This window comes from Paraburkholderia sp. LEh10, assembly GCF_017814945.1.
Taxonomy (GTDB): Bacteria; Pseudomonadota; Gammaproteobacteria; order Burkholderiales; family Burkholderiaceae; genus Paraburkholderia.
In genome coordinates, this window is the sequence record NZ_JAGIPX010000028.1 from 8,939 (window position 1) to 66,609 (window position 57,671).

The following is a 57,671-nucleotide window of genomic DNA, read 5'->3' on the forward strand; positions in this document are numbered from 1 at the left end:
CAGCAGCAACAGCAGCAACAGCAGCAACAGCAGCAACAGCAGCAACAGCAGCAACAGCAGCAACAGCAGCAACAGCAGCAACAGCAACCGCGCACCAGCAGACAAGATCTCATCTGCCGCCGCTCCGGCGTCGGGGGCGCCCGCGCCGAGCGCCGCCGAATCGCGCGAAGTGAACGCCGAATTGGCCCGTCACGCAAAAGGCGTCTCGCTGATCTGGCCGGCGCAGGGCAATGTCCTCGAAGGCTTTCAGCCGGGCGAGACGCGCGGCATCGAAATTGGCGGCAAGCCGGGCGACCCGATCCGCGCCGCTGCCGACGGCAAGGTCATGTTCGCCGGCACGGGGCTGAACGAATATGGCAGTCTCATCATCGTCCAGCACAACAAGGACTTCCTCACCGCATACGCGCACAACCGCAAGCTACTGGTCAAGACGGGCGATATCGTGCGCAAGGGTCAGCAGATCGCCGAAATGGGCAGCGAGAACAACTCGCGAGTGTCCGTGCTGTTCGAGTTGCGCCGCGACGGCAAGCCTATCGACCCGATGCCCTATCTGCCGTCTCAGCACGGCTGATCGAACTGACGTTCATCTGCGCCACAACGGCTGCGGCGAACCCTGTTCCCGGCGGCCGTTGAGCTTGCGCTCGCGCTCACGGGTTCAACCGATCCAGCGCAACACCGCACCGACGATCGCCTCGGGCGCGTCCTCCTGCATCAGGTGTCCGGCGTTCGCCACTGCCTGAAAACGCGCATTTGGAATGACACTGGCGAGATGACGTCCGCGCTCGATCGGAATCCATCCGTCGTCTTCGCCCCACAGAATTTGCGTGCGGCAGCGAATCTGCGGATAGCGCGCTTCGACTTCATCCGTATAACGCTGATCCATCTGCGCGATCTGACGATAGAAGGCCGCTTGCCCGATATCGCCGAGCCATGGCGCGACATAGGGCGCGAGTTCGTCATCGGCGATCGGCCGGGCGAGCGCGCCGCGCACGTACGCCCTGACGATCGCCTCATGAATGTACGCGGGCAGCCCGGCGAAAGCCGCCGCATGCTCGCGCACGTGCCGCACGAACGGCGAACCCCATGGCGCGACCGCAACGGGATCGATAAGTGTCAGGCTTCCGTAATCGCAGCCGTCGATCAGATGCGCGCGCAAGGCCGTCGCGCCGCCGAAGTCATGCGCGACGACATCGGGCGCATCCAGTCGCCAATGCGCGAGCAACGCGGCGAGCAGGCCGTTCTGCACGCCAAGCGAGACATCCTGGCCTTCGCGCTGCTCCGATTGCCCATAGCCGAGCAGATCGTACACGTACACGTTGCGATCGCTGGCGAGATACGGCGCGATCCGATGCCATACCCACGACGAGAACGGCGTGCCATGAATCAGCACGACGGGCGGCCCGTCGCCAAAGATCGCATAGCGAACCGTTTGATCACGATACGTGAACTGCTGATCGAGCGTCCAATCCGTCATAAGCGTTCGACTCCGTTCAGGAGACCACGCAAGCGCGGTGAAAAACGCCGCATGTCAAAGTTTGAGTCATTACGAAGCCGGGCTTCGATTTTGCGTTGGTTGAATCGCATCAAATCCCGAACAAATTACGATTCGTCACGACACATCAAGCGACTTCAGTATTGCCGCGACTTGTCCATGCGCATGAAGTACCTCGGGGCTGCTCTGCAAAATCTGACGATAGCGCGGCAAGAACATATTGCCGGGCAAGTTTTCCGCAAACAGACCAGCGACGGATTCGACGGCGGCCATGCGATCGGTTGCAGTGGCTTCCTTATCGTCGAGAATCTCGTCGACGTTGGCGATCACCGTCGACAGCGGCGTCAGCCAGCGAAAACCCGACCCGTTGATCAATACCTGCAGGAACGCGGCGGGCGTGACGGGGCCGAACTCTTTCTCATACAATGCGCGCTCGTGATCGAGTATGGCTTTGTGCAGCACGAGTAACGGCTTGCGAATATCCCCGAGAAACTGCATCGCGCGTTGGTCGTTCAGGTTCATCGTTTGACTCCAGAGCAGAGTGGCATTTAATTGAAGCATGCCGGAAACACCTTTAGTGCGTAAGGAAATGAAAGAAGCGCACGTGCGAATGAAAAGCAAGCCCGGATATAGGGACGTCCCGTCTCGTTCCCAAATACGAAAACCCGTCAATTGCTTTTTATATGCAACTGAACGATGCCATGCTGGCAGCGCATGGTCATTAATCGCTGAACAGGTCAGTCTGCTAGCGCACATAGGTGTTCAATACTGGTCTACCAGTGCCATTCCGGTTATCCATACGTAATCACTCGGGCATGCAGGACGAGCGCACGGCGACATTGCTCACCTATTACACGCGACATCAGACTTCCGTGCAATGGCGCGGTTTTCTCACGGTGCTCGCCGAAGAGTTCGAGACATAACTCAAGACATTGCAGCTGCGCATACTGATGGCGCGGATCGGCACACGCTTTGCCGCAAGCGTTGCCCGTGCAAGGCGCAAATGTTTGCTCGCGCCCCCATTTGATGCGCCACCGTCCGAAAGGACCTGAAGGGGTCGATCGGTGTGCAGCACTATCGTCAGGATGCGTCCAACTTTTGCCCGTGAATGATTAGCGCGTTCTAAGCGGGACGTTTGCAAGAACAAAAAGCAGTGCGGTTGCCGCACTGTTTTTTTGCGCCGGGTTTCCGGCCATCGATGCACGCACGTTTGCACGCGGCGGCACTTTGCACGCACGTTTTTTAACGTCCCACTACAATCGATTGCCCCATTTTTCCGATGCATGTGCAACGCATGTGTGCATCGAGTGTGCACATGCACTTGGTGACGCAATTAGCGCATCACGTCCAACAAAGACCGGCTTGCAGCCGCATTTTGTTCGACGTCGCCGGATAAACACAAACCCCTCTGACGGAATTGCTCATGACAACGCTGAATATCAACGGCCAGTCCCACACCATCGACGCACCGCCCGACATGCCCGTGCTGTGGGCGTTGCGCGACATCATCGGCCTCACGGGAACGAAATTTGGCTGTGGCATCGCGCAGTGCGGCGCGTGCACGGTGCATCTGGATGGCGTCGCGGTGCGTTCGTGCGTGCTGCCCGTCGCGGCCGTGGGCGACAAGAAGATCACGACGATCGAAGCCGTCGGCGACACGCCCGCGGGCAAGAAGGTCCAGGCGGCATGGCGTCAGATCGACGTCGTGCAATGCGGATACTGCCAGTCGGGGCAGGTGATGCAGGCGGCGTCGCTGCTCGCGCAGAATCCGGATCCGAGCGACGCCGACATCGACGCGGCGATGGCGGGCAACATCTGCCGCTGCGGCACCTATAACCGCATCCGTGCGGCCGTGAAGCAGGCCGCGAAGGAGGCGTGAGATGTCGCAAGGATTGCTCGATGCACAAAACGGCAAGCCGCGCGACGACGATCACGCGATCGTCACGCGCCGCGCGTTTTTTAAGTTCGGCGCGAGCGTTGCCGCGATGGCGTGCGGCGGGTTGCTGCTCGGCTTCAGCGTTCCCGCACAAAGTCAGGGCGATGCGCGCAAGTCCGTGATTGGCGGCGATGGTATCGAGACGCCGCAAGGCGGCGTGCTCGCGCCGAACGCGTTCGTGCAGATCGACACGGCGGGCAAGGTCACGCTGATCATCCCGAAGGTCGAAATGGGGCAGGGCGTGTACACGTCAATACCGATGCTGCTCGCGGAAGAACTCGAAGTGCCCCTCGACAGCGTGACGATCGATCATGCGCCGCCCAACGAAAAGCTTTTCACGGACCCGTTGCTCGGCGGCCAGTTGACGGGTGGCTCGACGTCGATCCGCTATGCGTGGGAACCGATGCGCCGCGCGGGCGCGACCACGCGCGTGCTGCTGATCAACGCGGCCGCGCAGCAATGGCAGGTGGACCCGGCATCGTGCCATGCGCAGAACGGCCAGGTGATTCACGCGGACACGAAGCGCAGCATCGCCTATGGGCAACTCGTCGAGGCCGCCGCAAAGCTGCCCGTGCCGCAGAATGTGCCGCTGAAAGACCCGAAAGACTTCAGGCTGATCGGCACACAGCTCAAACGCCTCGATTCGCCGGAGAAGGTGAACGGCAGCGCGAGGTTCGGCCTCGACGTGCGTCTGCCCGACATGGTGTATGCGGCCATCGTCAATTGCCCGGTGTTCGGCGGCACGCTCGTGAGCGTCGACGATACGGCCGCGAAGAAAATTCCGGGCGTGCGGCAGATCGTGAAGATCGACAACGGCGTCGCTGTGATCGGCGATCACACGTGGGCCGCGAAACGCGGCGCGGCGGCGCTGAAGATCACATGGAACGAAGGCGAGGGCGCAGCGGTGTCGATGAAGACCATCGTCGACGATCTGGAGAAGGCGTCGCAGGGCAGCGGCGCCGTCGCGCGCAAGGACGGCGACGTGAGCAACGCGTTCTCGCAGGCGAAGACGCGCATCGATGCCGTATATCAGCAGCCATTCCTTGCGCACGCAACGATGGAGCCGATCAACTGCACGGTTCACGTGAAGCCCGACAGCTGCGATATCTGGGTCGGCACGCAGGTGCCGACGCGGGCGCGCGATGCCGGCGTCAAGGTGACGGGCCTGCCGCCCGAGAAGATCGTCGTGCACAACTTCCTGCTCGGCGGCGGCTTCGGACGACGGCTCGAAGCCGACATGGTCACGCAGGCGCTCAAGGTCGGCAAGCAGTTGAACGTGCCCGTGAAGGTCGTCTGGACGCGCGAGGAGGATATCCAGCACGACATGTACCGGCCGTACTATTACGACAGGATTTCAGCGGGGCTCGACGCGAACGGCAAGCCGATCGCGTGGCAGCACCGCATCGTCGGCTCGTCTATTCTCGCGCGCTTTGCGCCGCCTGCCGTGAAGAACGGCGTCGATCCCGATGCCGTCGAAGTGGCCGCCGATCTGCCGTACGACCTGCCCAACCAGATCGTTGATTACGTGCGCGAGGAGCCGCGCGCGATACCGACTGCATTCTGGCGCGGCGTGGGTCCGACGCGCGGCACGTTCGTCGTCGAGAGCTTTATCGACGAACTGGCGGCGCAGGCGAAGGTCGATCCCGTCAAGTATCGGCGCGATCTGCTCGGCAAGTCGCCGCGCGCGCTGAACGTGCTGAACGTCGCGACCCGGGCGGCGGGCTGGGGCAGCGCGCTGCCGAAGGGACAGGGGCGCGGCGTGTCGGTGATGCATGCGTTCGGCAGCTTTCTGTCGATGGTCGCCGACGTGACCGTCGATCAGGGCGAGGTGAAGGTGAATCGCATCGTGTGCGCGGTCGATTGCGGGATGGTCGTCAACCCGAACACCGTTGAAGCGCAGATTCAGGGCGGCGTGATCTTCGCGATCACGGCCGCGCTCTACAGCGAGATCACAATCGACCGTGGCCGCGTGCAGCAGAACAATTTCACTGACTATCGGATATTGCGCATCAACGAAACGCCGGCCATCGAAGTGCATATCGTGAAGAGCAGCGAGGCGCCGGGCGGCATCGGCGAGCCGGGGACGTCTGCTGCGATGCCCGCCATCGCCAATGCGATCTATGCGGCGACGGGCAAACGGCTGCGGCAGCTGCCGGTGGGCAGTCAGTTGATGAACGTGTGAATGGAGGCCGACGATGAAGACCGCATTGAAGGCATGTGCGCTCGCCGCCGCGTTTGCGCTGCCCCGCTTCTCGCAAGCGAGGCGAGCGCCGCCGCCGACGCGCTCATCAAGCGCGGCGACTATCTGGCGAAAGCGGGCGACTGCGTCGCGTGTCACTCGACGTCCCACGGCAAGCCATTCGCGGGCGGCCTGCCGATGACGACGCCGATGGGCGTGATCTACACGACCAACATCACGCCCGATCCGGACACGGGCATCGGCCGCTATAGCGAGGACGAGTTCAAACGCGCGATGCGCGAGGGCGTCGCGAAAGATGGCCACAACCTGTATCCGGCGATGCCGTATCCGTCGTACGCGAAAGTCAACGACGACGACATGCATGCGCTGTACACGTATTTCATGAACGGCGTCGCGCCCGTGAAGCAGGCGAACCGCGAGCCGGACATCAAATGGCCGCTCAACATGCGCTGGCCGCTGAAGTTCTGGAACATGTTCTTTCTCGACAAGGGCGTGTATCGGGACAAGGCGGGGAAGGACGTCGCTTGGAATCGCGGCGCGTATTTGATTCAGGGGCTTGGACATTGCGGCTCGTGTCATACGCCGCGCGGCGTCGCGTTCGAGGAGAAGGCGCTCGACGAGAGCGGCAGCGCGTATCTGACGGGCGGTCTGCTCGACAACTGGTTCGCGTCGAATCTGACGGGCGAGCATAACGTCGGGCTGGGGCGCTGGTCAGAGGCGGATGTCGCGCAGTTTCTGAAGACGGGCGCGAACCAGCACGCGTCGGCATTCGGGGCGATGACGAGCGTGATCAACAACAGCACGCAGGCGATGACGGATAGCGATATCGCGGCGATGTCGCGCTATCTGAAGTCGCTGCCCGCGGCGGGCGGATCGGGCGGACCCGCGTATGCGTACGACGCAAAGACGACGAAGGTATCGCTGACGCGTCCGGCGAACGATGCGGGCGCGCGGGTTTATACGGCGTACTGCATGCATTGTCATGGCGTCGACGGGCGCGGGTTCGCGCCGATGCTTGCGCCGCTTGCGGGCAATCCGAACGTGCTGGAGAAGGATGCTTCTTCGTTGATCAATGTGACGCTGAATGGGACGGGCGATCTTGTGATTGGCGGCGTTCCGGCGCCATACCCGATGCCGAAGTACGCACCTGTGTTGAACGATCAGCAGATCGCCGACGTGCTGACTTTTATTCGTTCGGGTTGGAGTAATGGGGCGCCGGGTGTTGGCGCGGGGGAGGTTGCGAAGATGAGGAAGGCGACGCGGTGAGGGGTTTGGTTCGGGACAATCGTACGGTTCGCGGTGCGTCGAATGCGGCTTCGACCAGTTGCGCCTGAAAATCGACGACATGCATGCCGTGGCGCGTGAGCGCGGCGGCGAATGCCTTTTCACCCGCTACATCAACAACGAAGCGAAACTTGGCTGGCGATGCACAGACGGACACGAGTGGGATGCGAATCCGGCGCACAAACAGTTGCCGGTTTGCGCGCGCAAATGGCGCATCTGAAAGCGTGACGGGTCTGAAAGCTCCAGCCGCGATCTGGACGTGCGCACTGCCTACGATGAACAAAACAAAGGTTATGCGCGTGACGGCGGCGCCGCTGGCCGCAATCGGACTTGACGTACCCCGTTGCGCTTCACTCTTCAATCAGAACCGGCATTCCGGGCTCGATCATTTCGAATAGCTCTGCAACGTCCGCGTTGCGCATCCTTATGCAACCATGAGATGCCGCAATGCCCATCGGCTCGGTGTCAGGGCAACCATGAATGTAGACAAAGCGTCGCATCGTATCTACGTCACCGAAGCGGTTTCTTCCCGGCTCGCAGCCACGCAGCCAAAGAATGCGTGTAAGTATCCAGTCGCGCTCCGGGAACTGCGCCGAGAGTTCGGATGAATAGATTTCGCCCGTTGGTCTACGTCCGACAAAGACCGTACCGATCGGACAAGATGCACCGATCTTCGCGCGAACGATATGACGACCGCGTGGAGTGCAGCCGCTTCCCGTTCGTTCGCCAGCGCCGTTCTTTGCGGTAGAAATCTGATATGTCCGCACAGACTCGCCCTCCCGTTTGAAGATCAACGTTTGCCGGGAGAGATTTGCGATGAGCAGCGACATTGGCATGAGATGTATCGGGTTCTGGAGCGCGGATCATCGTTGGATGGCGATGTAATCGCCTTGAATCCATACGAGGGCAGTGCGATTGACGCCGGAGCTAGAGCAGTTGTCTGCACATGTGCTCTTCGTCAAAAAATCGCCCATTAACCTGGGACGCTGACTGTACTTGATGTCACGAACGTTGCGCAAGTTCTGGAATTCAAGGCGTCTTTCGCTGTCTGCCGTCCGAGCGATACGGCACTGATAGCGCGCGCAGCGTCGCAGACAATAAGACAATATTTCACCGCTTCTGCCGGCGCTCCAACACCCTCGCATACCACGTCAACGGAAAGCACATCGCAAAGTACAACATCGCGACCATTCCATAGATAGGAAACGGCCTGAACGCCGCGTTGGTAATCATCGTTCCCGTCTTCGTGAGCTCGGTGAACCCGATAATCGAAGTCAGCGCCGTGCTCTTCACGACCTGCACGAGAAACCCGACCGTCGGCGCGACGGCAATCTTGAGAGCCTGCGGCCACACGATATACCGCAACTGCTGTCCAAACGTCATCCCGAGACTTGCGCCAGCCGCCCATTGCCCACGCGGTACGGCTTCGACACAGCCGCGCCAGATATCCGTGAGATACGCGCTCGTATAAAGCGTCAACGTGACCGTCGCGGCGACCCAGGGCGACACATCGACGCCCAGCAACGGCAAACCGAAGAACGCAAGAAAGAGCTGCATCAGCAACGGCGTGCCCTGAAACAACTCGACATACAACACGACGATGCGCCGCAGCCACGGCAACGGCGACACCCGCATCGCGAGCAGCAACAACCCGACAATGCCGCCGCCGACAAACGCAATCAGCGACAGCAACACCGTCCAGCGCGCGGCGAGCAGCAGATTGCGCGCAATATCCCATAGCGTGAATTCGATCATGACGAGCGCTCCGTCGTCGATGCCGTGCGCGAGCCGAAACAGGCGAACAGGTGGCGCGCGAGGCCGCGCGGCGCCGGCGTCGAGCGCGCCGCGCGGCCCGCGAAGAGGCGCTTGCCGAGCCGGTTCAGCACGAGCCGCAACACGATCGACAGCGCGAGATACGTCGCGGTGATGATCACGTACGCCTCGAACGAGCGGAAGTTGCGCGACTGGATATAGTTCGCCGCGTAGGTCAGATCGGGCACGGAGATCTGCGAGACGACAGCCGAGCCAAGCATCACGATCAGCACCTGGCTCAGCAGCGCCGGAAACACATTCGCGACCGCCTGCGGCAGCACGACATGCCGGAACACCTGGCGTCCCTGCAAGCCAAGCGCGTGCGCGGCCTGAATCTGTCCGCGGGGGATCGAATCGATCCCGGCGCGCACGATTTCGATTGCGTATGCACCAAGATTGACCGTCATCGCGAGTATGGCAGCCTGGATTTCGTCGATATGAATGCCGAGGCTCGGCAGCCCGAAAAAGACGAAGAACAGCTGCACGAGAAACGGCGTGTTGCGGATCAGCTCGACATATGTCGCGATCAGCGCGCGCGCCCATTTCGGCCCGGACGCAGCCACCGCCGCGCCCGCGATGCCGACGAGGCCGCCCAGCACCGTCGATACGGCCGTCAGCCCGAGCGTCACGCCGACGCCACGCACGAGCATGCCCGCATACATGTCGAAACTGCTGAAATCGAACGTGTAAGTCATCATATGCGGCTCATCGTGGCATCGGCGGATCTAAAGACAGATCAAAAGGGCTTAGAGGTTTTCCGGCAGCGGCGCGCGCAGCCACTTCTGCGAAATCGTGTTCATCGTGCCGTCCTTGCGGGCGCGCGCAATGGTTTCGTCGACTTTCTTCAGAAGGCGCGGCTCGTTCTTGTTCAGGCCGACATGATCGGGCGAACTGAACAGCGAAAACTTCTGCTCCGGATCGTTGGCGGGATGGCGCGCGAGAATCGTTGCGCCGACATCGTTACCGACGACCATCAACTGTACCTGACCAGAAAGAAATGCAGAAATAGCGCCGTTCGGATCGTCGAAACGTTTGATGTTCGCCGACGGCGGCGCAATCTTCGTCACGCTCAGATCCTCCAGCGTGCCGCGCGCGACGGAAATGCTCTTGCCCGCGAGATCGTTTGCATCCTTCACTTTCAGCGACTTCGGACCGAACACGGCGAGATAGTAGGGCGCATAAGGCTGCGAGAAGTCGATCACTTTCTCGCGCTCGGGTGTCTGGCCGACGGAGAGCAGCATATCGGCCTTGTGGTCCGCGAGGTACGCCATCCGGTTGTCGCCCGTCACGGCCACCAGCTCGACCTTGACGCCCAGCGACTTGCCGATCATGTTCGCGACGTCGATGTCATAGCCTTGCGGCTTCATGTCCGGTCCGATCGAGCCGAACGGCGGATAGTCCATGAACACGCCGACGCGCACGACGCCTGCCTTCGTGATCGTGTCGAGCGCGTCCGCATGCGCGAGCGGCGCGAACGCGGACAGCGCGGCGCCTGCGAAGGCCAGCGCGGCGAATGCGTTGCAAAAACGGCGGCTGAGGGGAGCGGCGGTGGTCATTGGTGCATCCTTTCGTTGAGTGTTGGCACAGCGGTCAAGCCACTCTAGGTTTGCCAAAATCCGCGAACAATCGAAATCTGCGCATAGGGTCCATGACTTGCGCTCATGCCGTACGGGTTCTCCCGAGGCCGTCACTGCATGAGCGCGACGCATGACGAACGCTCGTAGGGGAATTTTGGATCGCGTATCCTTGCACATAGTCGTGCCGTGCGCCTCATTGCGACGCGGCACGCGATGAATTTTCCTGATACGACGAAACCGCATGCGACGACTTCCGCCCCTGAACGCCTTGCAGATCTTCGAAACCGTCGCGCGTCACCGCAGCTTCACGCGCGCGGCCGAGCATCTGTGCCTCACGCAGGGCGCCGTGAGCCGGCAGATTCTCGCGCTCGAGGACTACTATCAGTTCCCGCTCTTCAAGCGTCATGCAAAGGGCCTCACGCTAACGGCGGAAGGCGAGTTGCTGTTGCCCGCCGTCAAGGAAAGCTTTGCGCGCATCGAAGAGATTTCGCTGCGCCTCACGCGTCAGCGCACCGATCTCGCGCTGAAGGTGCCGACCTGCGTGATGCGCTGGATGCTGCCCAAAATCATGCAGTTCCAGGCCGAGTATCCCGATCTGCACGTGCAGATCACGACGACATGGCAGCACGACGTCGACTTTCAGGTCGAGCCATTCGATGCCGCGATCGTCTACGGCACGTCGGCGGGCGCGGACGTGCAATCAGTGCCCCTCTTCGAGGAGCGCCTCACGCCCGTATGCGCGCCGCAGCTGCTGCAGGAAAGGCCGCTTGCGCAGCCCGCGGATCTCGCGCGCCACACGCTGCTGCATCCGACACGCGATCATCGCGACTGGAAAATGTGGCTCGATTACGTGAGCGCGCGCGATATTGACGCGGACGTCGGCCCGAGCTTCGATACGCTCGATCTCGCGACGAACGCCGCGTTGCAAGGCTTCGGCGTGGCGATCAGCGATCTCGCGCTGATCGAAGAGGATGTCGGCGCGCAGCGCCTCGTGCGCCCTTTCGATGCCGTGCTCACGACGGGCGCGCGCTACTACTTCGTGTATCCCGACAGCGTCGCGCATCAGCAGAAGGTCGATCTGTTTCGCGACTGGATCGGCCGGCATTGCGCGCAATGAGCGGCGGGTCCGCGCCCGCCATCAAGGCGCGAAAGAGAGAAACAGATACGCGGCGAACAGCGAGAGATGCACGGTGCCTTGCAGGATCGTGGTGCGTCCCGTGCCGAGCGTGAGCGTGCTGATGAGCAGCGTGAGTATGAGCAGCACCGTGTCCCTGCCATCGATGCCAAGCACGAGCGGGCGGCCCGTCCAGATGAACACGAGCGCGACAGTCGGAATCGTCAGGCCGATGCTCGCGAGCGCCGAGCCAAGGGCGAGATTCAGGCTGGTCTGCAAGCGGTCGGCGCGTGCCGCGCGCGCCGCGGCGAGTCCTTCCGGCAACAGCACGAGCGCCGCGATCACGATGCCGACCACGGCAGCGGGGGCGCCCGCTTCGAGCACGGCGCGCTCGACGACAGGCGACAGCACCTTCGCGAGCAGCACCACGGCGACGAGGCTCACGACCAGCAGCACGCCGCTAGCAAGCGCCACGCGCGTGCTGGGCGGCGGGGCGTGGGCGTCCTCGTTGGCGGCGTGAGCGGAGTCGGTGAGGAAATAGTCGCGATGACGTACGGTCTGCACGAACACGAACACGCCATACAGCACCAGCGACGACACGCCCGCGAACGCCAGTTGCTTGTCGCTCAGGGCAGGTCCGAGCTCGACGCTGGTGTAGTTGGGCATCACGAGCGAAAGCACCGACAGCGAAGCGAGCACCGCCAGCGCCGCGCTCGCGCCGCGAATCTGGAAGTCCTGCTCGCGATGACGCAAGCCGCCCAACAGCAGACAGATCCCGACGATTCCGTTGCACACGATCATCACGGCGGCGAACACGGTGTCGCGCGCGAGGCCCGCTTTCTCGGGCCCGCCCGACAGCATCACCGACACGATCAGCGCCACTTCGATCACCGTCACGGCGACCGCGAGCACGAGCGTGCCGAACGGTTCGCCCACCCGATGCGCGACCACCTCCGCATGGTGCACGCCTGCGAACACCGCGCCCGCGAGCACGATGGCGGCGAGCGCCGTCAGCAGGCCGTTGGCGGGCAGCGCATAAGCGGCGCCGAGCACGAGCCACGCGATGACAGGCGCTGCGATCGTCCAGCGCGGTAGTACGGGCGATGTCGATGCCATCTGCGTTCACTCCATTGTTGTTGTTGAAGGTGGAGACGGGAACATCGGTTGATGGTTGGTGCGTACAGACGGGAGATTAAACCAGCCTGACGGGCCGTTGGTGTGACAGCGCGCTCGATGATGCCGGCCGCAAAGAAAAACACCGCTCCCCAGTACGAAGAGCGGTGCGTTGTGCGCGACCGGCGCGACCGCATGCGAACGCGTCGGCACGATGCATTGGCTTACTGGCCGACGGGGCGGATCGTCAGCGCGTTCTTCACTGACGTCACGCCTTCCACGCCTTGTGCGACCTGGGTTGCCTGGTCGACTTGCGGCTGCTCCGGCACGGAACCCTGCAGCGTCACAGCACCGCTCTTTGCGCGTACCGTGATGTTGGCGACACTGATGCCCTTCGCTTTCGCGAGCGCGGAGCGCACCTTCTTGGCCAGCGCACGGTCGGCCGACTTTGCCGCCTTCGAGGTCTGCTTGGCGCTCGGCTGGGCCGTCATGTCGGCATCGCTGGCCTGAGCGTATGCGTTGATCGACGCCAGAACCACGAGCGCGCCACCTACCATCTTGATTGCCTGAATTGCCTTCATTCACTTTCTCCTGTTGTCATGATTTGCGACGGTGTCGCGCCTGAAACGCACCCGGCGAGCGGGCTCTTCACGCGTGAAACCACTGCACGGCTACTTCGGTACTTCTGGGTCAAAACGGCTTCAACAGTGCTGCTGGTTGTCGATACACCGGGTGGCTCGCCGATGCTGCGGGGCATGCCTGAATCACCGATGCTGCTGGCCGGACACTAACGATACCTCAATTGGTTCCATAGTGAGGGCTAAGGGTCCCCCGGATGAGGCATTGGTACAACGGATCGATACCGCTTGCGTTGCGACCATGTCGCACATGTATCGTGCGCAAGGCGCGCCGATGTCGCGCGTGAGCCGCATTGCGCGCATCGTGGATGGAACGGCGCGGCGTGTCATCATGCTGCAAAATAGGGCTTCCCACAGGCCTCGATCCGCGCCATTTGCGCGAATCACCGCATGGCGCAGACAACGCTTCCGCTCGTTCCTCTACGTCGCAACGATCTACCCGTCGATACGGTTGACCTCGCGCGCTTCATGTTGGGTAAATACCTGGTCCACGATCTGCCCGAAGGGCGCGTCAGCGGACGGATCGTCGAGACAGGGGCGTATCCCGTCGGCGATTCCACCAATCATGGTTATCCGGGGCGGCGCGCGTACAACGGCTCGATGTTCGTCGAACATGGCCATGCGTATGTGCGGCTCACATATGGCATTTATTGCGTGATCAACGTGGTCAGCGAGCGGGCCGGGACGGGCGCTGCCGTGCTGATCCGCGCGCTGGAGCCCGTCGAGGGCATCGCATGGATGCAGGCGCGCCGGCCCCGTGCGAAGCCGCGCGATCTCGCGCGCGGCCCCGGGCGGCTCGCGCTCGCGCTCGGCATCGATCTGGCCTGCGACGGCGCCGATCTCTGCACGGGACGCGGTCTGTGGCTCGGCGCGCGAGGCAACGCGCCTGTGCCGTTCGCGGTGACCACACGTATCGGCATCGCACGTGAAACGCATCGTCTGCTGCGCTTTTATGTGCCGGGCAGCCCGTTCGTCAGCGGGCCGCGCAAGCTGCTGCCGGCCAACGCGCCGCCGTCGACGTAAAGCTCTCGCCGCGTTGGCGTTGGTCCGCTCCTGGTGTGGCGTTGGCCACGCCTGCCACATTTTCCATTTGGTTCGATTCGACCCTGCATTGTTGCAGCCAGCTGCCGCTGCCCGAAAGATGGCTTGCGCCGCCATGCGACCTTTGCAACAGTCGCAATTAAGTATCTCCGAAATAGGGGTTTTCCCTTGGTTCGGCGTTGTTTAGACTTCAGTCATTGCTTCAAACGCTGTTGTGCGAAGCCCCGGATAAAACAACTTTTGGAGGTAGTTACCATGAAATCGCTTATCAAGGCTGTCGCTATTGCTGCTGTTCTCGCTGCGCCTATCGCATCGTTCGCGCAGTCGAACCAGCCGGTGACCCGCGCTCAGGTGCGCGCCGAACTGGTCCAGCTGGAAAAGGCAGGCTACAACCCGGCGACGGCCGTCGATTCGACCTATCCCGCTGACATTCAGGCCGCCGAAGCCCGCGTCCAGTCGCAAAACGGCGCAGTGGCGCAAGCTCCCGTCGCCGATACGGGCTACGGTCCGTCGACCAATGGTTCGTCGCAATCGGGCGCGGCGGCCAAGCCGCTGAACCCGGCGCAAGACGTCTACTTCGGTCATTGATCTTCGGGCTGGACGACCGCGTCCAGCTTGCGCGTTCGATGCAAACAGGCATTGGGCGCGCATGACTTGCATGCAGGTGGTGGCGCGGGCCCGCAAGACCGTGCCGATGCCGCCGACAAGAATGTATGTACCTCCGCCGCCGAAAGGTGGTTTTGCCCAACCGCGTGGATTGGGCTTTTTTTGCTGGGCGCGTGACGGGCGATACGGTGCGCCGCATGCGCGACGGCAGAAAGCGGCGAGTGCAGCCTACGCGCCGTGAATGTAATGCTCCAGTTGCTGGATCGTGAACTGCTGCTCGGCGATGATGTTCTTCACGAGGTCGCCGATCGACACCATGCCGATCAGATCGTCGTTGTCCATCACGGGCAGATGACGCATGCGGCGCTCCGTCATCAGCGCCATGCATTCGTCCGTCGTCTGATCCGGGCGCACGAAGCGCACCGCGCTGCTCATGATGTCGCGAACGGGCGTCGTCTTCGACGAGCGGTCCATCAGCACGATCTTGCGCGCGTAGTCGCGCTCGGTGACGATCCCCGCAATCGACCCGTTTTCTTTGACGATCAGCGCGCCGATCTGCTTCTCCGCCATCAGCTTGATGGCGTTGTAAACGGAATCGGATGCTTCGATCGTGTAGACCTCTTGATTCGGCTTCGATTTGAGTACTTGTGCAACGCTGGTCATGGAGCGGCTCCGTTTGCAGTGCAGCACGCCTCGCCGCGGCGCGCTGGGGTAAGGGAGAGGCACGTCAGGCGCAGATCAAGCGCAGAACAAGTATAGGCGTCGGCGACGGCCGTCGCGACGCTCGCTTCGCCTGGTTTCGCGCGATGCGGCGCGCAGTTCCTGCCCCATCGAGCATATCGGCTCGCGAACCCGCGAGGCGATGCGCACGCGGCGACGATGCCGGCATCGTATTGACCGCGCGTGCACCAGGGTGAAGCGGCTACCAGGTACAATTCGGCGTTTAGCGGTAAACTCCGCTCTGTACTTGACCCCCGGTCGTCATCCCCGGTTGTTCACGGGTTCATGTCCGCAATTCCGCTAACGCCATGCCCATGTCTTACGAACCGTCGAAAGACGGCGCCTCCATCGGCGAATGCGTCACGCTCGACGCGACCGCCACGCTTCCCACCCGCTACGGCGCCTTCACATCCTATGTGTTTCGCGTGAACGACACGGGCGCCGAACATCTCGCGCTCGTAATGGGCGATGTCGAGAGCAAACAGTCGGTGCTCACGCGTCTGCATTCGGAGTGTCTGACGGGCGACGTGCTCGGTTCGTATCGCTGCGACTGCGGCGAACAACTGGACCTCGCGTTGCGCTATATCGCCGCCGAAGGCTGTGGCGTGCTGCTGTATCTGCGCGGCCACGAAGGACGCGGCATCGGCTTGTCGAACAAGATCCGCGCCTACGCGCTGCAAGAGCAGGGGCGCGATACCGTCGAGGCGAATCTCGACCTCGGTCTGCCTGACGATTCGCGCGAGTACGATTCAGCGGCGGCGATTCTGCGGTTGCTGAAGGTGACGTCCGTGCGCCTGATGAGCAACAACCCGAAGAAGTTCGATTCGCTGTCGAAGCACGGCATTCCCGTTTGCGAACGCGTCGCGCTCGCCATTCCGATGCGGGAAGAAAACGAGCGCTATATCCGGACCAAGCAGCTGAAGTTCGGGCATTATTTTGAGGAAAACGAGTAACGCAACGGGCGTTGCTCGCGGCGCGTTGCAATGGCCTCGCTGTCGGCGAGGCCATTTGTGTTTACGGCTTCAGGCCGTCATGAAGCCGCTCTTGCTGCTGGCCGCACACCATCGCATTCAGCTTTTCACGCGCGCCGAAGCGGGATCGTAGGGCGCTTTCAGATGCAGCGTCGCGGGCAGCAGATCGCCGGCGACGTCGATTGCATACCGGCCGCTCGCGAGCCAGGCGGCGTCGGGCGCGGCGCCGTCGCCGCGCTTCACGTAGCCCATCGCGACCGGGCAGCCGAGCGTATGCCCGAACGCCGCCGAAGTCACGAAGCCCACCGCCTTGCCGTCGCGCATGATCGCCTCGCCGCCCCATAGCATGCCGTCGCGTGCGCCATCGGCGGTGAGGATGACGAGGCGTCTTTGCAGCGGTTCGTTGCGCAGCCTGACGAGCGCATCGCGTCCGATGAACGGAATGTCCTTGTCGAGCTTGCATGCGAACGCGAGGCCCGCTTCGAACGGATTCGTATCCGGCGACAGTTCGCGTCCCCACGCGCGGTAGCCTTTCTCGACACGCAGCGATTCGAGCGCGTAATAACCCGCGTTTTTCAGGCCAAAACGCTTGCCTGCCTCGTGCAGCGTCTCGTAGACACCCACCGCGAATTCGACGGGCACATACAGTTCCCAGCCGAGTTCGCCGACATAGGTGATGCGCGTCGCGCGCACCGTCGCGTAGCCGACATCGACTTCGCGGCTTTGCCCGAACGCGAACGCCTCGTTGCGCCAGTCGGCCTTCGATACGCTCGCGAGCAGATCGCGCGCACGCGGTCCCATCACGGCAAGCACCGCATATTGACCCGTGACGTCGACGAGCACGCAATGCGCGTCGTGAGGTATGCACCTGTCGATCATGTCGAAGTCGCGCGTGGTTTGCGCGGAGCCTGTGACGAGCAGGTATTGATCGTCGGCCAGACGCGTGAGCGTGAAGTCGGATTCGTAGCCACCGCGTTCGTTGAGCATGCCCGTGTAGACGCTCGTACCGGGCGGCACGGCGACATCGTTCGCGACGATCCGTTGCAGCACGGCTTCGGCATCGCGACCTTTCACCAGAAATTTGGAAAAAGACGTCAGGTCGAATAGCGCGACGTCTTCGCGGCATGCGCGGTGTTCGTCGCCGCTCCACGCCAGCCAGTTCTGCTGGCCGAATGCGTAGTCGATATGGGCCTGCTCGCGCGTCGGCGCGAAGAAGTTCGCGCGTTCCCAGCCCATCTTGCTGCCGAAGCATGCGCCCGCGTCGCGCAGCGGCGCATCCAGCGGCGAGCGTCGAAACGGGCGCGCGCTATCGGGTTCGCGATTCGGCCACGGCATCGCGTAGTGCAGCCCGAGCGTCTCCTTCACGCGGTCGCGCAGCCATGTGTCGTTGCCGTTGAAGCGCGCGAAGCGGCGGATATCGACGGGCCACAGGTCCATCGTCGGCCCGCCCGCGACGATCCATTCCGCGAGCGCCATGCCCGCGCCGCCCGCCGACGCGATCCCCATCGAGTTGAAGCCCGCGCCGACATAGAAGTTGCGCAGCTCGGGCGCCTCGCCGAGGATGAAGTTGTTGTCGGGCGTGAACGACTCCGGTCCGTTGTAGAACTGGCGGACCTGCGCCGTTTCGAGCGCGGGCACGCGCTGCAGCGCGTTCTCCATCAGGATCTGGAATTGATCCCAGTCGTCGGGCAGCAGCTGGAACTCGAAGTTCTCCGGAATGCCGTTCATGCCCCACGGCTTCGCGTCCGGTTCGAAGCCGCCCATCACGAGTCCCCCCACTTCCTCCTTGAAATAGATATAGCCATCGGGGTCGCGCATCACGGGCAAGTCGGGATGCACGCCCGCGATCTTCTCCGTGACGATGTAGTAGTGCTCCGCCGAATGCAGCGGCACCGTGACGCCGCACAGCCGCCCGACGGCTTTCGCCCATTGGCCCGCGCAATTGACGACGATGTCGGCCGAGATCGCGCCTTCGTTGCCGTGCTTGTCGCGCCACGCGACGCCGCTCGTCTCGCGGCCCTTCAGTGCGCGCCGCGTGTGGATCGCGGTGACGCGCGTGTTCTCGGCGATGCGCGCACCGCGCTGGCGGGCGCCGCGCGCGAGCGCCTGAGTCAGATCGGTCGGGTTTGCCTTGCCGTCGCCGGGCAGCCAGACGGCGCCGAGCAGATCGTCGGTGCGCATCGGCGGCCACAGCTCGCCGGCTTGCTGCGGGCCGATCACGTCGCACGTCACGCCGTACGCTCTCGCGACGGCGGCCGTGCGCTTCAGTTGTGTCATCCGCTCGGGCGTGCGCGCCACCGACAGCGAGCCGCATTGCTTCCATCCCGTCGCGAGCCCCGTGTCGGCTTCGAGCTGCGCATAGAGCGCCGTCGAGTAACGGATCAGCTTCGTCATGCTTTCCTGCGCGCGCAACTGGCCGACGAGACCCGCCGCATGCCAGGTCGTGCCGCACGACAACTGGCCCTGTTCGAGCAGCACGACATCTGTCCAGCCGAGCTTCGCGAGGTGGTAGGCGACCGAGCATCCGATGATGCCGCCGCCGACGATGACGACGCGCGCCTGCGTCGGAAGAGTGCTTGACATGGGGGTGTGTGGAAATAAGTGGAAATGTATGGCTTTGAATAGCTCGGTAATTTGCCGCAATAACTGGCAAAGCGCAATGACGAATCGCGTGCCGGGCGAGAGTCCGGTCAACGGGGAATGTGGGATTGTATGGATTTGATTGGATGTTCCGCCGATCTTTGCTAGACTTTCCCACCACATTCCGACCGCTTTCCCCGATGTTCGCCACACACCGACAGAGCGAGATCCTGCGGATCGTCCGCGCGCAACACACCTGCACGATCGCCGATCTGGCGAACACCTTCGCGGTGTCCGACGAAACGGTCCGCCGCGATCTCAAGCCGCTCGTGGCAGAAGGGCTGCTCGTGAAGGTGCACGGCGGCGTCATGCTGCCCGCGCAACTCGACGAGCCGCCGTTCCGCCGCCGGATGGTCGAACAGCGCGACGCGAAGCGTGCGATCGCCGCGCGCATCGCGCAGATGATCCGCGATGGCGATTCGCTGATGCTCGACGGCGGCACGACCTGTGTGCACATTGCCCACGCGCTCGAAGCCCATGCGCAGCTCACTGTCGTGACGAACTCCGCCGAGATCGCGCGGCTGCTCGCGCCGCGCAACGGCAATCGCGTGCTGATGGCGGGCGGCGAGCTGCGCGCCGACGATGCGTCGGCTGTCGGCGACAGCGCGCTTGCCTTCTTCCGGCAATTCCATGTGCGCTATGCGATTGTGTCGGTGACCGCGATCGATGCGAAAGGGCGCTTCATGGACGCGCAGCCCGCCGATGCCGTGCTCGCGCGTACCGCCTTCGCGCAAGCCGAGCGCCGCATCGTCGCCGCCGATCACACGAAGTTCGGCCACAGTGCACTCGCCCATGTGTTCGGCGCGGAAGCGCTCGACGTGCTGGTCACGGATGTCGCGCCGGCGGCGGGGCTGTCGAAGGTTCTCGCGGCGGCGGGCGCGGAAGTGATCTGCGCGGCGTCCGCCGCATATCACGCAGACGAGGAAATCGTCTAATCGTCGATCAAACGCTTGCATTGCCCGCTGCGTCTGACTCGACGCGATTGCGCGTGCAAGCGGGCGCATCCGTCACAGATCGCCGGAGTCGGCAGCCCTTAAGTGCACTGCGGCAAAAGCCGCTAACCCGATTGGACCCCGTTCGGATTGAGCCCCATTCGGATTGAACCCGGTGCGTCCATTGGACTTATTGCAACATATGACGGCGTAAGGACTGTATTGCTGTCATCGGTGCAATTTAACGAGACGTCAGGCTTGACACATAAAAATCGCGAGATTATTGACTGATTGAATTCGTTCTAATAACCTTCACCCCGATTTAAATCGAACGCGCCAGCGGCGGCGCGTAAATTGTTAAATATCCAGAATGCTGGCACGAATTTTCATTCCATTGAGTGGAATGAAATCCGCAAAAGGGTTTGCGCAATGGCCGTATGACGGCATTCGCGTTTCTGTCAATCCGCTTTCTTCGTAGCCGGTAGCGATCCGCCGCAAACAGACGTAATGCTTGGCCGGGAAGCACGCAAGTCCTCATTTTTTTCCGAGGCGGGCGCGCGGCCCGGCAGCATTGCAGGCAAGAAAACAGCAAGAAAAATTCCGCATGTACTGCGCGGTCGAAAGAAGTGGGTTGTGCGCCTGTTTAATTCCGGTTGTTCCATTCGGCGGAATCGGGCGTATCGGAATTTAGCAATATCGGGCTTTCAAAGCGCTGTCAGGAATGTGATGCAATTTTGCCTCGCAGTCGAGGCAGTGGCTTGAAAGGCAAGGCGAATGTGGATTTGAAAATTCATATTCGCGAATCGTCATCCTTCATCGATGATTACCCGATGGGACGGAAACAGCGAATTAGCGTTGCGGGGGTTTATGAGAATTGCAGTTCTAGAGGAGACTCAGGCGCAAGCCGACTTCGTGTGCCGCACATTGTCGGCGGCTGGGCACACCTGTCATGCATTCGAGGACGGACATGCGCTGATCAGACAGTTGCGCAGCCAGCCGTTCGATCTGCTCGTGCTGGCCCGACACACACCGGGTATGTCGGGTGACGACGTGTTGCGCCGGGTCCGTCAACAACCCGCCGAGCGTCTGCCCGTCCTGCTCCTGACGAAGGCGAGCGATGCGGCCAGCCCGAACACCGATGCCGACGACTATCTCATCAGGCCCCTCAGCGCGGCGGCGCTGCTCTCGCGCGTCGGCCTGCTGCTGCGCGGCGTGTTTCAGAACCAGCCCGCCGCCGGAAAGGAAGTGTTCGGCGAATACGAGTTCGAGCCGGGCGCAAAGCGCGTTCACGTGCGCGGCAATGCCGTCACGCTGACTCACAAGGAGTTCGAGCTTGCGCTGCTGCTCTTCAAGCATCTGAGCCGGCCATTGTCCCGCTCGCATATTCTCCAATCGATCTGGAAACAGGCAGCGGGCATTCCGTCCCGCACGATGGACACACACGTGTCGATGCTGCGCACGAAGCTCGGTTTGCGGCCCGAGAACGGCTATCGCCTGATGCCCATCTACGGCTACGGTTACCGGCTCGAACGGATCGAGAAGGGCGACGCCTGACGCGCGCTTCAATTCCGGTTTCAGGCGCTTTCTGGCCTTTCACGCGGCTTAGGCAGCTCCGCTGCTCGCCGGTTGCCGATCCTGCTCGCAAGCAGCCGCCTGATCCCGCCACGCGTTTTCGAACAGACAGGTTTCAAGCGGCACGCGCTTCGCCCAGCCTTCGGATTCCAGCATCGGCTCGGCATAGAAGCGCTCCACATGGCCGAGACAGAGTATCGCCACGGGGCGCGCGCCCGCCGGCATGCTTAGCATCGCGCGGACTTCGTCGGCATCGAATAGCGACACCCAGCCCATTCCCAGCCCCTCCGCGCGCGCGGCGAGCCACATGTTCTGGATTGCGCACGCCACCGAAGCGAGATCCATTTCCGGCAAGGTGCGGCGCCCGAAGACGTGCTTCTCGCGGCCGTCCATCAGCGCCATCACGAGCAGCTCGCCGCACTCGAGCATGCCTTCGACTTTCAGCTTCATGAACTCGTCGCGCCGCTTGCCGAGCGCGTCGGCCGTCAGCAGGCGCTCGCGCTCGACGGCGGCATGCAGCCGCTGCCGAAGCGCGGGGTCCGTGATGCGGCCGATCCGCCACGGCTGCATATAGCCGACGCTCGGCGCGTGATGCGCGGCATCGACGAGACGCGCGAGCACGGCGGGATCGACGGGCGCGGGCACGAAGTGGCGCATGTCGCGCCGCTCGTAGATCGCGCGATAGACGGCGGCGCGCTCGTTGTCGTCAAAGGGCTCGGCCATGGAAGAGGGCGGCCGCGAAGGCCGGGTTGGACGGCCAGTAGCCGTGCATATAAGTGGCGACGATCGAGCCCTGGCGATAGACGGCTTCGCCGGGTGCGTCGGACTGTGCGCGCGTCGCATGTCCAATGGGAACGAGCGGCGTGCTCACGCGCGAGTAGTGAAACGTGTGCCCCGTCAGCGTGCCATGCGCGCCGTCGATCTGCTGCATGCCGAGTGCAGTGAAGCGCGTCTGCATGGCCGCGTTGCCGGGCAGGAGGCCGAGCATCGGCGTGGTGACGCCGTGCGTGTCGGTGACGCTGTCGAGCAGATACAGCATGCCGCCGCATTCGGCGACGATGGTCCTGTTCGCGCCCGCATGCGCGCGAATCGATGCCGCGCTGCGCGCGTTGGCTGCGAGCGCGCCCGCATGCAGCTCGGGGTAGCCGCCGGGAAGATAGACGGCGCTTGCATCATCGGGCACGGGCTCGTTCGCGAGCGGCGAGAAATAGCTGACCCGCGCGCCGAGCGCTTCGAGCAACTGTACGTTCGCCGGATAGATGAACGAGAACGCGGCATCGCGCGCAATGGCGATCTGCATGCCTTCGAGCGAACGCGGCAACGGCGGCTCGTTCGCGTCGTCGTCGAAAGCGACGGCGGGCGGCAGCTGCGCGAGTGCCGTCGCGGCAAGCGCATCCGCCGCGCGATCGAGCCGTTCGTCGAGGTCGTCGATTTCCGCCGCCTGTAGCAGGCCGAGGTGCCGGTCGGGCAATTCGATCGCATCGGTGCCCGCCAGATAGCCGAGCCAGTTCATGCCGCGAGGCAAGGACTCCTCGAGCATCTGCGCATGACGCGCCGAGCCGACGCGGTTCGCGAATACGCCATGAAACGGCACCTCGGGCCGAAAGCGCGCGAGCCCGAATGCGACGGCGCCAAAAGTTTGCGCCATCGCCTTTGCCGAGATCACGGCGGCGACGGGCACGTTGAAGGTCGCGGCGAGATCGGCGCTGCTCGGCGTGCCGTCGAACAGGCCCATTACACCTTCGATCAGAATCAGATCCGCTTCGCGCGCGGCCTGCGCGAGCAGCGCGCGGCACGCGCGCTCGCCGACCATCCATAGATCGAGCGACATGACAGGCGCGCCGCTCGCGCGCGCGAGGATCATCGGGTCCAGAAAGTCCGGGCCCGTCTTGAACACGCGCACGTCGCGCCCCATCCGCCGATGATGCCGCGCGAGCGCGGCCGTGATGGTCGTCTTGCCTTGGCCCGACGCCGGCGCGCTGATGAAGAGAGCGGGGCACGCGAGCATCGTTCAGAACTCCACGCCGCGTTGCGCCTTCACGTGCTGCTCGCGATACGGATGCTTGACGAGGCGCATCTCGGTGACGAGGTCGGCGGCGTCGATCAGCGCGTCGGGCGCATGTCGGCCCGTGATCACGACATGCAGCATCTCGGGCCGTGCCTTCACGACGTCGAGCACTTCATCGAGCGGCAGGTATTCATACTTCAGCACGGTATTCAGTTCGTCGAGAATCACCATCTGGTATTCGCCGCTCTCGATCATCCGGCGCGCTTCGTTCCAGCCTTTGCGTGCCGTCGCGATGTCGGCGTCGCGGTCCTGCGTGTTCCACGTGTAGCCATCGCCCATCGTGATGAACTCGCAGTTTTCCTGAGCGCCGAGAAAATCGCGCTCCGACGTATGCAGCGCGCCCTTGATGAACTGCACGACGCCGAGCTTCATGCCGTGCCCAAGCACGCGCACGGCCATGCCGAACGCGGCTGTGGACTTGCCTTTGCCCGTGCCCGTGTAGACGATCAGCAGGCCTTTTTCGATGGTCGCCTGCGCCTGCTTTTTCTCGTGGCCTTCGCGGCGGCGCTGCGTCATGCGTGCGTGCGATTCGGGATCGGTCTTCATCGATGTTCCTTGGTTCCGGGTGTGTCGTTCGAGTAATTGACTGCGCAGCCGCCAGATTCGGCGGCGCATGCGATGGCGACCGTGACGCCGTCGCGCGCGCGTTTGGGGGCGAGCAGCCGCCCGTTTGGCACGGCGAGCAGCGCGCAGGGCTCGCACACGCCGTCGATGCCCATGTGCTCGCGCACGATTGCCGATGCATGGGTTGCGACGCCGAGCGCGGCGATCTCGTCGCGCGTGAAGGTGCGCAGCGGCAGCGCGTGCTGCGCGCAGAACGCGAGCAGGCCCGGTTCGTCCGCTTTCGTATCGACCGTCGCCACTGCGCCAATCGCGTCGAACGAAAGCGTGCTGCCGAGCGCGTCGCGCACGGCCGCTTCGATCTGTTCGGCCGATACGCCGCGCCGGCAACCGAGGCCCAAGATGAGCGTCGTCATGGCGTTTCGCCGGGTGAGGGATCGACGGGCCGCGCGAGCGACGCGACGCCGCCGATCACGACAATCGACGGCGAGCCGAGTCCTGCTTGCGCGGCGCGCTGCACGAAGTCGCGCAGCGTCGCGCATACATGGCGCTGCTCGGGGCGTGTTGCGGACTCGATTGCGGCACACGGCGTATCGGGCGGCATGCCCGCCTGCAGCAGCGCAGCGACGATTTCGTTCAGCCGGCGCATGCCCATGTAGATGACGAGCGTCATGCGCGTGGCCGCAAGCGTCGCCCAGTCGGCTTCGTGCTCGCCCGCGGCGTGACCCGTGACGAAGATCACGCCCTGCGTATGCTCGCGATGCGTGACGGGAATGCCGATAGCCGCGGGCGCGGCGATGCCGGCCGTGATTCCGCTGACGATTTCGACCTGAATACCTGCCGCTTGCAGCGCCTCCTGCTCTTCACCGCCGCGCCCGAACACGAACGGATCACCGCCTTTCAGGCGCGCGACGCGGCGGCCCATGCGCAGATGGTCGAGCATCATCGCGACGATGTCCGCCTGCGGCGTCGATTGTTGGCCGCCGCGTTTGCCGACATGGACGATACGCGCGCCGTCGCGCGCGAACTGCAGCACATCGGGATTCACGAGATCATCGACGAGCACGACGTCGGCCTCGCCGAGCGCGCGTACGGCTTTGAGCGTCAGCAGTTCGACGTCGCCCGGGCCCGCGCCGATCAACCATGCGCGCGTCATCGCGGCATGCGCGGCGCGGCGCGCCACGTCGATGAGGAAGTGGTGTGAAACGAAAGGAGCGCCGGATAGACGGGCCCGAATGAGTAATGAGTCATGCGATGTTGCACTTGATGCGGGCTCTTTGTTGCCATCGCGCGTGTGCATGGCTGAGTGCTTCGATGCCGGCCTCTTCGGCTTCGGATGCGGGCATACGATAGCACATGGGCGCTGGCGAGTCGCTGCGGGTTTCCGCCTTCCTTGACGCTATGCGCGACGCGGCCTAAACTCGCACGCACTCTGGTGCTCGCGCGCGCATTCCGCGTGCGCAGTTAAACGGGAAATAGCAGGCCCTTCGAATGCTTTCGACAGGTCAAACTATGCTGCTCCCCGCAACGGTAGGTGAAGGCATCGCGAAGACGATGCAGAGCCGGCCTCGCTGCGTGTGTGTCCAATAGCGGCCCACGCAGACAATCCACTGCGCGAAAATCCTCGCGCGGGAAGGAGAGGCGGCGCTTTCATCAGCCCGGATACCGGCCAGTGAAAACGACGCAATGCTGCGGGGATGCGGCAGTGCGTTCATTGATTTCCCGCGCGTCACAGAACGGCCATGCGCTCGCCATTGCGGGCCGCACACCGCTGCACAGCCGTTTATGGCGCCGCTTTCCGTCCCCGTGCATCACCACGACTCGCGCCGTTCGCAGCGGCGCATATTCAAGTCGCTCGAACCTGCTTCGGGCAACGGAGCCATCATGCAGACACAGATGCGCAAGATTCCTGTGACGATCGTCACGGGTTTTCTCGGAGGCGGCAAGACCACGTTGCTGCGGCATATTCTTCAGCACGCGGGCGGGCTGCGCGTCGCCGTCATCGTCAACGAGTTCGGCGAGCTTGGCATCGACGGCGAAATCCTCAAGGGCTGCGGTATCGGTTGCGATGAAAACGGCAACGAGACGGAAGGCCAACTCTACGAACTCGCCAACGGTTGTCTGTGCTGCACCGTGCAGGAAGAGTTCTTTCCCGTCATGGAGCAACTCGTCGAGCGGCGCGAACAGATCGATCATGTGCTGATCGAAACGTCGGGCCTTGCGTTGCCGAAGCCGCTCGTGCAGGCGTTCAACTGGCCGTCGATCAAGAACAGCTTTACCGTCGACGCCGTCGTCACCGTGGTCGACGGTCCCGCCGTCGCGAGCGGCCAGTTCGCCGAAGACCCCGTCGCCGTCGATCAGTTGCGCAAGGCCGATCCGAATCTCGATCACGAATCGCCGCTGCATGAACTGTTCGAAGACCAGTTGTCGGCAGCCGATCTCGTGATTCTCAACAAGACCGATCTGCTCGACGACGCGCAACAGGCCCGTGTCGAAGCCGTGATTCGCGAAGAGATTCCGCCGCAGGTGAAAGTGGTGCGCGCGCATCGCGGAGCGCTCGAGCTGCACGCGCTGCTCGGGCTCGAATCGGCATCGGAAGAAACGATCCATTTGCGTCATGACCACCACGGATCAGCCGACGACCCCGATCATGCCGACCACCATCACGATGCGTTCGATTCCGTCGTCGTGACCGCGCAGGCGCCGTCGCGCGAAACGATGATCGCCGCGCTTCAGCAGGTGGTGGAAGGCCACACGGTCTATCGCGTGAAAGGGTTTGCCGCGCTGCCAGGCGCGCCGATGCGCCTCGTGATCCAGGGCGTGGGCCGGCGCTTCGACAGCTATTTCGACCGGCGCTGGCAGCCGGGCGAACTCGATGGATCGCCGCCGAGCCGCTTCGTGCTGATCGGCGAAGACCTCGATCAGCGGGCGTTGCAACGCGCGCTAGACGAAGCGTTGAACGCACAGACTCAACAGGTTTGACGGGCGTACGCGATGCATCTGCTGCGCACCGTCCCTGGGGGCTTCGTCGACGATACGAAGGGCGTGATCCGTATCGACCAGAAGCCTGCCGATATCGTGATCCTCAGTTCCGCCGACACGACGCTGTCATTGCTCGCGAGCGTCGTGCCGCGTCTGGGCGAGGGCTTCCCGAGCGTGCGGCTCGCGAATGTCACGTATCTGCGGCAGCCGGCTTCGGTGGACTTCTATATCGACGACGTGTTGCAGCATGCGCGCGTCGTCGTCGTCGATCATCTGGGCGGCGAGGCCTATTGGCCGTATGGGATCGAACAGGTGGTCGCGCTCGCGCAGCGCAAGCAGCAGACGCTCGCGATGTTTTCGGGCGACTTGCAGGAAGACCCGAACCTGCTTGCGCGCAGCACGGCCGATGCGGACCTTTGCCATCAGTTGTGGCGCTATCTGCGTGAAGGCGGCGCGCGCAATGCCGAGTCGTTCATGCGCTGCATCGCGTCGCGCGCGCTCGGCTGGGGCAAGGAGCCTGCGCCGCCGAGCCCGCTGCCTCATGCGGCGCTCTATCATCCCGAGCGCGATGTCGCGACGATCGAAGACTGGAAGGCGCGCTGGAAGCCGGGCGCGCCCGTCGTCGCCGTCCTGTTCTACAAGGCGCATTTGCAGGCCGCCAATACCGCCGTGTTCGATGCGCTAGTCGATGCGCTCGAAGCGCGCGGCATGAATCCGCTGCCCGTCGCAATCACGTCGCTGAAGGACGCGATCAGCCGCGACGTCGTGCAGGAACTGGCCGCGCAGCATCACGTCGCGCTCGTTTTGAACACGACTGCGTTCGCCGCTTCCGCAATCGACGACCCCGAACCGCTCGCGCTGGCAGGCGACGCGCCCGTGATGCAGGTGATCCTGAGCGGCGGCAACCGTGAAGACTGGGTGAAGGACAATCACGGCCTCAATTCTCGCGACATCGCGATGCACGTTGCGCTGCCCGAAGTGGACGGACGCATCATCACGCGCGCGGTCAGCTTCAAGGGACTCGCGTACCGCTGTCCGCATACGGAAGTGGACGTGGTCCGCTATCAGCCGGATCACGAGCGCATTGCGTTTCTTGCTGAATTGAGCGAGCGCTGGTGCAAGCTGCGGCGCACGCCGAACGCCGGCAAGAAGCTCGCGCTAATTCTCGCGAACTATCCGATGAGTGAAGGGCGCATCGGTAATGGCGTGGGACTCGATACGCCTGCATCGGTGGTGAATATTCTTTCGATGCTGCGAGACGAAGGCTATCGCGTGGACGACCTGCCCGCGACGGGCGATGCGTTGATGGCGGCGCTGACGCAAGGCGTGACCAACGATCCCGTGGTGCGCGATCTGCGGCCCGCGCTGCAAAGCCTTGCTTTGAACGATTACATGACGCATTTCGCGCGTCTGCCGCAAGCGCTGCGCGATGAGCTGAATGCGAAGTGGGGCGAGCCCGGGCAGGACCCTAACGTGCGCCGTGGCCGCTTCATGATCGCGGGCTGGCGCTGCGGACATGTGTTCATCGGCATTCAGCCGCCACGCTCGCGCGAGCAGAACGATTACGCGAGCTATCACGACGCCGAGCTCGTGCCGCCGCATGCGTATCTCGCGTTCTATTTCTGGCTGCGCCATCAGTTTCAGGTCGATGCCGTCGTGCATGTGGGCAAGCACGGCAATCTCGAGTGGCTGCCGGGCAAGAGCGTCGCGCTGAGCGATGCATGCTGGCCCGATGCCATACTCGGGCCGCTGCCGCATCTGTATCCATTCATCGTCAACGATCCGGGGGAAGGCAGCCAGGCGAAGCGCCGCACGCAGGCGGTGATCATCGATCATCTGATGCCGCCGCTGACGCGCGCGGAAAACTACGGGCCGCTGCAAGACCTCGAACGTCAGGTTGACGAATACTACGATGCGTTGATGGTCGATCCGCGCCGCGCGAAGCTGCTGCGGCGGACCATACTCGACACGATCGTCAGGCATCGGCTGCACGAAGAGCTGAGTCTCGCGGCACCCGCCGATACCGACGCCGAAGACACCTTGCTGACGCGCGTCGATGCATGGCTGTGCGAGCTGAAGGAAGCGCAGATTCGCGATGGCTTGCACACGTTCGGGCAGTCGCCAGAAGGCGTGCAGCGGCGCGATACGCTGCTCGCGCTCGGGCGATTTCCAGTCGGCGATGGACAGGGCGCGAAGGCGGGCCTCATCGATGCATTGGCGCGCGATCTCGAAGTCGATCATCTGTTCGATCCGCTGTCGGCGGATTGGTCGGCCGCGTGGGACGGGCCGCGTCCCGCGCTGTTGCAGCAGGTCAGCGATGCGCCGTGGCGTCACAACGGCGATACACGCGAAAGGCTCGAATTGCTCGCGGCGTGGTTGCTCGATGACATGTGCGGGTTGGAAAGCGATGCGCACGGTGAACCTGACATCGACGAACTGCCGCACACGGCGCGCGTGCTCGAACGCATGCGCGACGACATCCTGCCGCGTCTCGATGCGTGCGGCCCGCACGAACTGATGCATCTGAAGCGTGGGCTCGAAGGACGTTTCGTGCCGCCCGGCCCGAGCGGTTCACCGTCGCGCGGACGCCCCGACGTGCTGCCGACAGGCCGCAACTTCTATTCCGTCGACACGCGCGCCATTCCTACGCAAGCCGCGTGGGCGCTGGGTCTCAAGTCCGCCCAGACGTTGATCGAACGTCACTTGCAGGAGCACGGCGACTATCCGCGCGCGATTGGCCTGTCCGTCTGGGGCACGGCGACGATGCGCACGGGCGGCGACGATATCGCGCAGGCGCTTGCGCTGCTCGGTGTGCGGCCGAAGTGGGCGCCGGGCAGCCATCGCGTGACGGACTTCGAGATCATGCCGATCGCCGCGTTCGACCGTCCGCGTATCGACGTGACATTGCGCGTGTCAGGCTTCTTCCGCGATGCATTCGCCAACGTGATGCATCTGTTCGACGCCGCCGTGCAGGCCGTTGCGGAACTCGACGAGCCGGAGGACGTCAATCCTGTCCGTGCGCGGGTGCTGCGCGAGCGCGATGCGTGGATAGCACGTGGCGTCGATGCTGTGGAAGCGCGCAGGCGCGCGGGCTTTCGCGTGTTCAGCGCGCGGCCTGGCGCATATGGCGCGGGCTTGCAGCAGATGATCGACACGCAGCAATGGCAGACGGATGCCGATCTCGCGAATGCTTATTTGTCGTGGGGCGGTTACGCGTACACGCAGAAGAGTGCGGGCGAGGAAGCGCGGCACGCATTCGGCACGCGGCTCGCCGCAATGGATGTCGTGTTGCAGAACCAGGACAACCGCGAGCACGATGTCCTCGATTCGAACGACTACTACCAGTTCCAGGGCGGCATGACGGCGGCTGTGCGGCACTTCGCGGGCAATCAGCCGCACGTCTATCATGCGGATCACAGCAATCCCGACACGCCGCGCATTCGCACGCTGCATGAGGAGATCGCGCGCGTGATCCGCTCGCGCGTCGTGAATCCGAAGTGGCTCGATGGCGTGAAGCGTCACGGGTACAAGGGCGCGGCGGAAATTGCGGCGACCGTCGATTATCTGTACGGCTACGATGCGACGGCGCGCGTGGTCGCCGATCATCAATACGCGCTCGTCGCCGATGCGTATCTGAACGATGCCGGTACGCGCGAGTTCATGCGGAAGCACAACCCGCACGCGTTGCATGCCGTCTGCGAGCGCCTGCTCGAAGCGATGCAGCGCGGGCTTTGGCAACAGCCCGGCGACTATCGCGGGCAAGTCGAACGACATCTGCTCGCCAGCGAACAGCACATGGAAGGATCACGATCATGAGCGAAGCCAACGTGCCGCGCGCGGTGTTTCCGTTTTCCGCGTTGATCGCGCAGCAGTCGTTGCAGCAGGCGCTATTGCTTGCTGCCGTCGATCCTGGCATCGGCGGCGTGCTGGTCAGCGGGCCGCGCGGCACCGCGAAATCGACGGCTGCGCGCGCGCTCGCGGAATTACTGCCCGAGGGGCAGTTCGTCACGTTACCTTTGGGCGCGAGTGAAGATCGCCTGATCGGCACGCTCGATATCGAATCGGCATTGCGCGATGCCTCCGTGCGCTTTGCGCCTGGGTTGCTCGCAAAGGCGCATCGCGGCGTGCTGTACGTCGATGAGGTAAATTTGTTGACCGATGGGCTCGTGGATGTGCTGCTCGATGCGGCGGCCAGTGGCGTCAATACCGTCGAGCGCGATGGCGTCTCTCATACGCATGACGCACGCTTCGTGTTGATCGGCACGATGAATCCGGAAGAGGGTGAACTGCGCCCGCAACTGACGGATCGCTTCGGCTTGATGGTCGAACTCGAAAACTGCTTTGAGCCGCAGATTCGGCAGGACATCGTCAAGGCACGATTGGCGTTCGATCTCGATTCTTTGGGTTTTCGTTCGCGGTATGCCGTGCAGCAGGAGGAATACGTCGCGCGCATTCGCGATGCGCGCTTGGCTTTGCCGTGCCTTTCGTTCGACGATGCCGTGCATGCGCATGTGAGCGCGTTGTGTATTGCGGCGGGTGTCGATGGATTGCGCGCGGATCTCGTGATGCTGCGCGCGGCGCGTGCGCTGGCTGCGCTGGAGCAGGCCGATGCGGTGACGCTCGCGCATGTCGATAATGTTGCGGAATCGGTGTTGCTGCATCGGCGGCGCTCACATGAGGACGCCGCGCAGCGTCAGGACATCAGTCCTGATTCGCCCGCTTCTCAACAGGCTTCTTCAACCGGCAGCGCGAGTACTTCCCCGGAAAGCGACTTCGGTTATCTTCCACCAGAGCCGACGGGTATTACACACGTCAAGGGCGTCAAAAGCGTCATTCCTCTCAACATAAAAAAACACTGAGCCATCGAAAGAACGCGGCCGCGCGCCCCATGCGCAGCGGTTTTCGATGGCGGCAAGGCGCGGGCGACGCGGCGCGCGGTGGCACGGTTGGTGCGCGCGTTGCATGGCCGCGCACGCTTGCTGCGAAGCGTGATGAACGGCTGCGCGCGGCGCATCTGCGATTCGTGCATGAAGAGGCGCGCGGCGGCGTGCTGCATTGCTTCGTGCTCGATTGCTCCGGTTCGATGCTCTCCGGGCAACGGCTTGCGCTTGCTAAAGGTTTGCTCGTGGCGCTGTTCGATCAGGCGCGTGCTGCACGCGCTGAGGTGGCGCTCGTTTGTTTTGGGGGCAGTCGCGCCGATGTGCGCTTCGGTCCTGCGGCACCGCGCTGGTGGAATGAAAAATGGATTGCGCCAGTCGGCGGTGGGGGCGGAACGCCTTTGACGCTCGGCGTCGAAAGAGCTTCGGCGTTACTCGCACATAGCGCGCGGCGTCGACCCGCACAGCAGCGCTGTTTGTGGGTTCTCTCGGATGGACGCAGCGGCGGTTCGCCATCGCGTCCCGCGCATGCGGATCATGTCGTGTTCGTCGATTTCGAGCAAGGACAACTGCGCATCAAGCGATGTGCCGAACTCGCGCGCGAATGGGGCGGCGAGTGCTTCCCTTATGAGGCGTTGGTCAACTCGTAGCTTCAATCGAGGTTGATGGTCCAGCACGACTCCAACATTAGTCGCGCTCATACTCCAATCTTTTTTTCCAGATCTCCGGCATTTATTCGCTGGCAATAAAGTCGTGGAGAGGCCAGGTGACGCAAGAGCATCCGGACTTTTTCCGGTGTCACGTCGTCGCGTCCTGATCAAGAGCTTGCTGCCTTCGATGTGTCGTCATTCGAAGTCGCAAAGTCGCGCAGATAGCCAGTTTTCGAATATTTGTTGGGTCTCGTAGGAAATTTTCGAAATATCCCGATTCCGCCGAGCAATAGGACGCGTCCTATTCGGTCATTCGAAATAGTTTCATATCTTTCGTCCGCCAGGTTTGCCTGCTATTTGGTCTTCTTGTGCATGCTGCCTATGTTTTGGCGGAAGCCGCTTCGAAACCTGGAGCCCGCGGGTGCGGCGGTCGGCATAACGCCGAAGTAGTCTTGGTTGGTGTTGCGGACGATTCAGAGTCTGGTGGACCAAGCAGCAAGTTGCCGAACATGGACGTGAGTGGAACGGACAAAACAACCGATTTATATAGGATTGCGAATGAATAAAATTTATAAGAGCGTTTGGTGCGACAAGACGGGAACATATGTTGCCGCATCTGAGCACACGCACGCGAAGGGAAAGAAAAGTCGAAACACGCGACATCTCGTTACTGCACTGGCACTTGGAGGAGCAGGTAGTGTCGCTTTGGCGGGAGGATTGGATGGCGGCAGTGCAACCGGTGCGAACGGTGCCATAGCCTATGGCGCGACGGCGCGATCGTCGGGTATCGGCTCCATTGCGATCGGTAACGCAGGGAGTTTTGCCGCAACTACAGTAGCAAATAACACGGACTCGCTGGCTATCGGCAATGGCGCGACGGCATCGGCGGAAGGGACCACCGTGTTGGGGGTGGGTTCTACGGCGACCGGTGATTCGGGCGTTGGGATTGGCTCGGGCGCAAGATCGCTGGCAAGCGATACGATTGCCATCGGACATAACGCTTACGCGACCGTGTCTTCTGCGCTTGCGCTGGGTTCGTATTCGTCGGCCTATGGAGCGAACTCCGTGGCAATTGGCGCGAGTTCGATCGCGGATCGCTCGAATTCAGTATCGGTTGGTTCATCGTCGCTCCAGCGTCAGATCACAAACGTTGCAGCCGGTACCGCCTCAACGGACGCTGTGAACATAAGTCAGCTAATGGCCGAAGACGCACGCGTCAACAACCTCAGCAATGTCGTCAATAACGTCGGTAGCACCGGTACCGTCAAGTACTTCCACGCAAGCTCCACCGCTACCGACTCACTCGCCTCCGGTCCGAATTCAATCGCCGTAGGCCCTCAGGCGCTCGCATCGAACTCGTACGGCATTGCAATGGGCCCGCTCGCCACGGCATCGGGCGTTTCAGGCATTGCAATTGGCGCAGCTTCGCTTTCGACCGCTCAGCAAAGCGACGCATTCGGCGATTACGCGACGGCAAGCGGACTTTATTCCGTTGCTCTGGGCAATCAATCGACGGCATCCGCACAAAGCGCGCTGGCCATCGGCGACACGGCAATCGCGAGCGGGACGAGCGCGACGGCCATCGGTCAGCTTGCAACGGCCATTGGGGCCAATTCTGTCGCACTGGGCGCGAAATCAGTCGCCAACTCGGCGACGCTTGGCACAGCCGGCTTCAACCCCGGTGGCTCGGCCATCAATGCATCGGCCAACGTGGGCGAAGTTTCCATCGGCTCGGCAAACGCAGAGCGCCGCATCACGAACGTTGCAGCGGGCTACTCCGCGACGGACGCCGTGAACGTCAGCCAGCTGATGTCGGAAAATGCGAAGGTCAATCTGCAAGGCACGAATACGGCAGCGGCATTGGGCGGCGGGGCGTCGTACAACCCTTCGACGGGTGCGGTCACGAACCCCGCATATAACGTCGCAGGCGGCACGTATAACAACGTCGCAGGCGCGCTGACAGGCATCGACGCGCGCATCAATAACATCTCGCCCGCTGGTTCGATCAAGTACTTCCACGCGAATTCGGCGCTCGCGGATTCGAGCGCGGCAGGGGCGGAGTCGATTGCGGTCGGCGGTGCTGCAAACGCGACGGCATCGAATGCAGTTGCGCTCGGCTCGAACTCGGTCGCGGAGCGCGCGAACACGGTTTCTGTCGGCTCGGCGACGCTGCAGCGCCAGATCACGAACATGGCCGCGGGTACGGCTGCAACGGATGCCGTCAACGTGTCGCAGCTTGGCGGCGTGACGACGGCGATCGGCGGCGGCGCATCGGTGAAGGCCGATGGCTCGATCGCACAGCCGATGTTCAACGTGTACGGCAATACATTCTCGAATGTGGGTGACGCGCTGGCGAGCATCTCCGACAGCACGAGCAATATCGTCCAGAACCTTAAGTACATCAGCTTCGGTGCCGCTTCGGGTCAGGCAGCAAAAGCGAACGCAACAGGTCTGGACGCGATCGCAATCGGTCCGAACGCGGTAGCGAGCAAGAACGGCGCGGTCGCCATCGGACGTGCGTCGTTTGCAACGGGTACGAATTCGGTGGCGCTGGGTTATGGATCGCAGGCGACGGCGGACAACACGTTCGCGGTCGGCAATGCGTTCTCGACACGCCGCATCGTCAATGTCGCGGACGGCGTGGCTGCGACCGACGCGGCAACCGTTGGTCAGGTCAACTCGGACATCCAGGCGGCTATCGCGAATCTGAACACGACCAGCAGCAGCACGCTCAAGTCGTCGTCGCTGCGCGCGACATCGCTGCTGGGCGCAGCCCCGTCTCCAAGCATGCTGGGTGGTCCCCCGGTGTCGAGTCTGACGCCGGACCAGCTGATCGCGGCCGGTCCGACGCAGTTGGGTGGCCAGCTTGCAGCGCTCGGCACCGACTCGATGGCAATCGGCCTGAACTCGCAGGCGACGGCGGACCAGGCAGTGTCCGTCGGCGGCAATGTGCAGACGCTGGGACTCGCCTCCGTCGGGATTGGCCAGCAGATCGCCATCGACGGCGACCACACCGTCGTGATGGGCACCAACGTGACCGCGCACGGCAACAATGCGATCGTGATTGGCAACAACAGTTCGTCCGTCGTGGTCGATGACGGCATCGCCATTGGTAACAACGTGCAGGTCGGTGGCCCGGAAACGATGGCCATCGGCAAGGACATCATCGCGTCGGGCTCGAACAGCGTCACGCTCGGTAATGGCGGCGATGCGCTCGCAGTCGACTACGATGCCGCGGCGAAGGACGCGATCACGCTGAAGGGCGCAAACGGCACGAAGATCGCGAATCTGACGGCAGGTGCGCTGAATGCGTCGAGCACGGAGGCCGTCAACGGTTCGCAGCTGTACGCGCAAGGCACATCGGCGGCCCAGGCCCTCGGCGGCGGCGCGTCGTTCAACACGTCGACGGGCGCGATTACCCGTCCGCAGTACACCTTGAGCGGCAGTACTTTCTCGAACGTGGGCGATGCGCTGACGGCGCTGGACAGCGTGGCCAAGTCGGGTAACGTGCTGGGCGTCGTGTACGACGGCACAGCGAAAGACCAGATCACGCTGGCTGGTGCAAACGGCACGACAATCACGAAGCTGGCGGCGGGCGCGGTGAACGCATCGAGTTCCGATGCGGTGAACGGCACGCAGTTGTACAACGTGGCGGCATCGACGGCGGGCGCGATCGGCGGCGGTTCTTCGTTCGATCCGACGACGGGCACGATCACCAACCCGACGTACGTGATCGGCGGCTCGACGGTGACGAACATCTCGGGTGCGATCACCAGCATCGACGCACGCGTGACGACCGACATCAGCAACCTCACGACTCAAATCTACAACGGCGAGATCGGTCTCGTGCAGCAGGATGCGTCGACGAACGTGATCACGGTCGCGTCGCAGAAGAGCGGTTCGCTGGTCGACTTCACGGGCACGGCGGGTGCGCGCGTTCTGACGGGCGTGGCGGCAGGCAAGGTGAACGCATCGAGCTACGACGCGATCAACGGCACGCAGCTGTACAACGTGGCGGCATCGACGGCGGGCGCGATCGGCGGCGGTTCGTCGTTCGATCCGACGACGGGCACGATCACCAATCCGACGTTCGTGATCAACAACGGCACGTCGACGATAACCAACGTTGCCGGCGCGATCACGAACCTCGACAACCGCGTGTATGCGAACAGTACGGACATCACGAACCTGCAGACGCAGATCAACGGAGGCGGCATCGGTCTCGTGACGCAGGATGCGACGACCAGCACCATCCTCGTCGCCTCACAGACGGGCGGCTCGGTCGTCGACTTCACGGGCACGGCCGGTGCGCGCAGGCTGACGGGCGTGGCGGCGGGCAAGGTGAATGCGTCGAGCCTCGACGCAGTGAACGGCACGCAGTTGTACAACGTGGCGGCATCGACGGCAGCTGCGATCGGCAGCGGCTCGACGGTGAACAGCAACGGCACGATCAGCAATCCGACGTTCATCGTCGGCGGCTCGACGGTCACGACCATCGGCGGCGCGATCACGAACCTCGACGCACGTCTCTATGCGAACACCACGGACATCACGAACCTGCAGACGCAGATCAACGAAGGCGGCATCGGCATCGTGACGCAGGATGCGACGAGCAAGAACATCCTCGTCGCGTCGCAGACCAACGGGTCCGTGGTTGACTTCACGGGCACGGCAGGCGCGCGCGTTCTGTCGGGCGTGGCAGCCGGCGTGGCGGCAACGGATGCAGTGAACGTCGGTCAGTTGCAGGCGGCGGGCATCATCGGCCCGAATGGCCAGACGAAGGCCGCCGTGACGTACGACACGAAGGCGGACGGCACGACGAACTACAGCAGCATCACGCTGGGTGACGGCACGTCGAACGCGGCACCCGTGGCGATTCACAACGTTGCGGACGGTTCCGCTCCTAACGATGCGGTGAACTACTCGCAGTACTCGGACTTGCTGGGGAAGGTCAACAAGATCGTCAACGCAGGCACGGGTGTCGATACGCTGTTCGTCGGCGACGGCAATCGCAACACTGAAGCGGCGCAGGCGGGCGGCACGCATGCGACGGCGATGGGCGCACTGTCTGTCGCAAGCGGCAACCAGTCGATCGCCGCGGGCTATGCGTCGAAAGCGTCGGGCCAGAACGCGGTTGCAATCGGTTCGACGTCGACGGCGAGCGGCAACAACTCGGTCGCACTCGGCGCGGGTTCCGTCGCAGATCAGGACAACACCGTGTCCGTGGGTTCGGCAACGCAACAGCGCCGCGTCACGAACGTCGCTGCGGGTACGTCGGATACCGATGCCGTCAACGTGGGCCAGTTGAACCAGGCGATCACGCAGGCGGGTACGACGATCAGCCAGCAGGCGGTGCAGCAGGCGAACGCGTACACCGACCAGCAGTTCAACAAGATGAACGACAAGATGAACTCGCTGGGTGCGGCAGCGATGGCGGCGACGTCGCTGATCCCGAATGCTCGTGCGGAAGGCAACTTCCAGATGTCGGCGGCAGCCGGCACCTATGGCGGTGCGGCAGCCATCGCCATCGGCGCGAACTACTGGGTCAACGACCGAGTGCTCGTCAACGCACACGTGACGCGCTCGACGGGCAACAGTGCAAGCACTGGCGCGTCGGCAGGCGTGACGATCGGGTTCTAAAGGCCTGACCAGCCCGCCGCGCGATGAGCGCGGCGGGCGAGGAGAAAAATCAAACGATGAAAACACCAAACTTTCGCGGCCCGGTCTTCATGACGCTCGCCGCGACGCTGGCGGCGGCTTTTGCGGCGCCGGCGTTCGCGGCCAGCATCACGAGCCAGGTCCAGGCGTTGACGCCATTGGCGCAGCGCATCGCCGATCCTTATCGGCGCGGGGTAGCCGAAGGCTTCCTCGAGATCGCCGAGCGGCAGGACAGCCATGTGCTCTTTTCGCACGTCTACAACGACGCCGCGAACCGGGCGCTCGGCAATGCGCGTTATCTGATCGACAGCGGCGCGCAGTGGCAGTCGCTGTACGCCGCCAAGAACTGGCCGAAGCGCGACAAGTGGGTCCAGGCGATTCGCGAGATCGAAGCGACCAATGCCCGTGCGTCCGCATCGTCATGCAAGGGCGAGTCGGCGGGGCGTCTGCTCGCTCTGACGGACGAAGTCTGGAAAGAGCAGGACGAAACGCACGGCACGCGCTGGGTGCACGGCTGGGAAGCAATCGAGCGCGCGAAGACGCTGAGCGTGCAGGTCAATGACGAGCTCGATCGTTGCCCTGCGCCGCCTGCGCCTCCTCTTGCGGAGACGCCGCTGCCGGATAAGCCGATTTCGCTGTCGGCCGATGCGCTGTTCGATTTCGACAGCGCGAAGCTGAAGCCTGACGGCATCGATGCGATCGACCAAATCGCGTCGGGTCTGAATCGCGCGAAGTCGATCGACGTCGTGACGGTGATCGGCTACACGGATCGCTTTGGCTCAGTCGCACACAACCGCGATCTGTCGCGGCGCCGTGCGCAGGCGGTTGCCGATGAGTTGAAGAAACGCGGCGTGAATCCCGAGCACTTCGATGTGCGCGGCGCGGGTTCGACGGCGCCCGTCGCGATGTGTCCGGGTCCGAAGAAGCCTGCCGTGATCGCATGTCTCGCGCCGAACCGGCGCGTCGAGATACGCGTGAGCGCGATGTCGGTGGCTGATTCGCCAGGGGCGGCCGCGCAGCGGCAAGTACAGCAGCAGTCGATGCAGGTGCAGCAGCAGACGGGCGTTCAGCGACAGGCGCAAGCGCTGCAGCAAGCGCAACAGGTGCAACAGGTGCAACAGCAAATGCAGCAGCCGCAAGCGCAGGTACCGGCTCAGCAAGCGCCGTTGACGGAGCAGTCAGTGCAGTTGCGCAACCAATGGCAATTGCAGGGGCAAGCGCCACAGCAGACGCCGCTCAAGCAGCAATAGTCGTATTGAAGGCGGCTTCCATCGAGGCTGCACATGAGCCGAAACGGCCCGGTCATGCGAATGACCGGGCCGTTTTTTTATGCGCTATGAAACTCCACGCCAGTGAAGCTGCATCGCTAAATGCGCGTGCAATCCGGATTCGATATGCGAAACGTCCGATGCGTTGATCGCAGTACAACTGAAACGCAGATCGTATCTCATGTGAGGCGCCGATTTCTTTAGAAGCATGTTTTGAATCTATGAGTTTCTATTTGATGCGAGACGACGGGAACGCATGTCGCTGTGTCTGAATTCGCGCACGCGAATGGAGAGAAAAGCCGTGGGGGTAAAACGGTTGTCATGTTGACAGCGTTGGGTTCGCTGAACAGCGTTGCCATCGCCGGAGCACTTAATGGAGGCTCGGCAACCGGCAGCAACTGAGCAATGGCCTGAGGACCAGAGGCCAGGGCTACGAACGAGGCCCAGTTTGTTGGAAAACCCAGCAAACCGGGCCTTTCGCATACGCGAGCGGAAAATCCCGCGCCTTACTTGGACAACATCGATGCGATCGAACACATAGACCTTATGGTAGCCATTCCACGGCGACTCATCGAAGCATCGAATAACTCCTAAACCGTGCCCTGCCGATACGTTTTATATGAAGAATGACCGAGCGTTCGGAATTATTCGATTACGAAATATTCTCTAAGCGCATACCTTTCGAAACGCGTGTGTCGAATACCGCCCGGTCGTGTTGCGCGCGTGTGAGCGTAGATGCCGACGAACCAGGCGGTCACAGCGATGCTGTTTCCTCGCTGCGACCGCGTGGATTTCGTGGATGAACGCCTTTCGACCACTTATGCATTTAAGTATGGCCCCGTAAACATAGGATATCTAATGAACAAGACTTATCGTTCCGTCTGGAACGAAGCGGCAGGAACTTGGGTGGCGGTACAGGAAAATGCCAAGGGCAAGAGAAAGAAGGCAACCAAAGGCGCAGTGGCGCTCTTGACTGCAAGTGCCGGTCTGGCTTCGTCGCTGGCCCACGCTGGAGCCACCGATGGTGGATATGCTCCTGGGTACGCAGCGTCGTCATTGGGATATGCATCGAGCGCCACTGGCAGTTGGTCGACTGCGTTGGGGGCGTTTTCATACGCGTCCGGTAATTGGTCGACCGCTGTAGGTAATCAGACAGTGGCGACGGGGTTCTCCGCAGCGGCTTTTGGCGACTCCGCGCGTGCCATGGCGGACTATGCGACTGCGCTCGGCCAGAATGCATATGCCTTTGCAATCGGGGCGAGCGCGTTGGGTCAGTCTGCGACTGCCGCCACAGCCAATTCAGTCGCGCTTGGCGCGTACTCCGTTGCCAACTCGTCAACACTGTCGACCGCAGGCTACGACCCCGGCGCCATGGCCCTCGTTGCTTCGACGGCGGTGGGTGGTGAAGTCTCCGTCGGCAAAGCCGGGGCGGAGCGTCGCATTACGAACGTCGCAGCAGGCTACGCTTCGACGGACGCGGTGAACGTCAGCCAGTTGATGGCTGAAGACATGAAGGTCAATGGCATCAGCAACAACCTGGGCAACCTCAGCAACGTCGTCAACAACCTTAGTGCCGGCGGCGGCAATCTAAAGTACTTCCAGGCGAATTCGGCGCTGGGCAGTGCGAGCGCAGCAGGCACTAACTCAATCGCGATCGGCGGCGCGGCTACGGCCTCGACAACGAACTCGGTTGCTTTGGGCTCGAATTCGCTGGCCAACTCGACGACACTCGGCACGGCCGGCTACAACCCCGGCGGCGCGACCCTCACGGCAGCCACGGCTGCGGGCGGTGAGGTTTCTGTCGGCAAGACAGGTGCAGAGCGCCGCATCACGAACGTCGCGGCGGGCTACTCGGGAACGGATGCCGTCAACGTCAGCCAGTTGATGTCGGAAGATGCGAAGGTCAACGCGGAAGGCGCCGCGACGGCGGCTTCACTGGGCGGTGGTTCGTCGTATAACCCGGCGACGGGCGCGATCACGAACCCGACATACAACATTGCGGGCGGCACGTATAACAACGTTGCAGGTGCGCTGACGAGCATTGATGCGCGTCTCAACAATATCGGCAGTAACGCCAATCTGAAGTATTTCCACGCGAACTCGTCGCTGGCGGATTCGACGGTGACAGGCACCGACAGCATCGCTGCGGGTCCGGCCGCAACCGCCAGCGCGAGCAGCGCGGTGGCGCTCGGCGCGAACTCGGTGGCAGACCGCGCGAATACCGTGTCGGTAGGTTCATCGACGGCTCAACGTCAGATCACGAATATGGCCGCCGGCACGGCAGCAGCCGATGCCGTCAACGTGTCGCAACTGTCGGGCGTGACGGCGGCCCTTGGCGGGGGGGCGACCGTGAATCCGGATGGCTCGATTGCCGCGCCGGCATTCAACGTCAACGGCCAGACGTTCTCGAACGTGGGCGACGCGCTGTCCAATCTGTCGAATATGGTCGCGCCCGTGGCCTCGAACCTGAAATACATCCGGTTCGGCCCGAGCAGTGCCGCCGCTGCACAAGCCGCAGGCACCGACGCCCTCGCGATCGGCGGCAACGCGTTCGCCAATGCGAACGGCTCACTTGCGATCGGCGCAGGCGCACGCGCGCTCGGCGTCAACTCGGTTGCGATGGGCTATGGTTCGGCAACCAGCATCGCGAATACGTTCGCTGTGGGCAGCTCGACGTCGACCCGTCGTATCGTCAATGTCGCCGACGGTGTGGCGAACACCGATGCCGCAACCGTTGGCCAGGTCAACGCGGACATCGCTGCGGCCGTCGCCAACCTCAGTTCGTCGACGGTTTCCTCAAAGCAGCTGCTCGCGTCTCCCGCAGTACGCTCGACGTCGTTGCTCGGCGCGCCGTCACCGTCGCTGCTCGGTGCATCGTCGCTTCCGCCTGACCAGTTGCTCGTATCGGGTCCGACCGACAAGCAGGGCATGATCGAAGCGACGGGCACGGACTCGATGGCGATCGGCCTGAACACGCATGCGACGGCTGATTATGCAATCGCGGCCGGGACGGGTGTGGAAGTGGGCTCGGCTTCTTCGGTCGGTATCGGTCAGAACATCGCGGTGAACGGCACGAACACGGTGGCGATCGGCTCGACGGTGTCGGCAAACGGCGCCAATGCTGTAGTGATCGGTACCAACGGCACGGAAGCCGATGCGGACAACGCCATCGCGATCGGTAACAACGTGGCCGTGGGCGGCTCGCATACGGAAGCCATCGGCGAGAACATCATCGCCACGGGTTCGAACAGTGTCACGCTCGGCTACAACAGCGCGGACAACGGCCGCGCGAACATCGTGTCGGTCGGCAGCAGCACGCAGTTGCGCCAGATCGCTTACGTGGGTGCCGGCACGCAAAACACCGACGCCGTCAACGTTGCGCAGCTCAAGGGTGTCATGGCCGCACTGGGCGCTGGCTCGACGGTGAACAACGACGGCACCATCACGAACCCGACGTACGTGATTGGCGGATCGACGGTGACGAACATCGCCAGCGCGATCACCAGCCTCGACGCCCGCGTCAACGCGAACACCACCGACATCACGAACCTGCAGACGCAGACGAACGTAGGCGGCATCAATCTCGTGACGCAGGATGCGACGACCAGCAACATCCTCGTCGCCTCACAGACGGGCGGCTCGATCGTCGACTTCACGGGCACGGCCGGTGCGCGCAGGCTGACGGGCGTAGCGGCGGGCAAGGTGAACGCATCGAGCGTCGACGCGGTGAACGGCACGCAGTTGTATAACGTGGCGGCATCGACGGCCAACGCGATCGGCGGCGGTTCGACGTTCAACCCGGCGACGGGCACGATCGCGAACCCGGCGTACGTCGTCGGCGGCTCGACGGTCACGACGATCGGCGGTGCAATCACGAACCTCGACGCACGTGTCTATGCGAACACCACGGACATCACGAACCTGCAGACGCAGATCAACCAGAGCGGCACCGGCATGGTGACGCAGGATGCGACGAGCAAGAACATCCTCGTCGCGTCGCAGACGAACGGTTCCGTCGTCGACTTCACGGGCAAGGCAGGCACGCGCGTTTTGTCGGGCGTGGCAGCCGGCGTGGCGGCAACGGATGCAGTGAACGTCGGGCAGTTGCAGGCGGCGGGCATCATCGGCCCGAATGGGCAGACGAAGGCTGCCGTCACCTACGGCACGAATGCGAACGGCACGACGAACTACAGCAGCATCACGCTGGGTGACGGCACGTCGAACGCGGCACCCGTGGCGATCCACAACGTTGCAGCAGGCACGCAGGCCAACGATGCGGTGAATTACTCGCAGTACGAGGCGCTGCAGTCGCGGATCAACGCGATCACCAACGTCGGAACGGGTGTCGATACGCTGTTCGTCGGCGATGGCAACCGCAACACGGAAGCGGCGCAGGCAACCGGCACGCACGCGACGGCGATGGGCGCGTCGGCCAACGCAAGCGGCAACCAGTCGATCGCGGCGGGCTATGCGTCGAATGCGTCCGGCCAGAACGCGGTTGCAATCGGTTCGACGTCGACGGCGAGCGGCAAAAACTCGGTCGCGCTCGGCGCGGGTTCGGTCGCGAATCAGGACAACACCGTGTCCGTCGGTTCGGCAACGCAACAGCGCCGCGTCACGAACGTTGCAGCCGGCACACAGACGACGGATGCCGTCAACGTCGGCCAGTTGAACGAAGCCGTGGCGAGCGCCGTGGGCAACCTGCCCGCCGGCATGACCACGAAGGACTACACGGATCAGCAGATCAGCGCGATGCAGAACTCCGTGAACCAGGTCGCGAAGAACGCGTATGCAGGCGTGGCCGCCGCGATGGCGATGCCGAACCTCACGCCGTCACAGCCGGGCAACACGGTGGTCGCGGCGGGCGCGGGCAACTACAAGAGCGGCGGGGCGGTGGGCTTCGGCGCGACGTATCGTTCGCGTGACGGCAGGTGGCTGGTCAACGGCGCGGTGTCGGTGACCACGACGGGCGACGCAGGCGTACGCGCGCAGGTCGGCTACGAGTTCTAAGCGGCTGTCGTGAAGCGGGCACGAGAAGCTTCGGGTGCCCGCTCTCATGAAGCATCAGGCCCGGCTTGCTGGAAACCCCAGCAAACCGGGCCTTTCGCATACGCGAGCGGACAATCCGCGCGTTACTTCGGACCGCTCGTCCAGAAGATCACATCATCGATGCGATCGAACACATAGACCTTCAGCGCCATCTGCTCGACCTGATCGAGCATTTCGAACTCGATGCCGTGCGTCGCGGGGTCGCCGGGCTTCGAGCCCTGCTGCACATTGCGGATGATCGCGGTGGCTTCGATCGACGTGTCCATGTCCTTCGACTGCAGCCGGAACGCGACACGGATGCGTTTGCCGACTTCGCCGACCGTCCACGGCGCGGCGAACGACATGCCCATCGCGCTCACGCTCTGCACGAGGCCGAGGCTTTCGTAACCGCTGCCTTGCGCGTCGATGCCAAAGCGCAGCGGCAGGCTCGCGCGCACACGCACCGACTTGCGCTCGCGCAGCCGGCGCACCACGCCCGGCTTCGACAGCACCAGATAATGGAACGGCGCGAGGCACACGGAATCGACGGTGCACACGAAACGGAACACCGCCTGGCTCGCGATCGCGACGATCTCGACGTTTTCGCCGACGGCGAGCGACATCGCCTTGCCGTCGACGAGCGGCGGCGTGACGAACAGCGACTCGTTCGGCGCAAAGCCGATGATCCGCGACGGATGCATCGGCGCGCCCATGCCGACCTGCGAGCGCACGCCAATCAGCGCGCCGATCGTCAGATGCATTTCCTTGAGTGTGAGCGCTTCGGATTCGCCCGGTTTCGCGGCGGGCTGCGCGGCGTCGGCGCCGTCCTCGGCGCCGGCGCTCAGGTCGCCGCGCTGCGGCTTGAAATGCTCGAACAGAAAGCGATGCTCGTCTGCGCCAATCACGACCGCGCCGCGCTCGAACAGCAGCGCGCCATCGCTGTCGACGATCGGAAACTCGAGCGGCACGCCGATGGGCACTGCGTCCGGCGCGAGCTGACGCGGGCTGGAAGACGCGCTCACGCTCGCGTCGACGGTATCTTCACTGGTTTGCATGATTGGCGAATGAAGCGTTGGGCGGAGATAACTGCTGTATACGTCGCGCTTTAGAAAAACTTTAGTTTTCTTTTTTAGCGCGCGTTCAATCCGCTATTCGTTCGCATTATTCAAATTCGATAAATCGCCGGGTTAAAGCAATGCAAACGTTAATATCGGCGCCTATTTATACCAGCGCGGCGTGTAAACCCATTCGCGGCCCGTCTCCGCGGCCCGGAACGCGCGCGTCGTCGAAGAGCCGATTATCACCATCGTTCGCATATCGACATCGGCGGATTTGAGTTCGGCGAGCGTGGTGGTTTTCAGCGTCGCGCCCGGGCGGCCAATATCGCGGCCGAGCACGACAATCGTCTTTGGCGCCCGAAAATCGCGCACGATATCGAGCGCCTTGTCGAGTTGCCAGGGGCGGGCGCGCGAAATCGGGTTATAGAACGCCATCACCAGATCGGCTTCGGCGGCATGCCGCAAGCGCGTTTCGATGACGGGCCACGGCTTCAGATTGTCCGACAGCGACAGCACGCAGAAATCGTGGCCGAGCGGCGCGCCCACCTGCGCGGCTGTCGCCAGTGCGGCTGAGATGCCGGGCACGATCTCCAGTTCGACGGCGGCCCATGCGGCGTTCTGAGCCTGGGTGTGCGCCTCCGTTTGCGCCTCCATTTGCGCCTCGTTGTGTGGATGGCCGCGTGCTTCATCGAGCGCTTCGAGCACGGCCGCCGCCATCGCGAACACGCCCGGATCGCCCGACGACACCATCGCGACGCGCCGTCCCGCGCTCGCCAGCTCGAACGCATGGCGGGCGCGCTGCATTTCCTCGCGATTGTCGGTGGCGTGCACGCGCTGGTCAGCGCGGAACGGGCCTGCCATTTCCACGTAGGTTTCGTAGCCGAGGATGTCGGTGGCCTGCGTCAGCACGGCGCGGGCGGCGGGCGCCATCAGCGACGCATCGCCGGGGCCGAGGCCGATCACGCTCAGCTTGCCGCGCGCGCGGCCGACCGACGCGGGATCGAGCGGCGCGTGGGCCACGGCGAAAGCGATGGACGCGTCGCCGTCATCTACTGCCTGATGCGGCATGCGCAACGTCTTGCTCAGCATCGTCGCCGCGCCGGGCTGACTGCCGTCGTCGGCGGCGAAGCGCAGGGCGATCTGCAGCGCTTGCGCGACGTGCGCGAGTACGGGATCGCTCATCAGCGAAGCGGGCGCGAGCAGCACGGCGATCGACTGCGCGGCCAGCCCGCGCGCATGGGCCGCTTCGAGTATGTGTTCGCGCAAGCTGTCGCCCGTCGCCGCTGCCGTTGCCGTTTTATCGATCGCGACGACGACGCTGCGCGGATGGATCACCAGCTCGTCCGTCGCGCCGTTCCACGCCATCGGCGTGACGCGGATCGCGCGCCGCGCATCGTCGGCGCGCGGCAGTTGCACATCGTCGAGCCACGGCGCGTCACCTTCGATGCGCGTCGCTTCACCCGCCAGCAGATCCGACACGAAGCGCTTGCCCTGATCGAGGCTCGCGAGCGTGTAGCCATCGGGCGGATTCAGCACGCACGCACCGAAGCGCAGTTCGCCGCTCGTGGTGATCGCGGGCGGCACGTCGAGCGCGGCGGCGATCTCGCGCGCCATCGCGTTGACGCCCGAGAGTCCGCCGAGCAGCGGCACCACGGCGCTGCCGTCTTCGGCGACGGCCAGCACGGGCGGCTCGACGCCCTTGTTCGCGAGCAGCGGCGCGATGCAGCGGATCACGATGCCCGCCGCGCACAACGCGACGATGGGCGTGCCGCTCGCATAGAGTTCGCGCAGATGCGCGCCCAGTTCCGTGAAGGCGTTATCGGCATCGGACACGCGGCCTTGCAGTCCGTGCACCTGAGCGCCTTCGTACAGCGACTGCACGCGCCGCGCGGTGGCCTGCGCGCCGACGCCGAGTATCACGATCGCGGGCGGCGTCGTCATCCTTGCCATTTTTCCCCCGGCACGACGAGCAGCGAGAAGTAGGGCGATGCCATCGGATCGACTTCGGCGAGCGGCACGATGCGCTGGTTCGCCATCGTCGCACGCTCGACGTAGAGTGCGCGATCGGCGAGCCCCAGCTCGTCGAGCACACGGCGCACCTTGTCGAAGTTGCGGCCGAGTTTCATCACGACGGCGGCGTCGGCATCGGCGAGACGGCGCTTGAGCTCGTCTTCGGGCAGCACGCCCGAGAGCACCGACAGCGTCTGGTTGCGATACACGAGCGGCTGGCCGAGCACGGCGACGCCGCCGAGCATCGAGCACACGCCCGGCACCACCTCGGCCTCGAAGCGCGGCGACAGCCGGTTCGCGAGGCGGTCGTGCAGATACATGTACGAGCCGTAGAAGAACGGGTCGCCCTCGCAGATCACCGCGACGTCGCGCCCCGCGTCGAGATGCTGCGCGACCACTTCGGCCGCCGTATCGTAGAAGTCGGCGATGATCGCTTCGTACGAGAGCGGCGGCTCGAGCGCTTCCGTCGTCACGGGATAGACGAGCGGCAACTGCTCCTGCGCGCTCGACAGATGCGATTCGATGATCGAGAACGCATTGCCTTTCTTGCCCTTCGCGACGAAATACGCGACCACGTGCGCCGCTTTCAACAAACGCAGCGCCTTTACCGTGATGAGTTCGGGGTCGCCCGGACCGACCCCGAGCCCATACAGCCGTCCGCGCGTTTTCGCTGGCTGTTCGGCCATCAGTTGCCCCGTCATTATTCTTCCTCCGATGCGAGCGCGTTCACGGCGGCCGCCGCCATCGCGCTGCCGCCGCGCCGGCCTTGCACGGCGACGTACGGCACGCCTCGGCTGTCGGCGGCGAGCAGCGCCTTCGACTCCGCCGCGCCGACGAAGCCGACGGGAAAGCCGAGAATCAGCGCGGGGCGCGGCGCGCCTGCGTCGAGCATGTCGAGCAGATAGAAGAGCGAGGTCGGTGCGTTGCCGATCACGACGACGCTGCCTGCCAGGTGCGGCCGCCACAGTTCGAGCGCGACGGCCGAGCGCGTGTTGTTCAGTTCGCGCGCGAGCGCGGGCACGCGCGCGTCGCCAAGCGTGCAGATCACTTCATTGTGCGAAGGCAGGCGCGCCCGCGTGATGCCCTCGGCGACCATGCGCGCGTCGCACAGGATGGGCGCGCCGCTCGCCAGCGCGGCGCGGCCCGCGCGCCCCGCGCCGTCCGAAAAGCGCAAATCGCCGACGATATCGACCATGCCGCACGCGTGGATCACGCGCACGGCGAGCTTTTCGAGGTCGGCGGGAATGTGCGAGAGGTCGGCTTCCGCGCGTATCGTCGCGAACGACTGGCGATAGATTTCCTGACCGTCGCGGATGTATTCATGCATCGGATGGCTCATCAAAAGAGTGTGGCGCGGACGGGTTCAGCAGGTCCGCGGCGGCGTCGATCGTCAGACCGCGCGCGATGCAGCGGCCAAAGCCGGTGGAGTCGCGCGGGTCGTCGGTGGTGTAGAGGTCGTAGCGGCCGGCGGCCACCGCGAGCAACGTGTACGGCGCGCGATGCGCGGCCGCGCATGAACGCGGGCAGCCGCTCAGATGGACGTGCATCGGTTCGGGCACGCGCGCGGCGAGCGTCGATGCGTCTGCCTTCGTATCGGCGAGACTCTTTGCACAGCCCGTCGAGCCGGCGCAGGCGATCACGCGGGTCAGCGGGTCGTGCGGCGTGATCGCGAGGCCAAGTTCGGCGAGCGCGTGCAGCGTGGCCGGAACATTGGCCATGTCGATATGGGTGAGCAGCACGCTTTGCCACGGTGTCATGCACAGCGCCGCACCGGCGTTCTCACGCACGAGCGCTGCGAGGCCGCGCAAGGTCGCGCTGTTCATTCGCCCCAATGGCGGCTGAGCGCCGATGTACGAGCGCTGTCCGTCGCGCTGTGGATGCGCGCCGAGCCGTTGCGACGAATCGGCGGATGGGCGCCGCCAGTGCTCGACAGCCGCGTCACGCAGCAGCCGCACATCGGTGTTGCGCTCGACATGCGCGAGCACGCTGTCGACGGAACGCGCAGCGAGCACATCGCGCATGCGTGTCTGCTCCGGCGTGGCCAGATCGAGGAACGCATGCATCAGCGCCTTCGCGAGCGGGGTGACATCTGAAGGCGCGACAGCCGCCAGCGCGCTCGCGTGCGGCGCGGCGACGGGCGGGCATCCCGCGAGTCCGAATGCGAACAGCACGTCGCCGCGGCCGGGATGCGGCATCGCCGAGAACCAGATGTCGTGCGGATGGTCGAGCATCATCAGACGCTCGCCGCCGTCGAGCAGCAGCGCGAACTTCGGCGACAGCGCGGCGAACCGCGCTTCGCCTTGCAGCAGCGCGAGGAGCTCGACGGCGAGCGCGGACGTGTCGTATGAAGCGTGCGCATCGTGGCCCGCGACGGGGCTCGCCATCAGGTTGCGCACGTCGTCGGCGAAAGCGTGGGCGTGTTCCGGCGGACCGAGTCCCGCGCCGAGCAGCGCGGCGATCAGCGCTTCTTCGTGACCGCGCTTCACGCCACGCAATTGCAGGTTCGCCCGATTGGTGATGTCGACGATGCCTGACGCGTGTTCGTCGATGGCATCCGCGATGGCGAGCGCCTCGCTTGCGCTCAACGCGCCGAGCGCGAGCTTCACGCGGCAGATGCCGCCGTCGAGCGCGGGCACGATGCGAAACAGCCCCGGGCAAGCCGAAGGGCGCAAGTTTTGGGCATCGGACGAATGAAAAGCGTGGCTCAAGACATTAGCGGGTTAGCGTCGCGCGACGGCCCCGGGCATCTCGAACGAGAGTGGCTCGGCATCGGTACACCCCGCCCGATGTTGGCTGGCACGAACAGTTGGCCGGCAGGTCTCCTGCGTCGACGAGAGGTGGCGCTTTCGGCGTACTCTCGTCCCGTGCAACGCAGTTGCACTAGCAGGTCGTCGTTCACGCCGGCCTTCCCGGCACATCACCCGTGGCGCAATGGGCGTGGACTCGCTGCATCAGTTGCGGGGGCAGTCACGATCAACGGTGACGTGTGTTCCCTCTTAGGCCCCGAAAGGCACCGGCGAACGGGTATTATGCCTTTTTTCGAACAGCACAACGACGCCGGGGCCTTTGAATACGGCCCGCCGGGCGTGTTTCAGAAAACCGATGAGGATGGATGCATGCCGGCCTGGCTGACCGTGGTGGGAATGGGCGATGACGGTTTTGCCGGCTTGGGAAAGGCCGCGCGGCGCGCGCTGATCGACGCGTCGGTGATCTACGGCGGCGAGCGGCATCTGGCGATGCTGCCCGTCTGCCTGTCGGCCGCGCGCGAACCGTGGCCGCATCCGTTCGACATCGCGCCCGTGCTCGCGCGCCGCAACACACCCGTGTGCGTGCTGGCGAGCGGCGATCCGATGTTCTACGGCGTCGGCGCGACACTCGCGCGCCACCTTCCCGCCGATGAATTGCGCGTGCTGCCCGCGCCTTCGTCGGTGTCGCTCGCGGCGGCGCGGCTCGGCTGGGCGCTGCAGGACGCGGCGACGGTATCGCTGGTCGGGCGTCCCCTTGCCGCCTTGCAGATGCATCTGCACGAACGCGCGCGCGTGTTCGTGTTGAGCGCGGACGGCGCGACGCCCGCCGCCGTCGCCGGCTGGCTTTGCGAACGCGGCTTCGGCGCGACGCGCATGGTCGTGATGGAGCATCTGGGCAGCGCATCCGAACGCCTGATCGACGCGCGCGCCGATTGCTGGCAGATCAGCGAGACAGCATCGCTGAACGTGATTGCGCTCGAATGCACGCGCGATCCATCCGCGCCCAAGCTCGCGCTCACGCCTGGACTGCCTGACGACGCCTATCGCCACGACGGCCAGCTGACCAAACGCGACGTGCGCGCGCTGACGCTCGGACGCCTCGCGCCCGCGCCCGGCGAACTGCTGTGGGACGTCGGCGCGGGTTGCGGCTCGATCGGCATCGAATGGATGCGCGCGCACGCGACGTGCCGGGCGATCGCGATCGAAGCGAACAGCGAGCGCCAGCGCTTCATCGAACACAATCGCGATGCGCTCGGCGTGCCGAATCTGCAACTGATCGCGGGCAAGGCGCCCGATGCATTGCAAGGGCTGCCCGCGCCCGACGCGATCTTCATCGGCGGCGGCGTGACGGCCGACGGCGTGCTCGACGCGTGCTGGCGCTCGCTGAAAGACGGCGGCAGGCTGGTCGCGAACGCCGTCACGCTCGAAGGCGAAGCGACCCTCATCGCATGGCGCGCGGCGCACGGCGGCACGCTCACGCGCATCGCGCTCGCCGAGGCGCAACCCCTCGGCGGCTTCGAGACGTGGCGTCCCGTGCTGCCGATCACGCTACTCGACACCCGCAAACCGTGATGCGCGACGAGACGCCCGAACAACCCGCGCCGCTGCGCAGCGGCTACACGACGGGAAGCTGCGCGACGGCGACGTCGCTGGCGGCGGCGCGGCTGCTGCTGACGGGGATCGTCAGCGACGTCGCGGAGATCGTGTTGCCGAAGGGCCAGCATGTGCCGATGAAGCTCGTCTTCTGCCGTTTGCTGACCGACGCGGAGGGCGGCGCGGAGGCGGGCACCGTCAAGGATGCGGGCGACGATCCCGACGTCACGCACGGCGCCGTGGTGTTCGCGCGCGTGCGTCTGAGCGCGACGCCCGGCGTGCGCTTTCACGCGGGGCCGGGCGTCGGCACCGTGACGCGCGCGGGCCTCACGCTGCCCGTCGGCGAGCCGGCCATCAATCCCGTGCCGCGGCAGATGATGACGACGCATCTCGCCGAGCTCGCGGGCGAGCACGGCTACGAAGGTGGCTTCGACGTGACGATCGGCGTCGAGAACGGCGAGGCGCTCGCGCAGAAGACGATGAATCCGCGGCTTGGCATCGTCGGCGGCCTGTCGATACTCGGCACGACGGGTATCGTGCGTCCGTTCTCGTGCTCGGCCTATATCGCATCGATTCATCAGGGCATCGACGTGGCGCGCGCGAACGGCTATCTGCACGTCGCCGCATGCACGGGCAACGCGAGCGAGGACGCGATGCGCGCGTACTATCATCTGCCCGATATCGCGCTGATCGAAATGGGCGACTTCGCGGGCGCGGTGCTCAAGCACCTCAGGCGTGCGCCCGTCGACAGGCTCAGCATGTGCGGCGGCTTCGGCAAGCTGAGCAAGCTCGCGGGCGGCCACCTCGATCTGCATAGCCGCCATTCGAGCATCGACTTGCCGCAACTCGCCGAGTGGGCCGCCGGGAGCGGCGCAAGCGCAGCGCTGCAGGCCGCCATCGTCGGCGCGAATACGAGCCAGCAGGCGCTTGCGCTGGCGCTCGCCGACGGCGTGCCTTTGGGCGATGTCGTCTGCGCGCGCGCCCGCGCCGTCGCACGCGAGATCGTTCCCTCGACAGTTGCCGTGGAGATGTTCGCGATCGACCGGCAGGGCAATATCGTTGGAGCGGCGCGATGAAACGTGTGCTTTTGCTCGGCGGCACGGGCGACGCGTTGCAGATCGCGCGGCAACTTGGGCCGCAGCATGTGTATAGCCTCGCGGGGCTCGGGCGCGTGCCGCAAGGGCTCGCGTGCGCTGTGCGTGTCGGCGGATACGGCGGCAGCGACGGGCTGGCGCGGTTCATCGAAAGCGAGGGGATCGCGCTCGTGATCGACGCGACGCATCCCTACGCCGCGCAAATGAGCGCGAACGCGGCCGCCGCATGCCGCCGCGCGCATGTGCCGTGCTGGGCGCTGCGCCGCGCGGGCTGGACAGCGCAAGCAGGCGACGACTGGCGCATGGTGGGCGGCTGGGATGCGCTCGCCGATGCGATCCGCCCATTCAGGCGCGTGCTGTTCACTTCGGGCCGCGAGCCGCTCGCGCATCTCGACGAGATTCCCGCACATCAATTCTGGATCGTGCGTTGCCTCGACGCGCATCCGGGCAACGAGCGAGCGCGCATCATCGACGCGCGCGGCCCGTTCGATATCGATGGCGAGCGAGCGCTGTTCGCATTGAATCGCATCGACGTGCTCGTCACCAAGAACAGCGGCGGCGAGGCGACGCGCGCCAAGCTCGATGTCGCGCGTGAACTGAGGGTGCCTGTCGTGATGATGCGTCGTCCGGCGCTACCGGAGGTCGATCGCGAATTCGACAGTCCCGCGCAACTGCTGCGCGCAATGAACGAAGAGAGTGGAGTGCTGTGAGATGACGGTGTTTTTTATCGGCGCGGGGCCGGGCGATCCTGAACTGATCACGGTGAAGGGGCAGCGCCTGGTGCGGACGTGTCCCGTGATCCTGTACGCGGGCTCGCTCGTGCCGCAAGCCGTGCTGGGCGGCAACGTCGCGCGGAAGATCGTGAATACGGCCGACCTCGATCTGGACACGATCGTCGCGCTGCTTGCCGAAGCGCATGCGAAGGGACAGGACGTCGCGCGCGTCCATTCCGGCGATCCGTCGTTGTATGGCGCGATCGGCGAGCAGATCCGCCGCTTGCGCTCGCTCGGCATTCCGTACCAGATCGTACCGGGCGTGACGGCGACGGCCGCGTGCGCGGCGGCGCTCGGTGTCGAGCTGACGCTGCCCGACGTATCGCAGACGCTGATCCTCACGCGCTATGCGCGCAAGACGTCGATGCCGGAAGGCGAGCAGCTTGCGGACCTCGCGCGACATCGGGCGTCGATGGCGATCCATCTGGGCGTGCGCCACCTCGCGCGTATCGTCGAAGAACTGATGCCGCACTACGGCAGCGATTGCCCCGTGGCGGTGATCTACCGCGCAAGCTGGCCGGACGAGGAAAAGTTGACGGGCACGCTCGCGGACATTGTCGGGAAAGTGCAGGCGACGGACATCGAACGAACCGCGCTGATCCTGGTCGGGCGAGTGCTCGACGCCGACCATTTCGCGGACTCGACGCTCTATTCGAAGGAAGGTTAGAGGAATACCACAAACAACGACTAGCCCATCGCCGCACGAAGCATGGGGACGTCGAGAGCCCGTGGGCAGAAAAAGGCCAATTGTCAGCGACGCCCGAAAACAAATCCCGGCGTCGCCGACACTAAAAAAATTCAATGCGTCTGCACACGCGACTCATCCGCCTGCGCATCAGGCTGCGTGACGGCGCTCACAACCACGAACACAACGACATTCACCGCCAGCGCAATAAAGCCGATGTTGACATCCTTCAACGCGTCCGGCAGGAAGGGCATCAACTGCCCAACGCTGATATGCATCAACGTCGTCCCAGCGACGACAGCCACACCCGCGAGAATCCCGCAAAACGCGCCTTGCTTCGTAGCACGATTGCGCGCCGCGAGGCTGCAGATGACGGCTGGAAACAGCTGCGTAACGAAGCTATAGCCCATCAGCAGCAACGCGACGATCGTCTCGCCGCCGTGCAGCGTAAAGACGACAGCAACCAGTGCGACGAGCGGCACGATAAGCCGCGCGAGCTTGGCAACCCTTTCATCCGAAGCATCACGCTGCACCAGCCCGCGATAGACATCATTGGCGAGCAGCGTCGACGCCGTCGTCAGAATCATCGAACCGGGCACGAGCGCCGTCAGCACACCCGCCGCACCGATCACGCCGACGAACCACGGGTCGAACGTTTGCAACGACAGCTTGAACAGCGACAGGTCGATGTCGCCGCCCTTGAGCCCCGGCACCTTCAGCGCAGCCGTAAATCCGACGAAGTAAACGAACAGCAGGATCAACTGATAAAGCGGCAGCACAGCCGCATTGCGCCTGAAGATGCGCTCGTTCTTCGCGGTGAAGATCGAGCCGAACGTATGCGGCCACATGAAGAAGCCAAGCGCGGTGAGCAGCACCGTCGACTGGAACCACGTGACACTCGATCCTTTCTCCGGGAACGTGAGGAAGCCGGGCCGCGCGACGTCGATTGCATGGAACATCTGCCCAAGCCCGCCGTAGTAATGCATCGGCAGATAGATGCCGAGAAACAGTACGACACCGAGTATCAGCAGGTCCTTCACGACCGAGTTCCACGCCGAGCCGCGCACACCCGACATCGTCACGTAGATCGTCACGACGACCGCGCCGATCCAGATCGCCGCCGATGACGAAATCGCGCCATACGAAGCCGTCGAAACGATGATGCCTAGCCCCTTGAGCTGCAGCACGAGATAGGGGATCAGCGCGGCGACGTCGACGATCGCGACCAGTACGCCGAGGGACGCGCTATCGTACTTGCGCGTGAAGAAATGCGGCTGCGACACGACACGATGCGTCTTCGCGAAGCGCCAGATGGGCGGCAGCATCCAGTAAGACAGCACATAGGCGAGCGTGCCGTACGCGAGGATGTAGTAGACGGGTGCGCCCTTGCCATATGCGAAGCCGCTGCCGCCGAGGAACGTGAACGTCGTGTAGATCTCGCCCGCCATCAGCAGGAACACGAATGCGGTGCCGAAGCTGCGGCCGCCCACCGTCCATTGCTCGAGGCTCATGTCGTGCCCCTGGTGCGCGCGTATGCCGAGATAGAGCGCGAACAGCGTGACGGCGGCGATGATGACGAGTGCGCTGCTCATGAACGCACCTCCGCGGACGATGCATCGCGGTTGGCGGGATCGAGCCAGTAGATGACGCCCATGATGATGGCGCTCAACACGACCCACATGACGATCCACGCAAGCACTAGCGGCATGCCGAGCACGAGCGGTTCGACGCGGTTGACGAACGGAACGCCGAGCAGAATGCCGATGAACGGCAGCACGGCGAGCAGACGAAATGACATGGACAACTCCTCGCAGGTGAATGAGCCAGTCTCGTTGAACGTCTTTTCATGAAACGATGATTGAATGCCGCGCACCGACTGTATGCCTCTTGCGCCAGTCCGGTAAAGGGCGTCAAAAATATACAGGTATATTCGACCGACCGGCGCAATGGGGCGCCTAGGCCTCGCCGATGCAACGGGACATGCATCGGCTGCGTGCTGCAATGCATGAAGAACATGCCCATGCATGGCGGACGACGCGCGTTGCCATTACACTGTTCGCGCCCTCAAGCGCCGTTTCGCGTGCCGTTGCGGTGCAAAAAATCAAAACCATCAAGAGCGGAACCATCGATGATTTCGAGCCTGATTTCGGAGATCCTGTTTGGCTTCACCGGGTTGATCAGCATCATCAATCCGATCGCGATCGCATTCGTATTTCTCGACCGCACCGATTCGCTGACCGACGCGGAGCGCGCCGCGCTCGCGAAGCGCGTCTCGATCAATGCGTTCTTCGTGCTGCTGGTCGTATTCTTTGTCGGTACACCGATCCTGCATTTCTTCGGCATCTCAATGGAAGCGCTGCGTATCGGCGGCGGGCTTGCCGTCGCGGTCAGCGCGTGGAACATGCTCAATGCGCCGGAGCGGCAGCCGAACGAGGCGGCCGTGAAGCCCGTCGATCCCGACAATGCGATGTCGAAGGCGTTCTTTCCGTTGACCGTCCCGCTGACCACGGGCCCCGGCACGATGGCGACGGCCATCGCGCTGAACGCGAACCGCAGCCACAAGCTGTCGGAGTTCGTAATGTCGTCGATCGCGTCCGTGACGATTTCGGTTCTTGTCATGCTGGCGATCTGGTTCACGTATAACCATGCGTCAACCTTCGCACGCTATCTGGGCAAGGAGGGCACGAAAGTGGCGCTGCGCGTGTCCGCGTTTCTGTTGCTGTGCATCGGCGTGCAGATCATCCTGACGGGGCTGTCCGAGTTTCTCGCGCCGATAGCGAGCGGGCGCCTGAACAACTGAGCGCGAGACGCAGCGGATGTACATCTGATGTGAGCGGTCCCGGGCAGGTTGAAACAGGCGCGCGCGAAGGCGTTTTCATCGAGGAGGGCGATCATGTGCCGCTGGCTGGCTTACACAGGAAACCCGATTCAGCTCGAAGCCGTGCTGTTTCGGGCGAAGCATTCGCTGATC

The 57,671-nt window shown here is 63.8% G+C and carries 44 protein-coding genes, 2 pseudogenes and 2 riboswitches (1 of these 48 cut by a window edge); of the genes and pseudogenes, 24 read left to right on the top strand and 22 right to left on the bottom strand.

Features of this window, described 5'->3' with window-relative positions; translation table 11 throughout:
* Positions 1–571 (top strand): peptidoglycan DD-metalloendopeptidase family protein (locus tag J8I87_RS22830; protein ID WP_209934199.1); only part of this gene is annotated, 571 nt, incomplete at its 5' end.
* An 84-nt stretch (positions 572–655) separates the two neighbouring features.
* Here the strand turns inward: J8I87_RS22830 and J8I87_RS22835 are convergent.
* Together J8I87_RS22835 and J8I87_RS22840 are read right to left on the bottom strand one after the other, a co-directional pair.
* A complete protein-coding gene (locus J8I87_RS22835) occupies positions 656–1,474 on the bottom strand; it encodes an alpha/beta fold hydrolase (protein ID WP_209934200.1) in 819 nt (272 codons plus the stop codon).
* Between the two features lie 135 nt (positions 1,475–1,609).
* Complete coding sequence (locus tag J8I87_RS22840; protein WP_209934303.1) at positions 1,610–2,008, bottom strand: hypothetical protein; 399 nt, start codon at positions 2,006–2,008, stop codon at positions 1,610–1,612.
* Between the two features lie 907 nt (positions 2,009–2,915).
* Between J8I87_RS22840 and J8I87_RS22850 the strand changes: the two genes are divergently transcribed.
* The 3 genes and pseudogenes from J8I87_RS22850 to J8I87_RS22860 all read left to right on the top strand — a co-directional run bounded on the left by J8I87_RS22850 (position 2,916) and on the right by J8I87_RS22860 (position 6,894).
* On the top strand, positions 2,916–3,371 hold the full coding sequence (locus tag J8I87_RS22850) for a (2Fe-2S)-binding protein (protein WP_209934202.1): 456 nt from the start codon (positions 2,916–2,918) through the stop codon (positions 3,369–3,371).
* Position 3,372: 1 nt separating this feature from the next.
* Positions 3,373–5,610 carry a xanthine dehydrogenase family protein molybdopterin-binding subunit gene (locus J8I87_RS22855; protein ID WP_209934203.1) on the top strand — a complete coding sequence of 746 codons (2,238 nt, stop codon included), beginning with the start codon at positions 3,373–3,375 and terminating at the stop codon, positions 5,608–5,610.
* Positions 5,611–5,623: 13 nt separating this feature from the next.
* Positions 5,624–6,894: pseudogene (locus tag J8I87_RS22860) on the top strand (c-type cytochrome).
* Between the two features lie 368 nt (positions 6,895–7,262).
* Here the strand turns inward: J8I87_RS22860 and J8I87_RS22865 are convergent.
* From J8I87_RS22865 to J8I87_RS22880, 4 genes are all read right to left on the bottom strand, one after another.
* Positions 7,263–7,748 (bottom strand): L,D-transpeptidase, encoded by a 486-nt coding sequence (locus tag J8I87_RS22865; RefSeq protein WP_209934205.1) that lies wholly within the window; start codon positions 7,746–7,748, stop codon positions 7,263–7,265.
* Positions 7,749–8,022: 274 nt separating this feature from the next.
* Positions 8,023–8,667, bottom strand: coding sequence for an amino acid ABC transporter permease (locus J8I87_RS22870; protein ID WP_209934206.1), 645 nt, complete (start codon positions 8,665–8,667; stop codon positions 8,023–8,025).
* Positions 8,664–9,419 (bottom strand): amino acid ABC transporter permease, encoded by a 756-nt coding sequence (locus tag J8I87_RS22875; protein WP_209934304.1) that lies wholly within the window; start codon positions 9,417–9,419, stop codon positions 8,664–8,666. The genes J8I87_RS22870 and J8I87_RS22875 overlap by 4 nt, the downstream gene beginning before the upstream one ends.
* A gap of 51 nt (positions 9,420–9,470) precedes the next feature.
* The gene (locus J8I87_RS22880) at positions 9,471–10,280 is read right to left on the bottom strand and encodes a transporter substrate-binding domain-containing protein (RefSeq protein WP_209934207.1); all 810 of its coding nucleotides are present in this window, start codon (positions 10,278–10,280) and stop codon (positions 9,471–9,473) included.
* Positions 10,281–10,542: 262 nt separating this feature from the next.
* Here J8I87_RS22880 and J8I87_RS22885 point away from each other — a divergent pair, with 262 nt between their 5' ends.
* Entirely contained in the window at positions 10,543–11,418 is an 876-nt protein-coding gene (locus J8I87_RS22885) for a LysR substrate-binding domain-containing protein (protein WP_209934209.1), read from the top strand.
* A 21-nt stretch (positions 11,419–11,439) separates the two neighbouring features.
* Here the strand turns inward: J8I87_RS22885 and J8I87_RS22890 are convergent, their stop codons facing one another.
* A complete protein-coding gene (locus tag J8I87_RS22890) occupies positions 11,440–12,531 on the bottom strand; it encodes a calcium:proton antiporter (RefSeq protein WP_209934210.1) in 1,092 nt (363 codons plus the stop codon).
* Positions 12,532–12,752: 221 nt separating this feature from the next.
* Positions 12,753–13,109, bottom strand: coding sequence for a BON domain-containing protein (locus J8I87_RS22895; RefSeq protein ID WP_209934211.1), 357 nt, complete (start codon positions 13,107–13,109; stop codon positions 12,753–12,755).
* A 447-nt stretch (positions 13,110–13,556) separates the two neighbouring features.
* Between J8I87_RS22895 and J8I87_RS22900 the strand changes: the two genes are divergently transcribed.
* Together J8I87_RS22900 and J8I87_RS22905 are read left to right on the top strand one after the other, a co-directional pair.
* Entirely contained in the window at positions 13,557–14,189 is a 633-nt protein-coding gene (locus J8I87_RS22900; protein ID WP_209934212.1) for a DNA-3-methyladenine glycosylase, read from the top strand.
* Positions 14,190–14,462: 273 nt separating this feature from the next.
* Positions 14,463–14,795, top strand: coding sequence for a DUF4148 domain-containing protein (locus tag J8I87_RS22905; RefSeq protein WP_209934213.1), 333 nt, complete (start codon positions 14,463–14,465; stop codon positions 14,793–14,795).
* A gap of 246 nt (positions 14,796–15,041) precedes the next feature.
* On the opposite strand, the gene J8I87_RS22910 is transcribed toward J8I87_RS22905, so the two are convergent.
* Complete coding sequence (locus J8I87_RS22910) at positions 15,042–15,476, bottom strand: CBS domain-containing protein (RefSeq protein WP_209934214.1); 435 nt, start codon at positions 15,474–15,476, stop codon at positions 15,042–15,044.
* Positions 15,477–15,841: 365 nt separating this feature from the next.
* Between J8I87_RS22910 and ribA the strand changes: the two genes are divergently transcribed.
* Positions 15,842–16,486, top strand: coding sequence for a GTP cyclohydrolase II (gene ribA, locus J8I87_RS22915; protein ID WP_209934215.1), 645 nt, complete (start codon positions 15,842–15,844; stop codon positions 16,484–16,486).
* 117 nt (positions 16,487–16,603) lie between these two features.
* Here ribA and J8I87_RS22920 read toward each other — a convergent pair whose 3' ends face one another.
* Positions 16,604–19,087 (bottom strand): FAD-dependent oxidoreductase, encoded by a 2,484-nt coding sequence (locus J8I87_RS22920; protein WP_209934217.1) that lies wholly within the window; start codon positions 19,085–19,087, stop codon positions 16,604–16,606.
* A 197-nt stretch (positions 19,088–19,284) separates the two neighbouring features.
* Here J8I87_RS22920 and J8I87_RS22925 point away from each other — a divergent pair, with 197 nt between their 5' ends.
* Both J8I87_RS22925 and J8I87_RS22930 read left to right on the top strand, forming a co-directional pair.
* On the top strand, positions 19,285–20,079 hold the full coding sequence (locus tag J8I87_RS22925; RefSeq protein WP_209934218.1) for a DeoR/GlpR family DNA-binding transcription regulator: 795 nt from the start codon (positions 19,285–19,287) through the stop codon (positions 20,077–20,079).
* Positions 20,080–20,943: 864 nt separating this feature from the next.
* The gene (locus tag J8I87_RS22930; RefSeq protein ID WP_209934219.1) at positions 20,944–21,630 is read left to right on the top strand and encodes a response regulator transcription factor; all 687 of its coding nucleotides are present in this window, start codon (positions 20,944–20,946) and stop codon (positions 21,628–21,630) included.
* Positions 21,631–21,678: 48 nt separating this feature from the next.
* Here the strand turns inward: J8I87_RS22930 and bluB are convergent, their stop codons facing one another.
* The 5 genes from bluB to cobA are packed head-to-tail and all read right to left on the bottom strand — an operon-like array spanning position 21,679 to position 25,433.
* Positions 21,679–22,371 carry a 5,6-dimethylbenzimidazole synthase gene (gene bluB / locus J8I87_RS22935; protein WP_209934220.1) on the bottom strand — a complete coding sequence of 231 codons (693 nt, stop codon included), beginning with the start codon at positions 22,369–22,371 and terminating at the stop codon, positions 21,679–21,681.
* Positions 22,355–23,656 carry a cobyrinate a,c-diamide synthase gene (locus J8I87_RS22940; RefSeq protein WP_209934221.1) on the bottom strand — a complete coding sequence of 434 codons (1,302 nt, stop codon included), beginning with the start codon at positions 23,654–23,656 and terminating at the stop codon, positions 22,355–22,357. The genes bluB and J8I87_RS22940 overlap by 17 nt, the downstream gene beginning before the upstream one ends.
* Positions 23,657–23,659: 3 nt before the next feature.
* Positions 23,660–24,262: a cob(I)yrinic acid a,c-diamide adenosyltransferase gene (gene cobO / locus J8I87_RS22945; protein WP_209934223.1), complete on the bottom strand. Its 603-nt coding sequence runs from the start codon at positions 24,260–24,262 to the stop codon at positions 23,660–23,662.
* A complete protein-coding gene (locus J8I87_RS22950; RefSeq protein WP_209934224.1) occupies positions 24,259–24,693 on the bottom strand; it encodes a cobalamin biosynthesis protein in 435 nt (144 codons plus the stop codon). Before J8I87_RS22950 ends, cobO begins: the two co-directional genes overlap by 4 nt.
* The gene (gene cobA, locus J8I87_RS22955; protein ID WP_209934225.1) at positions 24,690–25,433 is read right to left on the bottom strand and encodes a uroporphyrinogen-III C-methyltransferase; all 744 of its coding nucleotides are present in this window, start codon (positions 25,431–25,433) and stop codon (positions 24,690–24,692) included. Before cobA ends, J8I87_RS22950 begins: the two co-directional genes overlap by 4 nt.
* A gap of 260 nt (positions 25,434–25,693) precedes the next feature.
* A riboswitch (cobalamin riboswitch) is annotated at positions 25,694–25,966 on the top strand.
* A 195-nt stretch (positions 25,967–26,161) separates the two neighbouring features.
* Here cobA and cobW point away from each other — a divergent pair.
* The 8 genes and pseudogenes from cobW (at position 26,162) to J8I87_RS22990 (ending at position 44,722) form a co-directional block, all read left to right on the top strand.
* Complete coding sequence (cobW, locus tag J8I87_RS22960; protein ID WP_209934226.1) at positions 26,162–27,259, top strand: cobalamin biosynthesis protein CobW; 1,098 nt, start codon at positions 26,162–26,164, stop codon at positions 27,257–27,259.
* Between the two features lie 12 nt (positions 27,260–27,271).
* Positions 27,272–31,075 carry a cobaltochelatase subunit CobN gene (gene cobN / locus J8I87_RS22965; RefSeq protein ID WP_209934227.1) on the top strand — a complete coding sequence of 1,268 codons (3,804 nt, stop codon included), beginning with the start codon at positions 27,272–27,274 and terminating at the stop codon, positions 31,073–31,075.
* A complete protein-coding gene (locus tag J8I87_RS22970; protein ID WP_209934228.1) occupies positions 31,072–32,118 on the top strand; it encodes an ATP-binding protein in 1,047 nt (348 codons plus the stop codon). Before cobN ends, J8I87_RS22970 begins: the two co-directional genes overlap by 4 nt.
* 29 nt (positions 32,119–32,147) lie before the next feature.
* Positions 32,148–32,786 (top strand): vWA domain-containing protein, encoded by a 639-nt coding sequence (locus J8I87_RS22975; protein ID WP_209934229.1) that lies wholly within the window; start codon positions 32,148–32,150, stop codon positions 32,784–32,786.
* 558 nt (positions 32,787–33,344) lie between these two features.
* Positions 33,345–38,426, top strand: a complete 5,082-nt coding sequence (locus J8I87_RS22980) for an ESPR-type extended signal peptide-containing protein (protein WP_209934231.1) — start codon at positions 33,345–33,347, stop codon at positions 38,424–38,426.
* Positions 38,427–38,482: 56 nt separating this feature from the next.
* Positions 38,483–39,694 carry an OmpA family protein gene (locus J8I87_RS22985; RefSeq protein ID WP_209934232.1) on the top strand — a complete coding sequence of 404 codons (1,212 nt, stop codon included), beginning with the start codon at positions 38,483–38,485 and terminating at the stop codon, positions 39,692–39,694.
* Positions 39,695–40,570: 876 nt separating this feature from the next.
* Positions 40,571–41,026 (top strand): annotated as a pseudogene (locus J8I87_RS46355) (ESPR-type extended signal peptide-containing protein); the annotation flags it as partial.
* 57 nt (positions 41,027–41,083) lie between these two features.
* Positions 41,084–44,722, top strand: coding sequence for a YadA family autotransporter adhesin (locus tag J8I87_RS22990; protein ID WP_245254095.1), 3,639 nt, complete (start codon positions 41,084–41,086; stop codon positions 44,720–44,722).
* A gap of 122 nt (positions 44,723–44,844) precedes the next feature.
* On the opposite strand, the gene J8I87_RS22995 is transcribed toward J8I87_RS22990, so the two are convergent.
* The 5 genes from J8I87_RS22995 to cobG form a co-directional block, all read right to left on the bottom strand.
* The gene (locus tag J8I87_RS22995; RefSeq protein WP_209934238.1) at positions 44,845–45,795 is read right to left on the bottom strand and encodes a flagellar brake protein; all 951 of its coding nucleotides are present in this window, start codon (positions 45,793–45,795) and stop codon (positions 44,845–44,847) included.
* A gap of 162 nt (positions 45,796–45,957) precedes the next feature.
* Positions 45,958–47,748 (bottom strand): precorrin-3B C(17)-methyltransferase, encoded by a 1,791-nt coding sequence (gene cobJ / locus J8I87_RS23000; protein WP_209934240.1) that lies wholly within the window; start codon positions 47,746–47,748, stop codon positions 45,958–45,960.
* Positions 47,736–48,509: a precorrin-2 C(20)-methyltransferase gene (locus J8I87_RS23005; RefSeq protein WP_245254096.1), complete on the bottom strand. Its 774-nt coding sequence runs from the start codon at positions 48,507–48,509 to the stop codon at positions 47,736–47,738. Before J8I87_RS23005 ends, cobJ begins: the two co-directional genes overlap by 13 nt.
* Positions 48,509–49,135: a precorrin-8X methylmutase gene (locus J8I87_RS23010; RefSeq protein ID WP_209934241.1), complete on the bottom strand. Its 627-nt coding sequence runs from the start codon at positions 49,133–49,135 to the stop codon at positions 48,509–48,511. The genes J8I87_RS23005 and J8I87_RS23010 overlap by 1 nt, the downstream gene beginning before the upstream one ends.
* On the bottom strand, positions 49,128–50,480 hold the full coding sequence (gene cobG, locus J8I87_RS23015; protein ID WP_209934242.1) for a precorrin-3B synthase: 1,353 nt from the start codon (positions 50,478–50,480) through the stop codon (positions 49,128–49,130). Before cobG ends, J8I87_RS23010 begins: the two co-directional genes overlap by 8 nt.
* 122 nt (positions 50,481–50,602) lie before the next feature.
* Positions 50,603–50,841: riboswitch (cobalamin riboswitch) on the bottom strand.
* An 83-nt stretch (positions 50,842–50,924) separates the two neighbouring features.
* Between cobG and cbiE the strand changes: the two genes are divergently transcribed.
* The 4 genes from cbiE to cobM are packed head-to-tail and all read left to right on the top strand — an operon-like array spanning position 50,925 to position 54,682.
* The gene (gene cbiE / locus J8I87_RS23020) at positions 50,925–52,127 is read left to right on the top strand and encodes a precorrin-6y C5,15-methyltransferase (decarboxylating) subunit CbiE (protein ID WP_209934244.1); all 1,203 of its coding nucleotides are present in this window, start codon (positions 50,925–50,927) and stop codon (positions 52,125–52,127) included.
* On the top strand, positions 52,127–53,224 hold the full coding sequence (locus J8I87_RS23025) for a cobalt-precorrin-5B (C(1))-methyltransferase (RefSeq protein WP_209934245.1): 1,098 nt from the start codon (positions 52,127–52,129) through the stop codon (positions 53,222–53,224). Before cbiE ends, J8I87_RS23025 begins: the two co-directional genes overlap by 1 nt.
* On the top strand, positions 53,221–53,952 hold the full coding sequence (locus tag J8I87_RS23030; RefSeq protein ID WP_209934247.1) for a cobalt-precorrin-6A reductase: 732 nt from the start codon (positions 53,221–53,223) through the stop codon (positions 53,950–53,952). Before J8I87_RS23025 ends, J8I87_RS23030 begins: the two co-directional genes overlap by 4 nt.
* Before the next feature lies 1 nt (position 53,953).
* Positions 53,954–54,682, top strand: coding sequence for a precorrin-4 C(11)-methyltransferase (gene cobM / locus J8I87_RS23035; protein ID WP_209934248.1), 729 nt, complete (start codon positions 53,954–53,956; stop codon positions 54,680–54,682).
* A 131-nt stretch (positions 54,683–54,813) separates the two neighbouring features.
* On the opposite strand, the gene J8I87_RS23040 is transcribed toward cobM, so the two are convergent.
* Entirely contained in the window at positions 54,814–56,292 is a 1,479-nt protein-coding gene (locus tag J8I87_RS23040) for a sodium:solute symporter (protein WP_209934249.1), read from the bottom strand.
* Positions 56,289–56,498: a DUF3311 domain-containing protein gene (locus J8I87_RS23045; RefSeq protein ID WP_209934250.1), complete on the bottom strand. Its 210-nt coding sequence runs from the start codon at positions 56,496–56,498 to the stop codon at positions 56,289–56,291. The genes J8I87_RS23040 and J8I87_RS23045 overlap by 4 nt, the downstream gene beginning before the upstream one ends.
* 330 nt (positions 56,499–56,828) lie before the next feature.
* Here J8I87_RS23045 and J8I87_RS23050 point away from each other — a divergent pair, with 330 nt between their 5' ends.
* Positions 56,829–57,500, top strand: a complete 672-nt coding sequence (locus J8I87_RS23050) for a MarC family protein (RefSeq protein ID WP_209934251.1) — start codon at positions 56,829–56,831, stop codon at positions 57,498–57,500.
* A 93-nt stretch (positions 57,501–57,593) separates the two neighbouring features.
* A protein-coding gene (locus tag J8I87_RS23055) for a class II glutamine amidotransferase (RefSeq protein ID WP_209934252.1) crosses the window boundary here: on the top strand, positions 57,594–57,671 show its 5' portion. The gene runs 756 nt beyond the window's last position; only the first 78 of its 834 coding nucleotides appear in the window; its start codon is at positions 57,594–57,596; its stop codon lies beyond the right edge, outside the window.

What these genes read in the sequence shown, in the direction of transcription:
- J8I87_RS22940 (WP_209934221.1), bottom strand. Translation starts at nt 23,656, where the DNA reads ATGCTCGCGTGCCCCGCTCTCTTCATCAGCGCGCCGGCGTCGGGCCAA.
- J8I87_RS22835 (WP_209934200.1), bottom strand. Translation starts at nt 1,474, where the DNA reads ATGACGGATTGGACGCTCGATCAGCAGTTCACGTATCGTGATCAAACG.
- J8I87_RS22990 (WP_245254095.1), top strand. Translation starts at nt 41,084, where the DNA reads ATGGCCCTCGTTGCTTCGACGGCGGTGGGTGGTGAAGTCTCCGTCGGC.
- J8I87_RS22880 (WP_209934207.1), bottom strand. Translation starts at nt 10,280, where the DNA reads ATGACCACCGCCGCTCCCCTCAGCCGCCGTTTTTGCAACGCATTCGCC.
- cobN (WP_209934227.1), top strand. Translation starts at nt 27,272, where the DNA reads ATGCATCTGCTGCGCACCGTCCCTGGGGGCTTCGTCGACGATACGAAG.
- J8I87_RS22930 (WP_209934219.1), top strand. Translation starts at nt 20,944, where the DNA reads ATGAGAATTGCAGTTCTAGAGGAGACTCAGGCGCAAGCCGACTTCGTG.
- J8I87_RS22900 (WP_209934212.1), top strand. Translation starts at nt 13,557, where the DNA reads ATGGCGCAGACAACGCTTCCGCTCGTTCCTCTACGTCGCAACGATCTA.
- J8I87_RS22985 (WP_209934232.1), top strand. Translation starts at nt 38,483, where the DNA reads ATGAAAACACCAAACTTTCGCGGCCCGGTCTTCATGACGCTCGCCGCG.
- J8I87_RS22925 (WP_209934218.1), top strand. Translation starts at nt 19,285, where the DNA reads ATGTTCGCCACACACCGACAGAGCGAGATCCTGCGGATCGTCCGCGCG.
- J8I87_RS23025 (WP_209934245.1), top strand. Translation starts at nt 52,127, where the DNA reads ATGCGCGACGAGACGCCCGAACAACCCGCGCCGCTGCGCAGCGGCTAC.
- J8I87_RS22950 (WP_209934224.1), bottom strand. Translation starts at nt 24,693, where the DNA reads ATGACGACGCTCATCTTGGGCCTCGGTTGCCGGCGCGGCGTATCGGCC.
- J8I87_RS22855 (WP_209934203.1), top strand. Translation starts at nt 3,373, where the DNA reads ATGTCGCAAGGATTGCTCGATGCACAAAACGGCAAGCCGCGCGACGAC.
- J8I87_RS22890 (WP_209934210.1), bottom strand. Translation starts at nt 12,531, where the DNA reads ATGGCATCGACATCGCCCGTACTACCGCGCTGGACGATCGCAGCGCCT.
- J8I87_RS23030 (WP_209934247.1), top strand. Translation starts at nt 53,221, where the DNA reads ATGAAACGTGTGCTTTTGCTCGGCGGCACGGGCGACGCGTTGCAGATC.
- J8I87_RS22870 (WP_209934206.1), bottom strand. Translation starts at nt 8,667, where the DNA reads ATGATCGAATTCACGCTATGGGATATTGCGCGCAATCTGCTGCTCGCC.
- cobW (WP_209934226.1), top strand. Translation starts at nt 26,162, where the DNA reads ATGCAGACACAGATGCGCAAGATTCCTGTGACGATCGTCACGGGTTTT.
- cbiE (WP_209934244.1), top strand. Translation starts at nt 50,925, where the DNA reads ATGCCGGCCTGGCTGACCGTGGTGGGAATGGGCGATGACGGTTTTGCC.
- J8I87_RS22980 (WP_209934231.1), top strand. Translation starts at nt 33,345, where the DNA reads ATGAATAAAATTTATAAGAGCGTTTGGTGCGACAAGACGGGAACATAT.
- J8I87_RS22850 (WP_209934202.1), top strand. Translation starts at nt 2,916, where the DNA reads ATGACAACGCTGAATATCAACGGCCAGTCCCACACCATCGACGCACCG.
- cobM (WP_209934248.1), top strand. Translation starts at nt 53,954, where the DNA reads ATGACGGTGTTTTTTATCGGCGCGGGGCCGGGCGATCCTGAACTGATC.
- J8I87_RS22910 (WP_209934214.1), bottom strand. Translation starts at nt 15,476, where the DNA reads ATGACCAGCGTTGCACAAGTACTCAAATCGAAGCCGAATCAAGAGGTC.
- J8I87_RS22885 (WP_209934209.1), top strand. Translation starts at nt 10,543, where the DNA reads ATGCGACGACTTCCGCCCCTGAACGCCTTGCAGATCTTCGAAACCGTC.
- cobA (WP_209934225.1), bottom strand. Translation starts at nt 25,433, where the DNA reads ATGACGCGCGCATGGTTGATCGGCGCGGGCCCGGGCGACGTCGAACTG.
- cobJ (WP_209934240.1), bottom strand. Translation starts at nt 47,748, where the DNA reads ATGGCAAGGATGACGACGCCGCCCGCGATCGTGATACTCGGCGTCGGC.
- J8I87_RS23040 (WP_209934249.1), bottom strand. Translation starts at nt 56,292, where the DNA reads ATGAGCAGCGCACTCGTCATCATCGCCGCCGTCACGCTGTTCGCGCTC.
- J8I87_RS22905 (WP_209934213.1), top strand. Translation starts at nt 14,463, where the DNA reads ATGAAATCGCTTATCAAGGCTGTCGCTATTGCTGCTGTTCTCGCTGCG.
- J8I87_RS22995 (WP_209934238.1), bottom strand. Translation starts at nt 45,795, where the DNA reads ATGCAAACCAGTGAAGATACCGTCGACGCGAGCGTGAGCGCGTCTTCC.
- bluB (WP_209934220.1), bottom strand. Translation starts at nt 22,371, where the DNA reads ATGGCCGAGCCCTTTGACGACAACGAGCGCGCCGCCGTCTATCGCGCG.
- J8I87_RS22875 (WP_209934304.1), bottom strand. Translation starts at nt 9,419, where the DNA reads ATGACTTACACGTTCGATTTCAGCAGTTTCGACATGTATGCGGGCATG.
- J8I87_RS22975 (WP_209934229.1), top strand. Translation starts at nt 32,148, where the DNA reads ATGCGCAGCGGTTTTCGATGGCGGCAAGGCGCGGGCGACGCGGCGCGC.
- J8I87_RS22920 (WP_209934217.1), bottom strand. Translation starts at nt 19,087, where the DNA reads ATGTCAAGCACTCTTCCGACGCAGGCGCGCGTCGTCATCGTCGGCGGC.
- cobO (WP_209934223.1), bottom strand. Translation starts at nt 24,262, where the DNA reads ATGAAGACCGATCCCGAATCGCACGCACGCATGACGCAGCGCCGCCGC.
- J8I87_RS23050 (WP_209934251.1), top strand. Translation starts at nt 56,829, where the DNA reads ATGATTTCGAGCCTGATTTCGGAGATCCTGTTTGGCTTCACCGGGTTG.
- J8I87_RS23045 (WP_209934250.1), bottom strand. Translation starts at nt 56,498, where the DNA reads ATGTCATTTCGTCTGCTCGCCGTGCTGCCGTTCATCGGCATTCTGCTC.
- J8I87_RS22865 (WP_209934205.1), bottom strand. Translation starts at nt 7,748, where the DNA reads ATGCCAATGTCGCTGCTCATCGCAAATCTCTCCCGGCAAACGTTGATC.
- ribA (WP_209934215.1), top strand. Translation starts at nt 15,842, where the DNA reads ATGCCCATGTCTTACGAACCGTCGAAAGACGGCGCCTCCATCGGCGAA.
- J8I87_RS23010 (WP_209934241.1), bottom strand. Translation starts at nt 49,135, where the DNA reads ATGCATGAATACATCCGCGACGGTCAGGAAATCTATCGCCAGTCGTTC.
- J8I87_RS23005 (WP_245254096.1), bottom strand. Translation starts at nt 48,509, where the DNA reads ATGACGGGGCAACTGATGGCCGAACAGCCAGCGAAAACGCGCGGACGG.
- J8I87_RS22970 (WP_209934228.1), top strand. Translation starts at nt 31,072, where the DNA reads ATGAGCGAAGCCAACGTGCCGCGCGCGGTGTTTCCGTTTTCCGCGTTG.
- J8I87_RS22895 (WP_209934211.1), bottom strand. Translation starts at nt 13,109, where the DNA reads ATGAAGGCAATTCAGGCAATCAAGATGGTAGGTGGCGCGCTCGTGGTT.